Source organism: Streptomyces sp. NPDC051219 (genome assembly GCF_040682335.1).
Taxonomy (GTDB): Bacteria; Actinomycetota; Actinomycetes; order Streptomycetales; family Streptomycetaceae; genus Streptomyces.
Window position 1 is genome coordinate 112,973 of sequence record NZ_JBFBAS010000003.1, and the last position, 50,344, is coordinate 163,316.

At 70.2% G+C, this 50,344-nt stretch carries 46 protein-coding genes, 3 tRNA genes and 4 pseudogenes; 24 read left to right on the plus strand and 29 right to left on the minus strand.

The features are described 5' to 3' along the window. Together AB0M62_RS05455 and AB0M62_RS05460 are read right to left on the minus strand one after the other, a co-directional pair. Nucleotides 1-1,000: DUF6777 domain-containing protein (locus tag AB0M62_RS05455; RefSeq protein WP_366072800.1), on the minus strand; the 1,000-nt coding region annotated here is incomplete at its 3' end. 735 nt (nucleotides 1,001-1,735) lie between these two features. Beyond that, a complete protein-coding gene (locus AB0M62_RS05460; protein WP_366072801.1) occupies nucleotides 1,736-3,961 on the minus strand; it encodes a family 2 encapsulin nanocompartment cargo protein terpene cyclase in 2,226 nt (741 codons plus the stop codon). Between the two features lie 106 nt (nucleotides 3,962-4,067). On the opposite strand from AB0M62_RS05460, the gene AB0M62_RS05465 reads away from it, so the two are divergent. Both AB0M62_RS05465 and opcA read left to right on the plus strand, forming a co-directional pair. Then, nucleotides 4,068-4,667: an HhH-GPD-type base excision DNA repair protein gene (locus tag AB0M62_RS05465; protein WP_366072802.1), complete on the plus strand. Its 600-nt coding sequence runs from the start codon at nucleotides 4,068-4,070 to the stop codon at nucleotides 4,665-4,667. Between the two features lie 44 nt (nucleotides 4,668-4,711). After that, complete coding sequence (opcA, locus tag AB0M62_RS05470; RefSeq protein ID WP_366072803.1) at nucleotides 4,712-5,638, plus strand: glucose-6-phosphate dehydrogenase assembly protein OpcA; 927 nt, start codon at nucleotides 4,712-4,714, stop codon at nucleotides 5,636-5,638. A 277-nt stretch (nucleotides 5,639-5,915) separates the two neighbouring features. On the opposite strand, the gene AB0M62_RS05475 is transcribed toward opcA, so the two are convergent. After that, nucleotides 5,916-7,514, minus strand: coding sequence for a helicase HerA-like domain-containing protein (locus tag AB0M62_RS05475; protein WP_366072804.1), 1,599 nt, complete (start codon nucleotides 7,512-7,514; stop codon nucleotides 5,916-5,918). Between the two features lie 88 nt (nucleotides 7,515-7,602). Here AB0M62_RS05475 and AB0M62_RS05480 point away from each other — a divergent pair, with 88 nt between their 5' ends. Continuing rightward, nucleotides 7,603-7,899 (plus strand): type II toxin-antitoxin system VapB family antitoxin, encoded by a 297-nt coding sequence (locus AB0M62_RS05480; RefSeq protein WP_096626547.1) that lies wholly within the window; start codon nucleotides 7,603-7,605, stop codon nucleotides 7,897-7,899. A gap of 121 nt (nucleotides 7,900-8,020) precedes the next feature. After that, complete coding sequence (locus AB0M62_RS05485; RefSeq protein WP_366072805.1) at nucleotides 8,021-8,644, plus strand: LytR C-terminal domain-containing protein; 624 nt, start codon at nucleotides 8,021-8,023, stop codon at nucleotides 8,642-8,644. A gap of 43 nt (nucleotides 8,645-8,687) precedes the next feature. Here AB0M62_RS05485 and upp read toward each other — a convergent pair whose 3' ends face one another. After that, nucleotides 8,688-9,323 carry a uracil phosphoribosyltransferase gene (gene upp / locus AB0M62_RS05490; RefSeq protein WP_366072806.1) on the minus strand — a complete coding sequence of 212 codons (636 nt, stop codon included), beginning with the start codon at nucleotides 9,321-9,323 and terminating at the stop codon, nucleotides 8,688-8,690. A 105-nt stretch (nucleotides 9,324-9,428) separates the two neighbouring features. On the opposite strand from upp, the gene AB0M62_RS05495 reads away from it, so the two are divergent. The 9 genes from AB0M62_RS05495 (at nucleotide 9,429) to AB0M62_RS05535 (ending at nucleotide 14,647) form a co-directional block, all read left to right on the plus strand. After that, on the plus strand, nucleotides 9,429-9,611 hold the full coding sequence (locus tag AB0M62_RS05495) for a hypothetical protein (RefSeq protein ID WP_366072807.1): 183 nt from the start codon (nucleotides 9,429-9,431) through the stop codon (nucleotides 9,609-9,611). A 186-nt stretch (nucleotides 9,612-9,797) separates the two neighbouring features. Next, nucleotides 9,798-10,346, plus strand: a complete 549-nt coding sequence (locus AB0M62_RS05500; protein ID WP_366073060.1) for a hypothetical protein — start codon at nucleotides 9,798-9,800, stop codon at nucleotides 10,344-10,346. Between the two features lie 41 nt (nucleotides 10,347-10,387). Continuing rightward, nucleotides 10,388-10,816 carry a tRNA adenosine(34) deaminase TadA gene (gene tadA / locus AB0M62_RS05505; RefSeq protein WP_366073061.1) on the plus strand — a complete coding sequence of 143 codons (429 nt, stop codon included), beginning with the start codon at nucleotides 10,388-10,390 and terminating at the stop codon, nucleotides 10,814-10,816. 67 nt (nucleotides 10,817-10,883) lie between these two features. Further along, a tRNA-Ser gene (locus tag AB0M62_RS05510) sits at nucleotides 10,884-10,970 on the plus strand. 194 nt (nucleotides 10,971-11,164) lie between these two features. After that, on the plus strand, nucleotides 11,165-11,329 hold the full coding sequence (locus AB0M62_RS05515; RefSeq protein ID WP_254370833.1) for a hypothetical protein: 165 nt from the start codon (nucleotides 11,165-11,167) through the stop codon (nucleotides 11,327-11,329). Between the two features lie 53 nt (nucleotides 11,330-11,382). Continuing rightward, on the plus strand, nucleotides 11,383-11,676 hold the full coding sequence (locus AB0M62_RS05520; RefSeq protein ID WP_366072808.1) for a Dabb family protein: 294 nt from the start codon (nucleotides 11,383-11,385) through the stop codon (nucleotides 11,674-11,676). 182 nt (nucleotides 11,677-11,858) lie between these two features. Further along, nucleotides 11,859-12,677 (plus strand): RNA polymerase sigma factor SigF, encoded by an 819-nt coding sequence (locus AB0M62_RS05525; RefSeq protein ID WP_366072809.1) that lies wholly within the window; start codon nucleotides 11,859-11,861, stop codon nucleotides 12,675-12,677. 221 nt (nucleotides 12,678-12,898) lie between these two features. Next, nucleotides 12,899-13,747: an RNA polymerase sigma factor SigF gene (locus AB0M62_RS05530; RefSeq protein ID WP_366072810.1), complete on the plus strand. Its 849-nt coding sequence runs from the start codon at nucleotides 12,899-12,901 to the stop codon at nucleotides 13,745-13,747. 57 nt (nucleotides 13,748-13,804) lie between these two features. Then, on the plus strand, nucleotides 13,805-14,647 hold the full coding sequence (locus tag AB0M62_RS05535; protein WP_366072811.1) for a hypothetical protein: 843 nt from the start codon (nucleotides 13,805-13,807) through the stop codon (nucleotides 14,645-14,647). A 17-nt stretch (nucleotides 14,648-14,664) separates the two neighbouring features. Here the strand turns inward: AB0M62_RS05535 and AB0M62_RS05540 are convergent, their stop codons facing one another. Next, nucleotides 14,665-14,865 carry a hypothetical protein gene (locus AB0M62_RS05540; RefSeq protein ID WP_366072812.1) on the minus strand — a complete coding sequence of 67 codons (201 nt, stop codon included), beginning with the start codon at nucleotides 14,863-14,865 and terminating at the stop codon, nucleotides 14,665-14,667. A gap of 194 nt (nucleotides 14,866-15,059) precedes the next feature. Here AB0M62_RS05540 and AB0M62_RS05545 point away from each other — a divergent pair, with 194 nt between their 5' ends. From AB0M62_RS05545 to AB0M62_RS05555, 3 genes and pseudogenes are all read left to right on the plus strand, one after another. After that, a complete protein-coding gene (locus AB0M62_RS05545; RefSeq protein ID WP_366072813.1) occupies nucleotides 15,060-15,530 on the plus strand; it encodes a MarR family winged helix-turn-helix transcriptional regulator in 471 nt (156 codons plus the stop codon). 25 nt (nucleotides 15,531-15,555) lie between these two features. Further along, a pseudogene (locus AB0M62_RS05550) lies at nucleotides 15,556-17,154 on the plus strand (MDR family MFS transporter); the annotation flags it as partial. Between the two features lie 94 nt (nucleotides 17,155-17,248). Then, the gene (locus tag AB0M62_RS05555; RefSeq protein WP_366072814.1) at nucleotides 17,249-17,713 is read left to right on the plus strand and encodes a PPOX class F420-dependent oxidoreductase; all 465 of its coding nucleotides are present in this window, start codon (nucleotides 17,249-17,251) and stop codon (nucleotides 17,711-17,713) included. Between the two features lie 57 nt (nucleotides 17,714-17,770). Here the strand turns inward: AB0M62_RS05555 and AB0M62_RS05560 are convergent, their stop codons facing one another. Together AB0M62_RS05560 and AB0M62_RS05565 are read right to left on the minus strand one after the other, a co-directional pair. Next, nucleotides 17,771-18,532, minus strand: a complete 762-nt coding sequence (locus tag AB0M62_RS05560; RefSeq protein ID WP_366072815.1) for a TetR/AcrR family transcriptional regulator C-terminal domain-containing protein — start codon at nucleotides 18,530-18,532, stop codon at nucleotides 17,771-17,773. Between the two features lie 82 nt (nucleotides 18,533-18,614). Next, a pseudogene (locus AB0M62_RS05565) lies at nucleotides 18,615-19,142 on the minus strand (MFS transporter); the annotation flags it as partial. Between AB0M62_RS05565 and AB0M62_RS05570 the strand changes: the two are divergent. Further along, a pseudogene (locus tag AB0M62_RS05570) lies at nucleotides 19,137-19,523 on the plus strand (IS982 family transposase); the annotation flags it as partial. The pseudogenes AB0M62_RS05565 and AB0M62_RS05570 overlap by 6 nt on opposite strands. Nucleotides 19,524-19,542: 19 nt before the next feature. Here AB0M62_RS05570 and AB0M62_RS05575 read toward each other — a convergent pair. The 7 genes from AB0M62_RS05575 to AB0M62_RS05605 all read right to left on the minus strand — a co-directional run bounded on the left by AB0M62_RS05575 (nucleotide 19,543) and on the right by AB0M62_RS05605 (nucleotide 27,814). Continuing rightward, nucleotides 19,543-21,666, minus strand: a complete 2,124-nt coding sequence (locus tag AB0M62_RS05575) for a glycosyltransferase family 39 protein (RefSeq protein WP_366072816.1) — start codon at nucleotides 21,664-21,666, stop codon at nucleotides 19,543-19,545. After that, on the minus strand, nucleotides 21,663-23,117 hold the full coding sequence (locus AB0M62_RS05580; protein ID WP_366072817.1) for a bifunctional glycosyltransferase family 2/GtrA family protein: 1,455 nt from the start codon (nucleotides 23,115-23,117) through the stop codon (nucleotides 21,663-21,665). Before AB0M62_RS05580 ends, AB0M62_RS05575 begins: the two co-directional genes overlap by 4 nt. Nucleotides 23,118-23,143: 26 nt before the next feature. Continuing rightward, nucleotides 23,144-24,631, minus strand: a complete 1,488-nt coding sequence (locus AB0M62_RS05585; RefSeq protein ID WP_366073062.1) for a HAMP domain-containing sensor histidine kinase — start codon at nucleotides 24,629-24,631, stop codon at nucleotides 23,144-23,146. Nucleotides 24,632-24,699: 68 nt separating this feature from the next. Beyond that, nucleotides 24,700-25,437 (minus strand): response regulator transcription factor, encoded by a 738-nt coding sequence (locus AB0M62_RS05590; protein WP_366072818.1) that lies wholly within the window; start codon nucleotides 25,435-25,437, stop codon nucleotides 24,700-24,702. Between the two features lie 118 nt (nucleotides 25,438-25,555). Further along, nucleotides 25,556-26,455: an amidohydrolase family protein gene (locus AB0M62_RS05595; protein ID WP_366072819.1), complete on the minus strand. Its 900-nt coding sequence runs from the start codon at nucleotides 26,453-26,455 to the stop codon at nucleotides 25,556-25,558. After that, nucleotides 26,436-26,777 carry an antibiotic biosynthesis monooxygenase gene (locus AB0M62_RS05600; RefSeq protein ID WP_366072820.1) on the minus strand — a complete coding sequence of 114 codons (342 nt, stop codon included), beginning with the start codon at nucleotides 26,775-26,777 and terminating at the stop codon, nucleotides 26,436-26,438. Before AB0M62_RS05600 ends, AB0M62_RS05595 begins: the two co-directional genes overlap by 20 nt. Nucleotides 26,778-26,929: 152 nt before the next feature. Continuing rightward, nucleotides 26,930-27,814: a DUF2797 domain-containing protein gene (locus tag AB0M62_RS05605; RefSeq protein WP_366073063.1), complete on the minus strand. Its 885-nt coding sequence runs from the start codon at nucleotides 27,812-27,814 to the stop codon at nucleotides 26,930-26,932. 469 nt (nucleotides 27,815-28,283) lie between these two features. Between AB0M62_RS05605 and AB0M62_RS05610 the strand changes: the two genes are divergently transcribed. Next, nucleotides 28,284-28,472 (plus strand): excisionase family DNA-binding protein, encoded by a 189-nt coding sequence (locus AB0M62_RS05610; RefSeq protein ID WP_366073064.1) that lies wholly within the window; start codon nucleotides 28,284-28,286, stop codon nucleotides 28,470-28,472. Nucleotides 28,473-28,537: 65 nt separating this feature from the next. After that, a pseudogene (locus tag AB0M62_RS05615) lies at nucleotides 28,538-29,052 on the plus strand (tyrosine-type recombinase/integrase); the annotation flags it as partial. 77 nt (nucleotides 29,053-29,129) lie between these two features. Here the strand turns inward: AB0M62_RS05615 and AB0M62_RS05620 are convergent. Together AB0M62_RS05620 and AB0M62_RS05625 are read right to left on the minus strand one after the other, a co-directional pair. Next, nucleotides 29,130-29,202 (minus strand) — tRNA-Arg (locus tag AB0M62_RS05620). A gap of 217 nt (nucleotides 29,203-29,419) precedes the next feature. Continuing rightward, a tRNA-Ser gene (locus AB0M62_RS05625) sits at nucleotides 29,420-29,510 on the minus strand. A 193-nt stretch (nucleotides 29,511-29,703) separates the two neighbouring features. Between AB0M62_RS05625 and AB0M62_RS05630 the strand changes: the two genes are divergently transcribed. Next, nucleotides 29,704-30,153 (plus strand): SSI family serine proteinase inhibitor, encoded by a 450-nt coding sequence (locus AB0M62_RS05630; RefSeq protein ID WP_366072821.1) that lies wholly within the window; start codon nucleotides 29,704-29,706, stop codon nucleotides 30,151-30,153. 168 nt (nucleotides 30,154-30,321) lie between these two features. Further along, entirely contained in the window at nucleotides 30,322-34,347 is a 4,026-nt protein-coding gene (locus AB0M62_RS05635) for a PAS domain-containing protein (RefSeq protein WP_366072822.1), read from the plus strand. 315 nt (nucleotides 34,348-34,662) lie between these two features. Here AB0M62_RS05635 and AB0M62_RS05640 read toward each other — a convergent pair whose 3' ends face one another. The 8 genes from AB0M62_RS05640 to AB0M62_RS05675 all read right to left on the minus strand — a co-directional run bounded on the left by AB0M62_RS05640 (nucleotide 34,663) and on the right by AB0M62_RS05675 (nucleotide 42,530). Next, nucleotides 34,663-36,315 (minus strand): long-chain fatty acid--CoA ligase, encoded by a 1,653-nt coding sequence (locus tag AB0M62_RS05640; protein WP_366072823.1) that lies wholly within the window; start codon nucleotides 36,313-36,315, stop codon nucleotides 34,663-34,665. A gap of 132 nt (nucleotides 36,316-36,447) precedes the next feature. Continuing rightward, entirely contained in the window at nucleotides 36,448-36,993 is a 546-nt protein-coding gene (locus AB0M62_RS05645) for a SigE family RNA polymerase sigma factor (protein ID WP_366072824.1), read from the minus strand. Nucleotides 36,994-37,177: 184 nt separating this feature from the next. Continuing rightward, complete coding sequence (locus AB0M62_RS05650) at nucleotides 37,178-38,344, minus strand: lipid-transfer protein (protein WP_366072825.1); 1,167 nt, start codon at nucleotides 38,342-38,344, stop codon at nucleotides 37,178-37,180. Then, entirely contained in the window at nucleotides 38,341-38,859 is a 519-nt protein-coding gene (locus AB0M62_RS05655; protein WP_366072826.1) for a MaoC family dehydratase, read from the minus strand. The genes AB0M62_RS05650 and AB0M62_RS05655 overlap by 4 nt, the downstream gene beginning before the upstream one ends. After that, nucleotides 38,846-39,955: an acyl-CoA dehydrogenase family protein gene (locus AB0M62_RS05660; protein WP_366072827.1), complete on the minus strand. Its 1,110-nt coding sequence runs from the start codon at nucleotides 39,953-39,955 to the stop codon at nucleotides 38,846-38,848. Before AB0M62_RS05660 ends, AB0M62_RS05655 begins: the two co-directional genes overlap by 14 nt. 1 nt (nucleotide 39,956) lies before the next feature. Continuing rightward, nucleotides 39,957-40,871 (minus strand): bifunctional MaoC family dehydratase N-terminal/OB-fold nucleic acid binding domain-containing protein, encoded by a 915-nt coding sequence (locus tag AB0M62_RS05665; protein WP_366072828.1) that lies wholly within the window; start codon nucleotides 40,869-40,871, stop codon nucleotides 39,957-39,959. Next, nucleotides 40,868-42,025 carry an acyl-CoA dehydrogenase family protein gene (locus tag AB0M62_RS05670; protein ID WP_366072829.1) on the minus strand — a complete coding sequence of 386 codons (1,158 nt, stop codon included), beginning with the start codon at nucleotides 42,023-42,025 and terminating at the stop codon, nucleotides 40,868-40,870. The genes AB0M62_RS05665 and AB0M62_RS05670 overlap by 4 nt, the downstream gene beginning before the upstream one ends. Nucleotides 42,026-42,215: 190 nt before the next feature. Beyond that, a complete protein-coding gene (locus tag AB0M62_RS05675; protein ID WP_366072830.1) occupies nucleotides 42,216-42,530 on the minus strand; it encodes a hypothetical protein in 315 nt (104 codons plus the stop codon). A gap of 315 nt (nucleotides 42,531-42,845) precedes the next feature. On the opposite strand from AB0M62_RS05675, the gene AB0M62_RS05680 reads away from it, so the two are divergent. Then, on the plus strand, nucleotides 42,846-43,727 hold the full coding sequence (locus AB0M62_RS05680; protein ID WP_366072831.1) for a bifunctional DNA primase/polymerase: 882 nt from the start codon (nucleotides 42,846-42,848) through the stop codon (nucleotides 43,725-43,727). Nucleotides 43,728-43,751: 24 nt separating this feature from the next. On the opposite strand, the gene AB0M62_RS05685 is transcribed toward AB0M62_RS05680, so the two are convergent. Beyond that, complete coding sequence (locus tag AB0M62_RS05685) at nucleotides 43,752-44,120, minus strand: DUF6344 domain-containing protein (RefSeq protein WP_366072832.1); 369 nt, start codon at nucleotides 44,118-44,120, stop codon at nucleotides 43,752-43,754. A gap of 281 nt (nucleotides 44,121-44,401) precedes the next feature. On the opposite strand from AB0M62_RS05685, the gene AB0M62_RS05690 reads away from it, so the two are divergent. Continuing rightward, nucleotides 44,402-45,208 carry an MBL fold metallo-hydrolase gene (locus AB0M62_RS05690; protein ID WP_366072833.1) on the plus strand — a complete coding sequence of 269 codons (807 nt, stop codon included), beginning with the start codon at nucleotides 44,402-44,404 and terminating at the stop codon, nucleotides 45,206-45,208. A gap of 70 nt (nucleotides 45,209-45,278) precedes the next feature. On the opposite strand, the gene AB0M62_RS05695 is transcribed toward AB0M62_RS05690, so the two are convergent. Then, on the minus strand, nucleotides 45,279-45,578 hold the full coding sequence (locus AB0M62_RS05695) for a hypothetical protein (RefSeq protein WP_366072834.1): 300 nt from the start codon (nucleotides 45,576-45,578) through the stop codon (nucleotides 45,279-45,281). A 721-nt stretch (nucleotides 45,579-46,299) separates the two neighbouring features. On the opposite strand from AB0M62_RS05695, the gene AB0M62_RS05700 reads away from it, so the two are divergent. Continuing rightward, nucleotides 46,300-46,704 (plus strand): DUF393 domain-containing protein, encoded by a 405-nt coding sequence (locus AB0M62_RS05700; RefSeq protein WP_366072835.1) that lies wholly within the window; start codon nucleotides 46,300-46,302, stop codon nucleotides 46,702-46,704. A gap of 1,267 nt (nucleotides 46,705-47,971) precedes the next feature. Here AB0M62_RS05700 and AB0M62_RS05705 read toward each other — a convergent pair. The 3 genes from AB0M62_RS05705 to AB0M62_RS05715 all read right to left on the minus strand — a co-directional run. Next, nucleotides 47,972-49,159, minus strand: a complete 1,188-nt coding sequence (locus AB0M62_RS05705) for an HTTM domain-containing protein (RefSeq protein WP_366072836.1) — start codon at nucleotides 49,157-49,159, stop codon at nucleotides 47,972-47,974. Beyond that, nucleotides 49,146-49,730, minus strand: coding sequence for a DUF5819 family protein (locus tag AB0M62_RS05710; protein ID WP_366072837.1), 585 nt, complete (start codon nucleotides 49,728-49,730; stop codon nucleotides 49,146-49,148). Before AB0M62_RS05710 ends, AB0M62_RS05705 begins: the two co-directional genes overlap by 14 nt. A gap of 348 nt (nucleotides 49,731-50,078) precedes the next feature. Continuing rightward, nucleotides 50,079-50,344 (minus strand): hypothetical protein (locus AB0M62_RS05715; protein ID WP_366072838.1); only part of this gene is annotated, 266 nt, incomplete at its 5' end.

A 50,344-nucleotide genomic window follows, 5' to 3' on the forward strand; every position in this document is an offset into this window, starting at 1 on the left:
GCGCAGGCGGATCGTCCCCAGGCGGCGGCGCAGGCGGATCGTCCCCAGGCGGCGGCGCAGGCGGATCGTCCCCAGGCGGCGGCGCAGGCGGATCGTCCCCAGGCGGCGGCGCAGGCGGATCGTCCTTCTTCTTGTTCCCGTCCCCGTCTTCGTTCCTCTTCTTGTCCCGGTCCTCGTCCTTGTCCTCGTTATCCGGGGATTCCTCCAGCGATCCGGAAGAGGGCGGCGGCAGGACTGGGAACTCCGAACCCGGGGTTTGGCCCTTCGGGGGAGGAACCTCGTGGTCACCGCGGCCCAGATGGTCTCCGCTCGGGCGCTCGAACCAGCCCTTGCGGTCCTGGTCGAACATCGTGACGGTCTTCATCGGCTTCTCTGCGGGTGCGACCGCGACGAGGCTGGAGGGCCGGAACGACGACCACTGGCGGCCGGTGTACTTCTGCTTGCCCTCGACCGCGACGGGCGGGCTCAGCGGGTTGCCGCAAGCGCAGCGGACACGCGGCACAGCGCGGTCGTCGACCAGGACGGCCGTACCGGCCTGCAGAATCGCCTGATTACTGGTGGCCGCCTTGTCCTTGTACCCGTGGTTGGTCACTCGGGTGTCCCAGCTCAGCCGGACGGGCGTCAGTGACCGCAGATGAGAGGGGATGTCCGCCTGCTGGATACCCGAGGCGCCGGCGAAGGCCTTCCCCTTGTCCTTGTTCTCCGTGAGGAACTTGATCTGCTTCTCGACGTCGCAGCTCGCGACGTTCCGCGTGCCCCCGTACAGGCCCGGGTGAGCACCGTTGACCTGAAGAGTGCGCGTGCCGTTCCCGCCGGTCTTCGCCGTACCGGGGGTTGGGGTGCCCTCGGCCTGTCTGGCCGTAGAGGGGGTGAACGGATCGGGCCCGGCGGCCGCGGCGGCCTGAAGGAAGATCTCTCCGCCACCTTTGCTTCCCCCGCCCATGACGGTGAAGGCGACAATCACCGCCGTCACCACGACCACAGCAGTACTGGCGCTCACCAGAGTCCTGCGGGCCCGCCACCAGGACGACGGCCCTTCGCCGCGCCCACCCGGCTCATCCGGTTCGTCTATGACGGTCGGCGGCCCGGGAGGCCCCTGTGGTGGGGGTGGGGGCGCCGGCGGGGGTGCCACCTGCTCATCTGTCGGACGGCCGGACAGCGGACCGGACGGAGGGCCGGTGGGGCGCTCGGACGGAGGAGGTATGGAACTCACGACACTCTCCCCCAGACATAGGGAATCGGGAAGATGATGTTTAGTCTCATTTGCTCGCTCCTAATAGCCAGTATGGACTCCCTCCGTGGAGGCATGAATCGTGGAAATTCGCCTGCCGTGAGAAAGGGTGCAGAGTCCCACGAAGCGCACCGCCCGGGCTGTTCCGGACGATGCGGGTAGGCCAGCTGCACGAGCCGGGTCTCCAGTAAGCCCCGGCCCTCGGATCGCGTCATGCCGCTGCTTTTCGGGACTTGACAGACGGAAGGCCCGGCCGGGAACCGGCCGGGCCTTCGTCGTTCTCCGTCTCGGCTTCCGATGCCGTTGCCGGCTCAACCGGCCGCGTGCCCTGCGACCGAGTACCCCGCAGGCGCCCACTGTGAAGCCGGCGGAGATGGCAGTGGTGGATGCGTCATGGGCGCTCTCGGCCGGCTCGGTGGCTCCACCGCCCGGGCCCCGCCGACCGGCCTCGTTATGGGGCACGCCGGGGTGAGCCGTGCGCCGACCGCGCCCCGGCCGGCGCGGTCACGGTGTTCGGGCGGGCGTGGTCAGAGCAGCGGCGCTCAGCACGATCCGCGCCGCCGACATACCGGGCCCGGTGAGCGGTGCCGGGATCATCCGGTGTCCGCGGTTGTTCCGCAGGAGGTCGGCCTCCTGGTAGCGGCGGCACCCCGCGTGCCAGATCAGGATGCCGGCCATCCAGTTCCGGAGCTCCTCCACATAGCCGTCCAGGACTCGGCGGGCATCCTGGTCCAGGTCGAAGTCGTCGTACAGGACGGGGAGTTCGTTGGCGGCGACATGCTGGAACTGCCGCATCCGCGACTTCATCAGGTCGTCGACGACGGAGAGCGCGGTGGGATAGTCGCAGTTGAAGAAGTTCTGCACGACCAGGACGCAGTTGTGGACCTCGCCCTCGAACTCGATCTCCTTCTGGTACGAGAAGGTGTCGTTCAGCAGAGCGGCGTAGTCGGCAGCGGCGTTCTCCAGGGACTGCATGGGCCCGCTCGCATAGATCGCGGGCGGGACCCGACGGCCGTGGGCCAGCCGGGACAGGCTCATCGTGAGATCGGAGCCGAAGGTCATCCGGCGCATCTCGATGTAGTCGACAGGGTCGGGGATGCGGTTCTGGGCCTGGTTCGCGAGCTCCCACAACCAGCTTTCGGTCATGTCCTCGACGGCGGTACGGAAGGTACGCCGGGCGTCCAGGTCCATGGGGCCCGCCGTACGGGCCCAGAGATCGGCCAGACCACGCTCCAGCGCGGTCGTCGGTACGGCGGTCGGGACGCAGTCGAGCGGCATGAACTCCGACAGCCGTTCGTTGCACGCCTTCGCGCCCGCCAGGTTCCGCGCATGCCCGTAGACGGCGGGAAAGTAGTCGTCGCCGTACGTGCCCCAGGTCAGCCATCCCGACGTCAGGTCCAGTTCCTCGGCCGTCGCGTCCGGGTGGATGCCGGCGGAACAGAGAGGAAGATCGTACGCGATGAGCTTCTGCTCGTCCCACACGTCCTCGAGCATTCCCATCCGGTGGGCCCACTCGACGATGTTGGTACGTGCCGTCTCGAGGAACGGGCTGAGCGTGGTGGCGAAAGGCATGTCGAAGTCGGGCAGCCGGGACGGGCCCACCTTCTGGAAGGGGACGTGGGTGTAGCTGCGGAACCGGGCGGGGGCACCCGCACCGATGCTCTTGGCGATGTCGGCGGCAGAGGTGCCGAGTCCCACCGGCACCATCGAGAACGACGTCCCGCCGGCCGGGGCGGCCCCGCCGCCGTTCATATAGCGACTGGAGCGCATGTGCCATTGATGGCCGCCGGACTGCCAGTCCTGCAGCCCCTTCACGTACGCGAGGGTCGCGGCGGCGCTCTGCGGGTCGACCGCCTTCTCGGCGAAGAGCGGGCCGAGTTCCGTGAAGACCGTGCTCTCGAACTGCTGGAGGCGGGAGGTCAGCAGGTCGTTGACGGCATCCGCGGCCTCCTGCGTCGTACAGCCCAGGAAGGTTTCCAGCACGAGCACGCCGTTGCTGAGTTCTCCCTCGTCCTCGACCTCCCGCTGGTAGGAGAACAGATCGTTGCGCAGGTGCACACCATCGGAGAACGTGTCCCTGAGGACCCTGAGCGGCCGGGACTCCGCGATCGCGTCGGGGACTTCGGCACCGGCCGCGAATTCCACCAGCCCGGCCGACCACGGCGCGCCGCCCACCTTGCGGCGCATCTCGATGTACTCGACGGGGTTAGCGATCCGGCCGGCATTGATGTTCGACAGTTCCCAGAGGGATTCGTTGAGCAGGTTCTTCGTGCTCTCGGCGAACCGCTCCCGCCAGGCCATGGACATACTGGGGACCGTACGGGTCCACAGGTCGGCCAGGCCCGCCTCGACCGGATTGGCCGGCTCCGGGATCTCGGCTCCGAGATTCATCGGCATGAAGAGGGGCAGCCGGTCCAGATAGGCTTTGCCGCCCTCCCGGTCCTGGGTTCGCTTGAAGATCTCCAAGAAGTGGTCGTCGAAGAAGAAAACCCACACATACCAGTCGGTCACCAGGGAAAGCTCGGGCCCGCCGCAGTCGGGGTGGGTGTAGGAGCACAGCAGCGCATAGTCGTGGGACTCGAGGTCGCTCTCCTCCCAGATCCCCGACCCCTCGAGCATCCCCATCTCACGGGCCCATTTCCTGGTGTGCTCCCGCGCCTCCTCAAGATGCGGATTGAGCCGCGCCGGATACGGCATATAGAAATCCGGCAATTCAAAAGGCTGAGTCACTGAGCCGCCCCTCCTGACAACCACCACCCGGTCGGCCCAGCACTACCCCCGGCCACCTGCGGCTACCCGCCGCGCAAAACAGTCATATAAACGGGATCATCGAGGGATGGACATCACGATTCGGCTTGCCCAGCAGCCCGACGCCGACGCACTGCTCGGCCGCAGTCCACTGGCCGCTCTGGTGGGAATGCTGCTGGATCAGCAGGTCCCCATGGAGTGGGCGTTCTCCGGCCCGTACACCATCGCCCAGCGCATGGGCGGCGACGATCTCGACGCACACCGGATCTCCACTGCGGACCCCGAGGCGTTCGCCGCGCTGCTGTCGGAGAAGCCCGCCGTGCACCGCTATCCGGGCTCGATGGCCAAGCGCGTACAGCAGCTGTGCCAGTACCTCGTCGAGCACTACGACGGCGACGCGCGTGCGGTGTGGGAAGGCGTCACGAGTGGCAAGGAGCTGTTGGAGCGGCTGAAGGCGCTCCCCGGCTTCGGGCAGCAGAAGGCGCAGATCTTCCTGGCACTGCTCGGCAAACAGTTCGGCGTACAGCCCCGCGGGTGGCGCGAGGCGGCCGGACCGTACGGTGAGCAGGGCTCGTACCGCTCGGCGGCGGACATCACGGGCCCCGAGTCGCTGGCCAAGGTCCGGGCGTACAAGCAGGAGGCGAAGCAGGCGGCCAAGGCCGCGAAGAGCGCAAGGGGCACCCTCTGATGGAAGAGTCTTACGGTGGACTGTGCTTGGGCAGGTCGCAGGGCATGAAGACAGAACTCACGAGCACCACCTCCAGCAAGGTCAACTCCGCGCTGCTGGCTGCCCGCAGGTCCATGGGCAGCCCCACCATGGGCATGGTGCTCACCCTGGTCGTGGTCACCGACGAGGAGAACGCGTACGACGCGGTCAAGGCCGCCACCGACGCCTCCCGCGAGCATCCCTGCCGCATTCTCGCCGTCATCAAACGCCCCGCCCGAAGCCATCAGCGGCGGCACGAAACCAGGCTCGACGCCGAACTCCGCGTCGGTGCGGACGCCGGCACCGGCGAGGTCGTGCTGCTGCGGCTGCACGGCGAACTCATCGAGCACGCCGGCTCGGTGGTCCTCCCGCTCCTGCTGCCGGATGCACCCGTCGTGGCCTGGTGGCCGGTGGACGCGCCGGCCCACGTGGCCCTGGACGAGATCGGCACGCTCGCGCAGCGCCGGATCACCGACGCGTACGCCGTCGAAGACCCGCTCGCCGAGCTCCGGCTCCGCGCCACCTCCTACGCCCCCGGCGACACCGACCTGTCCTGGACCCGGCTCACCCCGTGGCGCTCACTGCTGGCCGCCGCCCTCGACCAGAAGCCGGCGAAGGTGACCGGCGCGGTCGTGGAGAGCGAGGAGGGGAACCCGAGTGCCGAACTGCTGGCGCGGTGGCTGGCGGACCGACTCGTCGTACCGGTCGAGCGGGTCGTCACGGACGGTCCGGTCATCACGTGCGTGCGGATGCTGACGGAGGACGGCGAAATCCGGCTCGACCGGCCGTACGGTGCGCTCGCCACTCTCGGCGTGCCCGGCAGGCCCGACCGCGGGGTCGCCCTCAAGATCCGTACCACCGCCGAGCTGATCGCGGAGGAGATGCGCCGGCTCGACGCGGACGAGGTCTACGCTTCGGCGTTGCGCTCACGCCAGGCGGAGCTGTTGACGTAGTGGTTGTCGAACCGCTCGGCGGAGTCCTTGATGTCCTGGACGTCGGCCCGGCCGTCGTGCGCCCGGCCGAGCAGCCGGTGCGCGGTGTGGCAGGTGAGCGCTGCGCCCGTGATGTCCGTGTCGGCAAGCAGCGTGATCAGGCTGCCGGGGGCGTCGGTGAGGCCCCGGCAGCATCGGTGCGGGTCAGGACCGCCTTCGTCTTCGTGTTCATGAGCACGAATCTACGAGTCCGGGCGACCGGCCGCAGGTGCTTCCCCGGCCCGGAAGTCCGGTCGATTCAGCGCCTGCGGCGGGCGGTGCCGAAGATCGACCGGGAGATCTCCCGTCCCAGCTGGGTCCCGATCGAGCGGGCCAGCGACTTGAACACACCGCTGCCCGCGATCTGCTCGGCAAGCGAGTCGTCCCGTTTCTGCGCCGCCCTGCCCGGCCTTCCCGCCCGGCCTTCCGCCTTCGCCTGCTCGGCCCGCTCGGCCCGCTCGGCCTCCTCGGCGGCCCGCACGGCGGCGGCCTCGGCCGCCTGCTGCTCGGCGCTGAGCTTCTCGTATGCCGATTCGCGGTCGAGGGCTGTCGCATACCGGGAGTGGAGCGGCGAACCCTTGACCGCCCGGTCGAGTGCCGCGGTGTCGATCGGTCCCATGAGCGACTGCGGGGCACGCAGCCGGGTCGCCGCGACCGGAGTGGGGGCACCCCTTTCACTCAATACGGTGATGACCGCCTCGCCGGTACCGAGCTGGGTGAGCAGCTCCTCGAGGTCGTACTCCGAGTCCGGGAAGGTCTTCACGGTCGCCTTCAGCGCCTTGGCGTCGTCCGGGGTGAAGGCGCGCAGCGCGTGCTGGACCCGGTTGCCCAGCTGGGCCAGCACATCCCCGGGGACGTCCTTCGGAGTCTGGGTGACGAAGAAGATGCCGACGCCCTTGGAGCGGATCAGCCGCACGGTCTGGGTGAGGGACTGCAGGAACGCCTTGGACGCGCCGTTGAACAGCAGATGCGCCTCGTCGAAGAAGAACACCAGCTTGGGCCGGTCCAGGTCGCCCACCTCGGGCAGGTCGTGGAAGAGATCCGCAAGCAGCCACATCAGAAAGGTGGAGAAGAGCTGCGGCTTGTCCTGCACGGCGGCCAGCTCCAGCACGGATACCAGGCCACCCCCGTCCGGGCGGATCTGCAGGAAGTCACCCGTGTCGAACTCGGGCTCACCGAAGAAGGAGCCGGCACCCTGCTGCTCGAAGGCGGTCAGCGCCCTGAGGATGACGCCGGCGGTGACCGTGGACAGACCGCCGATCCCCTTGAGTTCGGCCCTGCCCTCGTCCGAGACGAGGAAGGCTACGACGGCCCTCAGGTCCTTGAGGTCGATGAGTTCGAGCCCCTTGGAGTCGGCGTAGTGGAAGATCAGTCCGAGCGACTGCTCCTGCGTCCGGTTGAGCTCCAGCACCTTCGACATCAGGACCGGCCCAAAGCTGGTGACGGTCGCGCGCACGGGGATGCCGGGGCCGATGCCGCCGAGCGAGTAGAACTCGCACGGGTATCCGGTCCCCTCCCACTCCTGGGCGACATCTCCGGCTCGTTCCCGGATCCTGTCGTTGGCCTCTCCTGGAGCGGAGATTCCGGACACATCACCCTTGATGTCGGCGAGGAAGACCGGCACTCCGTTGGCCGACAGCTGCTCGGCGATCAGCTGCAGCGTCTTGGTCTTCCCGGTACCGGTGGCGCCCGCGACAAGGCCGTGACGGTTGAGCATGCCCAGCGGGATACGGATCCGGTTCTCCGGCAGACACGCGCCCTCCCAGAGCAGGGCACCCAGGTCGAGCGCGGCACCACTGAAGGCGTAACCCTGGGCGATCTCGGCCGCAGGGCTGGCGGAGGGCGTGGTTCCACTCATGTCTCACTCCCATATAGGCGTTGTTTGCCACTTTTGCACCGCGCCGTCATGGCTGCGCCCGGAGGCGCTTGACCGGTAGGCTCTCCGTGTGATCTTCAAGCGCATCGGAAACGGGCGGCCCTACCCCGACCATGGCCGGGAAAGCACCCGGCAGTGGGCGGACGTCGCGCCGCGCCCGGTCCGGCTCGACCAGTTGGTGACGACCAAGGGGCAGCTGGACCTCGAGACGCTGCTCGCAGAGGACTCGACCTTCTACGGGGACCTGTTCGCCCACGTCGTGAAGTGGCAGGGCGACCTGTACCTCGAGGACGGCCTGCACCGGGCCGTGCGCGCGGCCCTGCAACAGCGCCAGGTGCTGCACGCTCGCGTGCTCGACCTGGGCTGAGGGGCCCGAAGGGGCCGACCGGCCCAGCCGACACGCTGCGCGTTGAGCCTTTCGGTCGGATCGGCCTTCAATCATTGATCATTTAGTAGGCATTGCCAGCGGGCCGCACTACGCTGCGCCCATGAGCATGCTCACTCCCCCCGGCATGGGCGGAAAGTACCGCATCACGGGCGACAAGTACCCGCGGATGCGCCGCCCCCGACGCCGACTCGCTGCCGCCGTGACCGGATCGGCCCTCGCGGTCGGGCTGATCGGCTGGGGAACGTCGCAGCTCATTGACGTGTTCACGGGCAACGGCACCAGGTCGGCCACGGTCGCCAAGGCCGCGTGCAAGCCCTCCAAGGCCTCCCCGGCGCCCCTGCCTGCGCGGTCGCTGCCCCGACCGGCCCAGATCAAGGTCAACGTCTACAACGCAACCCCTCGCAGCGGCCTGGCCAAGGCGGCGGCCGAGGAGCTGAAGAAGCGAGGCTTCGCCGTCGGCCAGGTGGGCAACGCGCCCGAGTTGTACGACAAGAAGGTCGCCGGGACCGGAATGCTGCTGGGTCCCCCGCAGGCCACCCAGGGCGCCTTCGCCGTACTGGGTGCGCAGCTGGCCGGAGCTCAGCAGAAGACGGACGCGCGGGAGACCGAGGACGTCGACCTGATCCTGGGCACGGCGTTCAAGGAGCTCAGCAAGAAGGAGGACGCCGACCGGGCCCTGGCCGCACTGGCCAACCCCGCTCCGGCGTCCTCCCCGAAGTGCTGAGAAACGATTCCGCCCGCAGTCGGAGCGGGGATCGAAGCGGGGACTAGACAGCGGTCCCGTACATGCGGTCTCCGGCGTCACCGAGGCCGGGCACGATGTAGCCGTGCTCGTTGAGCCGCTCGTCCACAGCAGCGGTCACCACAGTCACCGGCGTGCCGGCCAGCTCGCGCTCCATGAGCTCGACGCCCTCGGGAGCCGCCAGCAGGACCACGGCGGTGACATCGTCTGCGCCGCGCTTGATCAGCTCTTGGATCGCGGCGACCAGTGTGCCGCCGGTGGCCAGCATCGGGTCCAGGACGTAGACCTGACGGCCGGAGAGGTCCTCCGGCATGCGCGTCGCGTACGTGGAGGCCTCGAGGGTCTCCTCGTTGCGGATCATGCCCAGGAAGCCCACCTCGGCGGTCGGCAGCAGCCGCATCATGCCGTCGAGCATGCCCAGGCCCGCGCGCAGGATCGGCACGACGAGCGGCCGCGGGTGCGAGAGCTTCACGCCCGTCGTCGGCGTGACCGGGGTCTCGATGTCGACCTGTTCGGTGCGCACATCCCTGGTGGCCTCGTACGCGAGCAGGGTGACCAGCTCGTCGGCGAGGCGCCGGAAGGTCGGGGAGTCGGTGCGCTTGTCGCGCAGTGTGGTGAGTTTGTGCGCCACCAGCGGGTGGTCGACGACATGGATCCGCATGGACACCACAGTAACCGGGCTCCAGGGCACCCCGCTCTGGCATCAAACCCGCTGTTCGGGGGAAGCTGGGGTCGTACGGACCCATGCCTTGGGGTGGTGTGACCGATGCCGGACCGGGAGCAGGAGCAGCAGGCTCTGCAGGAGACTGAGTCGGAGCGCCGAGCGCGCCGGGCCAAGTTCCTCCGGGAGCTGAACGAGGCCAAGGAGCTGCGCGACCGCGTGCAGCCGAGGCGGGCCAGGGCCGCGCGGATGCGCCAGCAGATGCGCATGCGCACCTTCCGGTGGTGAGCCGACTACGGCGAATCTCACAGGACTGTGCCCGACGCACGCGCGAAGACCTCTCGCAGAGCCGTCGTTTCTGCCACGATTCCGAGTGGGCGGGGCGCAGAGCAGCGGAACAGCTGCTTCTACCTCTCCCACCTCCGGCCGGGGGGACCCCCAACCGGCACGCCTATGACCAGTGGGAGAGTCACGGTGTACTTCGCCGCACTGCTCGCGCGCACCGAAGACGGGTGGGAAGCGAGCGACACAGAGCTCGACGACGTCGAGACGTTGTCCGATCTGACCGACCTGGCCCGTGAGGCCACGGCCGACGAGGACACCGTGCTCGTCTTCATCGAGCAGGAAGACGCATGGTTCGGCATCGTCCGGGTGGACGGCGAGGAGGACCCTCGCATCTACCTCTCGGACGCGGCCGCCGCTGCCCGCAGTTCGTACGGGGAGATCCTGCTCACCGACGAACTGCTCGGGCGGGAGCCCGGGGCCGGCGAGGACTTGGACGCCCTCGAAGAGCTCGTGGACCTCGACGGCACGGAGGACGGTGAACCGGACGAAGAGGTCGACGAGTCGGACGAGGAGTCCGTCGTCTCCGGCGAGACGGTTCCGTCCGGCCCCCTCGGTGACCGCCAGATCCTCACCGACCTCGGAATGTCCGAAAAGGAGCTGCTGTCCCTCGGCACCGAAGCGCTCAGCGACATCGCCGAAGCGCTGGGAGCCGCCGAGGTCCTGGAGACCGTCCGCTAGTGACCTGGCCCGACCCTGTACATGACCCGTGGCAGGCGCCCATGCGCCTGGCGCTGGACGAGGCGGCGCGCGCGGCGAAGGCCGGCGATGTGCCGGTCGGCGCCGTCGTGCTGGCCCCGGACGGCTCGCTGCTCGCGGCGGGCCACAACGAACGCGAGGTGACGGGCGACCCGACGGCACATGCGGAGGTGCTGGCGATACGCCGGGCCGCCACGGCCGTCGGGGAGTGGCGGCTGAGCGGATGCACACTCGTGGTCACCCTGGAGCCCTGCACGATGTGCGCGGGCGCACTCGTGCAGTCCCGGGTGGAGCGGGTGGTCTACGGCGCGCCGGACGAGAAGGCGGGCGCTGCCGGCTCCCTCTGGGACGTGGTTCGCGACCGCCGGCTCAACCACCGTCCGGAGGTCGTGCGCGGCGTGCTGGAGGCGGAGTGCTCCGCGCAGCTCACCGCGTTCTTCCGGGACCGCTGAGGCTGCGAGGGGCGGCGCGGGGACACGGATTTCGGAGCACGGCCCCGCGTGGGCTAAGCTCTCTCTCGGTAGCGTGTCCGAGCGGCCTAAGGAGCACGCCTCGAAAGCGTGTGAGGGGGCAACTCCTCCGTGGGTTCAAATCCCACCGCTACCGCTCTCAGCAGTACGGACAACGGCCCCGATCCCGCACGGATCGGGGCCGTTGTCGTGCCCGGCGCCGGCACTGGTCTCATGTGACCGGGCAGCGGGGGCTTTTGGGAGACCCTGCAGGGCAGGTGGGCGGTCGAACAGGACCGGATAGACTCACGCGACTTCGCATGGGGCGACCGGTCAGGGGAGGCCGTACGGATGGTGCAGACGAAGAAGCTCGCGTTGTACGCCGTCGTGGTCTTCGTGCTGTACACGATCATCACCTCCCCCGCCCAGGCCGCGGACTTCGTCCAGATAGGGTTCGAGGGCATTTCGAGCGCCGCGCAGGGTGTCGGGGAGTTCATGACCGAGCTGGTGCGCTGAGCCGGAGTGCAGCGCCGGCGCGCTGATCCTACGGTCCATAAGGAGTCCCCACCTTGATCCGCCATCTGGTCCTCTTCAAGCTCGACGAGGGCGTCGCGCGCGACGAGCCCCGCGTCGCCGCCGCTGCCCAGGCCTTCGAGGAGCTCGGCGGCATCGTCCCGGAGCTGGAGTTCTGGGAATGCGGCTGGAACATCACCGACCGGCCCATCGCGTACGACTTCGCGATCAACTCCGCCGTCCGGGACGCCGAGGCGCTGAAGCGCTACATCGAACACCCGGCCCATCAGGCGGCCGCCGGACAGTGGCGCGAGTTCGCCACATGGGTGATCGCCGACTACGAGTTCTGAGCCGCCGCCGGCACCTGCCCCTCACCCGTCGGGTGAGGGGCTTTTTGCTGCTCATCCGCACAACACGGTGTTATGCGGTGCTTGCACACAGTGCACATGTCTTGTGATGCTATGACCGCTTTTGACGGATGAGTTGACTGAGTTTGACCGACTGAGTTTGACCACGAAGGGGTGGCGTGACCTTGCCGGCCAGTACTGCGCCTCAAGCGCCGCCCCAGGAAGAGGCTCCGGTCAGAAGCAGGGGCGCTGACACCCGGGCGCTGACGCAGGTCCTCTTCGGCGAGCTGAAGGACCTGGAGCGAGGCACTCCGGAGCACGCCCGGGTGCGCGGAGCGCTGATCGAGGCCAACCTGCCGCTGGTGCGCTACGCCGCCGCCCGCTTCCGCAGCCGGAACGAGCCCATGGAGGACGTCGTCCAGGTCGGCACCATCGGCCTCATCAACGCGATCGACCGCTTCGACCCCGAGCGCGGAGTGCAGTTCCCGACCTTCGCGATGCCCACCGTCGTCGGCGAGATCAAGCGGTACTTCCGGGACAACGTCCGCACCGTGCATGTGCCCCGGCGGTTGCACGAGCTCTGGGTCCAGGTGAACGGCGCCACCGAGGACCTGACAACCGCTCACGGCCGCACACCCACCACCGCGGAGATCGCGGAGCGGCTGCGGATCACTGAGGAGGAGGTCCTCGCCTGCATCGAGGCCGGCCGCTCGTACCACGCGACCTCCCTGGAGGCGGCGCAGGAGGGTGACGGGCTGCCAGGACTGCTGGACAGGCTGGGTTACGAGGATCCGGCGCTGGCCGGAGTGGAGCACCGGGACCTCGTACGGCACCTGCTCGTACAACTGCCCGAGCGGGAGCAGCGGATCCTGCTGCTGCGGTACTACAGCAATCTGACGCAATCGCAGATCAGTGCCGAACTCGGCGTCTCGCAAATGCACGTATCGAGGTTGCTGGCCAGAAGCTTCGCGCGGCTCAGATCCGCAAATCGGATCGAGGCGTAGCCGGAACGAGTGGAGCCGGTTTTCCGCTGTTCCCGACAGAAATCGCCCAGACCCCCTCGTTCCTGCGCAGATATGTCGACTTGGCGCTACAGCGTGTTGCCGACATGTGACATTCTGCTGGAACCGCGTTTGCCGCAGCTTCTCCTCCGGTATTCAGGTGGGGGCTGCGTTCCTCCGATGGGCGCGCCCGACGCGACCGTCCGCGACCTCAAGGGGGTGGCATGTCCGTAGAACAGGGCAGCTCGAAGGTGCTCACGCTCACGAAGAGCGCACCCGACGTGCTCCGCACCAGCTCGGAAGCCATCGACACCCGCACCCTGTCCCGCTCCCTGTTCCTGCGGCTTCGCGTGCTGGACGCGGAAGCGACGGACAGCCCTGAGCGGACCTACGTACGGGACACGCTCATCGAGCTCAACCTGCCGCTGGTGCGGTATGCCGCCGCCCGCTTCCGCAGCCGGAACGAGCCGATGGAGGACATCGTCCAGGTCGGCACCATCGGCCTGATCAAGGCGATCGACCGCTTCGACTGCGAACGTGGTGTGGAGTTCCCGACGTTCGCCATGCCGACCGTCGTGGGCGAGATCAAGCGCTTCTTCCGCGACACCTCGTGGTCCGTGCGGGTACCGCGCCGGCTCCAGGAGCTGCGGCTCGCGCTGACCAAGGCGAGCGACGAGCTGGCCCAGAAGCTGGACCGGTCGCCGACCGTCCCCGAACTCGCCGCCGTACTGGGCGTGTCGGAGGAGGATGTCGTCGACGGCCTGGCGGTGGGCAACGCCTACACGGCGTCCTCGCTCGACTCGCCCTCACCCGAGGACGACGGCGGTGAGGGTTCACTGGCGGACCGGCTGGGATACGAGGACACGGCGCTGGAAGGTGTCGAGTACCGCGAGTCGCTCAAGCCGCTGCTGGCCAAACTCCCGCCACGGGAGCGCCAGATCATCATGCTTCGCTTCTTCGCGAACATGACCCAGTCGCAGATCGGCGAGGAGGTCGGTATCTCGCAGATGCACGTCTCGCGACTGCTCACCCGTACGCTCGCGCAGCTCAGGGAAGGGCTGATCGCCGACTGATCCGGTGGTCGCGCGGGCGGGGTTCCGCATTGACGCCCCGTCAGCCAGACTGGCGCGATGCGACGTCTATCCGTGAACGGCCGCCGGGGCGTGGTGATCGGCGCCTTGGCGGCCGCCCTGTTCCTGGGCGGCCTGGCGGCGGGCTTCAGCGGTGAGGGACAGGACGGCTTCCTGGCGCTGGGCGGCGGACCTGAGCGCGCGCCCACGAAGGCCGTACCGCCCAGGGGTGAGGTCGAGCTTGTGCCGCTGGACGGCAACCGCACGTCCTCGACCTCGTCCCCGAAGCCCGCGCCCGGTTCACCGGGGGGCTCGGGCGGTATTTCGGCCGGGACTTCGGCCGGGGCGTCGTGGGGGTCCGCGAGTGGCGCGCCGCCGGGAACCGGTGGCGGAGGCCCGGAGGACGCGTCCGGCGCCCCCGCGCTGCCGGGCACCCCGTCCGGCACCTCGTCGGGCGGCAGGACGGAAGGCGGTACGTCCACCGGTACGGGAGGCGGCAGCACCGGCGGCGGTACGGGAGGCGGCGGCTCGTCCGGAGGCAGCGCACCCACGGCCCCCGGGACCAGGCCGCCGGCCAAGCCCGCCCAACCGCCGGGACCTGCCGTACTGACGCTCGGGGCGCCGGTGCGTGCGACGGCGGACAGGCGGTGGTGCGAGCAGGTGACCGTGGAGTTCCGCAACACCGGCGGCTCACCGGTACGTTCGGGCACGGTCACCTTCGGGACGCACATCATCGGGGCGCTGGGCGTGGACTGGGCGACCGTCGAATCGGCTCAGCCGCTGCCCGCGCCGATCGCGGCGGGGGCGCGGACGACGAAGACGTACACGGTCTGCGTGGACGCCTGGCGGGTGCCGCTGGGCATGCACATCGAGACGCAGGACGTCTCCGCCGACTGGCGGTAGCCGGGCCCGGACAGGGCCTAGAGCGCGAGCCAGGCCACCGCGGCGAGCACCGCCAGTACGGCGACGACGCCGAGAATCAGGCCGACACGCGGGCCCGCCTGCGCAGCCGCCTGCGGTCGCTGCGGCTCACCTTCGTCGACGAAGGCGCGGAACATCTGAGTGCTGCCTGCCGGGTCGTGGGAGCCGGGGCCTTGGGGGGTGTGGGGGTTGTGTGCCATGGGGCAGGACCCTAGCGAACCTGCCCGCCCGGCCCAACCCCCGGGTTGCGTAAGGCCGTCGGCGTAGTTGGCCTGGCACAGGTGAAGCCTTTTGGGTTCTTTTACCACCGGAAGCCCGGTTTTAATTTGCCTGTAGCAACCAACCGCTTCTATGGTTGCCCTAAGCAACAAGACCCCCCGGGAGGGACTGGGCCATGGCCGAACAGAGCCAGTACGCCGAACTGGTCCGGCAGGTCAGCGCTGTCGGAGTGGTGAAGCGCGGACTGTCCCGGATGCTGCCCGCCGAATGCCCGGCCGGGCCGGCGGCGGTCCTGCACCTGCTCGACCGGCATGGCGAGATGCAGTTGATCCGGCTGGCCGAACTGCTCGCCATCGACACATCGGTCACCAGCAGGCACGTCAGCCATGTCGCCGAGCGTGGCTGGATCGAACGGTCCACGGACCCCTGCGACCGGCGCTCCCGCATCCTCCGGCTGACCCCCGCGGGCAAGGAACTGCTCGACAGGCTCGCCGAGCACTGCACGGACGCGCTCGCCCGCGCCCTCGACGACTGGTCCGACGACGACGTCGGACAGCTGAACGCGATGCTTGCCCGGCTGCGCGGCAGCTTCTCCGGCCCGGGGCCCGGCCCGCGTCATCCGGAAGTGACCCGTACACCCGCGTAAGCCGTAAGCAAGGACAAGGAACTCCATGGCTTCGACCACACCGTCCGGTGTGCGAGGCGGCCACGCCGGACCCGGGACCCACCCGGCCCCCGACGGCACGCCGATGACTCACCGGCAGATCATGGAGGCGCTGTCCGGGCTGATGCTCGGCATGTTCGTCGCGATCCTCTCGTCGACGATCGTCTCCAACGCCCTTCCGGAGATCATCTCCGACCTCGGCGGCGGCCAGTCCGCGTACACGTGGGTCGTCACCGCCACCCTGCTGTCGATGACCGCCACCACTCCGCTCTGGGGCAAGCTCGCCGACCTCTTCAGCAAGAAGCTGCTGGTCCAGATATCCCTGGTGATCTACGTCCTGGGATCGGTCGTCGCCGGCCTCTCGCAGGACACCGGCATGCTGATCGCCTGCCGTGTGGTCCAGGGCATCGGCGTCGGCGGCCTCTCCGCCCTTGCCCAGATCGTGATGGCCGCGATGATCTCCCCACGCGAGCGCGGCCGTTACAGCGGCTACCTCGGCGCGGTGTTCGCCGTAGCGACCGTCGGCGGCCCGCTCCTGGGCGGGGCCATCACCGACACCGACCGGCTGGGCTGGCGCTGGTGCTTCTACGTGGGCGTGCCCTTCGCCGTCCTCGCGCTGATCGTGCTGCAGAAGACGCTGAAGCTGCCGGTGGTGAAGCGGGACGTCAAGGTCGACTGGACCGGCGCGTTCTTCGTCAGCGCCGCCGTATCGCTGCTGCTGATCTGGGTGACGCTCGCCGGTGACTCGTACGACTGGATGTCGTGGCAGACGTACGCCATGGTCGGCGGGTCGGTGCTGCTCGGCCTGGGCTTCGTGTACGTCGAGTCGAGGGCGAGCGAGCCGATCATCCCGCTGCGGCTCTTCCGCAATAAGACGATCACCCTGGCCTCGCTCGCCTCGCTCTTCGTGGGTATCGCGATGTTCGCGGGCACGGTTTTCTTCAGCCAGTACTTCCAGCTGGCCCGCGGCAAGTCGCCGACCATGTCCGGAGTCATGACCATCCCGATGATCGGCGGGCTCTTCGTCTCATCCACGGTCTCGGGTCTGGTGATCACCCGGACCGGCCGGTGGAAGATCTGGCTGGTTGCGGGCGGCGCGCTGGTCACGGCGGGCATGGGGCTGCTGGGCACGATCCGCTACGACACCGCGTACTGGCACATCGCCGTCTACATGGCGGTCGTGGGCCTCGGCGTAGGCATGATGATGCAGAACCTCGTCCTGGCCACCCAGAATCAGGTGGCCCCCGAGGATCTCGGCGCGGCCAGCTCCGTCGTCACCTTCTTCCGCTCGCTCGGCGGTGCGATCGGAGTCTCGGCGCTGGGCGCGGTGCTCGGCAACCGCGTCACCCAGTACGTCAGGGACGGGCTGGCCGAACTCGGCCCGCGGGGTGCGGCGATGGGCCACGGCGGGACCGCCGGCGGTGCCATCCCGGACCTCGACCGGCTGCCGCCGCCGATCCGTACGGTAATCGAGAGCGCTTACGGGCACGGCGTGGCCGACGTGTTCCTCTACGCGGCGCCATCCGCGCTGCTCGCGTTTCTGCTGGCCCTCTTCATCAGGGAGGTCACACTCAGCACCAAGCCGGGCGGCGACCGCGCGCCCGCGCTGGGGCAGGGCACGGAGAACGCGCCGGCGCGACACACGGCGGACACGGCGGCGCCGGCCGCCCGGGGCGGGGCGCTGCCGTAGGGTGCGGCGCATGGCCGCCAATATCGCCTCCAACACGTCCGTGGACAGGGACCCGTTGCTGGAGTTCGTACGCCCCAGACACCGGGCGGTCCTGCTGACGACCCGTGCCGACGGCGGCCCGCAGGGCTCCCCGGTGACGTGCGGCGTCGACGACTCGGGTCGGATCGTGGTCTCGACGTACCCCGAGCGTGCCAAGACCCGGAACGCGAAACGTGAACCCCGGGTGAGCGTGATCGTGCTCTCCGACGAGTGGGACGGCCCGTGGGTCCAGATCGACGGCACGGCGGAGGTCGTCGACGCCCCGGAGTCGGTGGAGCCGCTGGTCGAGTACTACCGCAACATCGCGGGCGAGCACCCTGACTGGGACGAGTACCGGGAGGCGATGGCGCGGCAGAACAAGTCGGTCATCCGCATCACGCCGGTGAGATGGGGGCCGGTGTCCAAGGGGGGTTTCCCGGCCCGGCTCGCCCCCTAGAGCCGGGCTCGCCCCCTGGCCGGGGGCGTCTTCCGGGTCATTCGGGCCGGGAAGCCCTCAGCGCTCGCGCTTGGCTTCGATGCCCGCGATCAGCAGGTCCAAGGCGAAACGGAAGTCCCGCTCCCGCATCTCCTCCAACGTGTCGCCGCCGCGCGCCTCCATCAGGTCCGCCGACTCCTGGAAGGTCTCGCGCAGGCCCGGCTCTTCGCCGATCGTGCCCAACACGCGGCGGAAGAAGTCGTCCTGGCTGATCCCCGCCGCCGCGCAGCGCTGCGCGAAGCGGCCCTCCACCGCGCCGAACCCGTACACGAACTGGAAGACCGCCGCGAGCGCGCCGGTCTGGCCGTGCAAGGGCAGGCCGGTCCGGCGCATGACGCGCTGGACCGCGGTCGAGAACGCCATCGAGTGCGGGCCGACGTTGAGATATTCGCCGATGAGCGGGGAGACCCACGGATGCCGTACGAGCAGGCGTCGGTATCCGGTGGCAAGGGCACGTAGCTGGTCCCGCCAGTCCGCGTCGTCGCCCTCCCCCGGGAGTGGCACCTCACCCATGACCGCGTCGAGGGCGAGTTCCAGGAGGTCGTCCTTGGTGTCGACGTACCAGTAGACGGACATCGCCGTGACGCCGAGTTTCGCGGCGAGCCGACGCATGGAGAACTTGGCCAGCCCCTCCGCGTCGAGCAGCAGGACAGTGGCCGCGGTGATCTTGTTACGGTCGAGTCCGGCCGGCTGCTCGGCCCTGCGCTTGGGCGCCGCCTTGCCCTCCAGCCACACGCTGGTCCGCGCGAGCTCCTTCGCGCGATCGGCCGCAGTCGCCATGGCGCACCCTCCTTGTCCCGTCGTCGTCCGGGCCGAGCGGGCTGGAATGCCATAGTCCGCTCTGCCTGATGCTATGCCGCCACTACCGTGAGTCTGCCCGCTCGGCGCGGTGCAGCAGCACCGCGGCGAGCAGCCCGCCCGCGAGCACGGCCACCGCGCCCACCAACTGACTGGCCTCCACTCCGGAGGCGAAGGCGTCCGTGATTCGTCGGCGTTCCTCGCTGCCGTCCGCGGCGGCGAGCGCGGCCGGCAACGACGCCGAACCCACGGCCACGGGTACGAGCGCGGCGAAGCGGGAGTTCAGTACCGCGCCGAGGACCGCGACTCCGAGGCCGTTGCCGAATTCGGCGAGGGTGCCATTGATGCCGGCGCCGACGCCCGCCTTCTCCGGCGGGATCGCGCTCATGATCGCGTACGCCATGGCCGGATTGGCGATGGCGCAGCCCGCGCCCATCAGCACCAGGCCGAGCAGCGCGCCGCCGTACCCGCCGGAGGACAGGACCGCGACGGCGGAGAGTCCGCCGGAGAGCAGCGCCATGCCCAGGGCGACGGAGACGGGCGTGCCGAGCCGCTTGGTCCAGCGGGCTGCGAGGCCAGTGAAGTTGAGCGCACAACCCTGCTGGATCTGCTCGCGGCAGAGCCGGACCTTGTCGCCGACCGGCCCGGACAGACGCTGATCGGCGACAAGAACTACTTCGGCCGGGACTTCGAACATCAACTGGTCGAGCAGGGCATTCGGCTGCTGCGGCCAGCCCGCAAGGGCGAGCCGGAACGGCCCGGCGCACCGCTGTTCAAACCGTTGCGGCAGGTCATTGAGTCCGTCAACGAAACCTTCAAGGGCCAGCTCAATCTCGAGCAGCACCGCGGACGCACACCCGGCGGGGTCATCGCCCGTGTCATGCAGCGGATCCTCGCACTGACCGCCGCGATCTGGCACAACGACCACACCGGGCAGCCCATCCTGGGCTCACTGGCCGCCTACGATCACTGACCCCTTGGAATCGATCATCTTAGCGAGCGGGCGCCGTCAGGTCGTAGAGGGTGATGCCGTCCACCGTGACCGGGGTGAAGTTCTCCGTCACCCAGGTGCTGAGCGAGCTGCCGGCGCTGCCGCCGGGCCCGGCTCCGGCGCCCCTGCCCCCACTCCCGCCCCCGCCCCCGCCCCCGCCGATGAAGTAGTGGATCCTGCTTTCCGCCACGTACTCCTTGAACTGCGCGAGCGTCGGGGACGGGTCGCTGCCGTTGAATCCGCCGATCGCCATGACCGGTGCGGCTGTGGCGAGTTGGTATCCGGCCGCGTTCTGGGAACCGATGGCGGCGGCTGCCCAGGTGTAGTCGCCGGAGTTCTCGGCCAGCTTCGCACTGACCTCGGAGCTCACGGTGGTACCGCCCAACAGGCCGCCCATCGCGCCACCACCGCCCCCTTCCCGGCCGTCCGCACTGCCCTGCGGGGCCCCACCCTGTGGAACCCGGCCCTGTGGAACCTGGCCCTGTGGGATCCGGCCCTGTGTGACCTGACCCTGCTGGCCTCGCGGAGCCTGCCCGGCGGGCGGTTGGCCCGCCTGCTGCCCCGCACCGCCGTCAGGCGGAGCACCGCCCGGTCGGGCGCCCGGTCCGCCATCACCTTGACCGCCGCCGGGGGTGCCCCGGCCGCCGGCCACCGAAGGCCCGGCCGTCACGATCGAGCCCGAGTGCCCGGTGCTCAGCGTGGAGAGCGTGTACGCGAGCGGGCCGGCCAGCGAGACCGCCAGCCCCAGGGCGCCGATGCCGAGCGCGAGCCGCCGGTCGAGCCGGCCCACCAGGAGCAGCCCGGCCGCGGCTGCCGCCCCGCCGATCAGTACCGCCCAGCGCAGCCACGGCAGATACTCCGCCGAGCGGCCGAGCAGGACGTACGACCAGAGCGCCGTCACCGCGACCGTGCCGGCGAGAGCGGCCGTGGCGAGCGGTGAGCGCCGTTCCTCCCAGAGCACGCTCACGCCCATGCCGACGAGCGCCGCGATGTACGGGGCGAGCGCCACCGTGTAGTACTCGTGGAAGATGCCGGCCATAAAGCTGAATACCGCCGCGGTCGTCAGCAGAGAACCGCCCCATGCCGCAAAAGCCGCCCGAGCCGGGTCGTGCCGCCCGGCCCGCCAGGTCACCACCACACCCGCGACGAGCAGGAGCAGTGCGGCGGGCAGCAGCCAGGAGATCTGTCCGCCGATGTTCGAGGCGAACATCCGGTCCATGCCGGTCTCGCCCCAGCCACCGCCCTGCCCGCGGCCGCCTCCACCGCCCACGCTCCCGACCTCATTGCCGTTGATCCGGCCCAGCCCGTTGTAGCCGAAGGTCAGCTCCAGGAAGGAGTTGTTCTGCGAGCCGCCGATGTACGGACGCGAGGCCGCGGGCCAGAGTTCGACGATCGCGACCCACCAGCCGCCCGCAACAACGATCGCGAGTCCGGCCAGCAGGAGCTGCCCGATCCGCTTCCGTACGGTCGTGGGGGCGCACACCGCGTACAGCACGGCCAGCGGCGGAAGGATCAGGAACGCCTGGAGGGTCTTGGTGAGGAAGGCGAAGCCGACGGCAACGCCCGCCCACACCAGCCATCCGGTCCTGGCGCCCTCCAGGGCTCGGAGCACGCAGTAGACCGTGACGGTCATCAGCAGCGCGAGCAGGGCGTCCGGGTTGTTGAACCGGAACATCAGCGCGGTGACAGGCGTCGTCGCGAACACGGCCACCGCCATCAGCCCGGCGGCGGGCGTGAAGCGGCGCCGTACGGCGGCGTAGAGCACGGCGGCCGTCGCCACACCCATCAGCACCTCGGGGACGAGGATCTGCCAGGAGCCGAGCCCGAAGAGGCGTACGGACAGGGCCATCGGCCACAGCGCGGCGGGGGGCTTGTCCACGGTGATGGAGTTCGCCGCGTCGGAGGAGCCGAAGAAGAACGCCTTCCAGCTCTCGCTGCCTGCCTGGGCGGCCGCGGAGTAGAAGGAGTTGGCGTAGCCCGAGGCGCTGAGGTTCCACAGGTAGAGGAGCGCGGTGGCCAGCAGCAGCCCGAACAGCGCGGGCCGCACCCACCGGGGGTCGCTGGGCCGGCCGCCGGGGGGCGGGGCGACTGCGGCAGCCCGCTGCGCGTGCAGTGTCGTGGTCATCGGGCATTCCTCGCTTCGTGGTGGGGGTCGCGGGCGTGGACCCGGGTGCGCTCGCGGGACTCGTCGGGCGTGTGGTCACGGGGCTCGCCGCGCGCGGGGCCACGGGACTCGTAGCTCGTGTGGTCGCGGGCGTCGACGGGGACATCCCCGGCGGTGTGCGCAACGGGCCGGGGCAGGTCTGCGGTCTGGGCGGGGCGGCCACTTGGGCCGTCGGCGCGGTCCTGGAACACCCAGGCGCGCAGCAGCAGGAAGCGCAGTACCGTCGCGGCCAGATTGGCGGCGACGAGCACGGCCAGTTCGGTGCTGTGCCCGGGATCGCCCGCCGCCGCCTCCAGGGCCGCCAGGGAACCGCTGGTGAGAGCCAGCCCGATGCCGAACACGACGAGCCCCTGCGCCTGGTGGCGCAGCGCCCGTTCGCGGCCCCGCACGCCGAAGGTGAGCCGCCGGTTAGCGGCCGTGTTGGCGACGGCGGAGACGAGCAGGGCCAGCCCATTGGCCGGCTGCGGCCCGACCCCGGCACGGAAGAGCGAGTACAGGGCCAGATAGAAGAGCGTGCTGAGCGCACCGACCGCGCAGAAGCCGACCAGCTGCCGCGTCAGCCCGCCCGGCACTCCGGCCAGTTGCCGGTCGCACGGGTCCTCGCCGAAGGGGCGTGCGAGCCGGTCCAGCGGAAGCGCGCCGACAGCCAGCGCGCGCCCCACCCGCCACACCCCCTTCAGGTCATCGGCCGCCGTCCGCACGAGGTGCACGGTGGAGTCCGGGTCGTCCACCCAGTCGACCGGCACTTCGTGGATGCGCAGTCCGGCACGCTCGGCGAGAACCAGCAGCTCGGTGTCGAAGAACCATCCGGTGTCCTCCACCATCGGCAGCAGCCGCTGGGCCACGTCCCGCCGTATGGCCTTGAACCCGCACTGGGCATCGCTGAACCGTGCGGCCAGCGAGCCGCGCAGGATGAGGTTGTACGCCCGCGAGATCAGCTCCCGCTTCGGCCCGCGCACCACCCGGGACGAACGCGTGAGCCGGGACCCGATGGCCAGGTCCGAATGGCCCGAAATCAGCGGGGCGACCAGCGGGAGCAGGGCGTTGAGGTCGGTGGACAGATCCACGTCCATGTAGGCCAGTACCGGGGCGTCGGAGTGCGACCACACCGTGTGCAGCGCCCGCCCGCGACCCTTCTGCTCCAGCCGGACGGCGCGTACCCCGGGGACCGCCGTCTCGAGCAGGGCGGCGATCTCGGGCGTACGGTCGGTGCTCGCGTTGTCCGCGACAGTGATCCGGAAGCCGTACGGGAAGGTTCGCGCGAGGTGGTCATGGAGCCGGCGGACGCAGTGTTCGAGGTCGTCCTGCTCGTTGTACACGGGGATCACCACGTCGAGGACGGGTGCACCCGCCACGCCGACAGGCAGATGCCGCCGGGCGGGCAGGGCGCCGGGAAAGGGGTCGGTTCGCATGGCACCGACCCTCCCCGGAGCCGCTGTCACCGCTGTGTGCTGAGCCTGTGCCCCGCCTGTGAGCGGGCGGCGGCGGCCGGCAGCCGGACAGCGAAAACCGTGTGGCCGGGGCGGCTGCGCACGGACGCGGTCCCGCCGTGCGCGGAGACCACGGCCTGCACGATCGCCAGGCCGAGACCGGTGGATCCGGCGTGCCGGGACCGGGAAGCGTCTCCGCGCGCGAAGCGCTCGAAGACGTGCGGCAGCAGCTCCGGTGGGATGCCCGGCCCGTCGTCCTCGATCTCCAGGACGATCCGCGGTCCGCCGTCGGCCCGCAGTCGCGCGGTGACGGTCGTCCGCGGCGGGGTGTGGGTACGGGCGTTGCCCAGCAGGTTGACGAGCACCTGATGGAGCCGGCCGGCGTCACCGCGCACGGTCACGGGGTGCTGCGGCAGCTCCAGCCGCCAGTGATGGTCCTGTCCCGCGGCGCGGGCGTCGCCGACCGCGTCGACGACGAGCGGCGAGAGATCGGTGCTCTCGTACGCGAGCGGGCGTCCGGCATCCAGCCGTGCGAGCAGCAGCAGATCCTCCACCAGGCCGGTCATCCGCGCCGCCTCCGACTCGATACGGCCGAGGGCATGCCGGGTGTCGGGCCCGGCCTCCTCCCGTCCGCGACGGGTGAGTTCGGCGTAACCACGGATCGAGGCCAACGGGGTCCGCAGCTCATGGCTGGCGTCCGCGACGAACTGCCGGACGCGCATCTCGCTCTCCTGCCGTACGGTCAGGGCCGACGCGACGTGGCCCAGCATCCTGTTCAGTGCGGCTCCCACCTGCCCCACCTCGGTGCGCGGATCGGCCTCGGCCTCCGGCACCCGTTCGTGCAGCGCCACCTCGCCGCTGTGCAGGGGGAGTTCTGAGACCCGGGTTGCCGTGGCGGCGACGCGGCGCAGGGGTCGCAGCGCGACGCCGACGAGGGCCGTACCGGCCAGACCGGTAGCCACCAGACCGGCGCCGGTGACGCTCACCTCGACGACGACCAGGGTGTTGAGCGTGTCCTGGACACCGGTGGTCGGGATGCCGACAAGGAAGGTGCCGTTCCGGCCCGAGACGTACTTCATCCGGTACTCGCCGAGCCCGCCGGGCAGGTCGACGCTGTGCGGCTCACCATCCCGCGCCGGCCCGCGGAGCGCCGCTGTCTGGGCAGCCGTGAGAGAGCCTGCCGTGGCCTCGGAGGGACCGGTGCCGGACCGCTGCTCGGTACTGATCGCCGCCCTGTCCACCGTGCCGTCGTCGGCGTCGAGGACCGCACCTATGGTGCCGACCGGCTGACCGCCCAGGGTGACGAAGCGCAGCGGATCGCCGCGGCTGGGGCCGTCCGGCGGCTCCTGTGCGCCGGGCGGTCCGGCCGCTCGCCCGGCGATACCGGCCAGCTGGGTGTCCAGCTGCTCGTACAGGTAGGAGCGCAGCGCGATCGTCGTGACCGTACCGATCACCGCACTCACCACCGCGATCAGCGCCACCGCCGTCACGACCAGCCGTGTCCGCAGCGACCAGCGCCGCTGCGGCCGTCGTGGCCGTCGCGGCGTACGACGGTCCGCCACCGCTACTCGCCCGGCTTGATCAGGTAGCCCGCACCACGCCGGGTGTGAATCATCGCCGGCCGCCCGGCGTCGATCTTCCGGCGCAGGTAGGAGATGTAGAGCTCGACGACATTGGCCTGGCCACCGAAGTCGTACGACCACACGCGGTCCAGGATCTGCGCCTTGCTCAGCACCCGGCGCGGGTTGCGCATCAGATAGCGCAGCAGCTCGAACTCGGTCGCGGTGAGGTGGATGCCGGCGCCGCCCCGCGTCACCTCGTGACTGTCCTCGTCCAGGGTCAGGTCCCCGACCGCGAGCAGCGACTCCCCGCGTACGGCCGCCGAGCCGGACCGGCGGATCAGGCCGCGCAGCCGTGCCACGACCTCCTCCAGGCTGAACGGCTTGGTGACGTAGTCGTCGCCGCCCGCGGTGAGGCCCGCGATCCGGTCCTCCACCGAGTCCTTCGCGGTGAGGAAGAGCACGGGCACGTCGGGCAGCTCCCGACGCAGCCGGCCAAGGACGGCGAGCCCGTTCATGTCCGGCAGCATTACGTCCAGGACGACCGCGTCGGGACGGAAGTCCCGTGCGGCACGCACCGCGCCGCTGCCGTCGCCTGCGCTGCGCACCTGCCAGCCCTCGTAGCGCAGCGCCATGGACAGCAGCTCGGCGAGGGACGCCTCGTCGTCCACGACGAGCACCCGGACGGGGCTCCCGTCCGGCCGGAGCAGTTCGGTACGCGTACGGGGCGAGGTCGCGGTCATGCTCCCCACCCTGCGGACGGGCCCTGAGAGCCCCCTTTCGGCAGCCTGTGATTTCCCTGAGAAACCGGAGTACGCCCCCTCGGTCACCGCCGCGGCGGCCGCCGGCTTCCGCTCGCGGCTACCGGCTTCGGCTCACGTCCGGCAGTCCGAACAGCCGCGCCCCGTTCTCGTAACAGACGGCCCGCAGCCAGTCGTCGCCGAGCTCCAGCCGTTCCAGCGCCTCCAGTTGATGGGCGTACGGATAGGGAATGTTCGGGAAGTCCGTCCCCAGCAGGATCCGGTCCACGAGATCCGCCAGTCGCGCCCTCCCCGTCACCGGGAAGGGGCTCATCCGCTCCGAGAAGTCGGTGAAGACCATCGTCGTGTCCAGCCTGACCTCCCCGTACCGCTCTGCCAGCGCCAGGAACTCGCTGTACTCCGGCATCCCCAGATGAGCCACCACCAGCCGCAGCCGTGGATGGCGGGCCAGCAGGTCGCCCACCGGCTCGGAGCCGGTGTACTTGCCGGGCGCCGGTCCCGACCCGCAGTGCATCACCACCGGGACGCCCGCATCGGCGAGCAGCCCCCACACCGGGTCGAGCAGCTCGTCGTTCGGGTCGTACGCCCCGACCTGGAGGTGCGACTTGAAGACCCGCGCACCCGCCTCCACCGCCTCCCGCACGTAGGCCGCCACGCCGTCCTCCGGGAAGAGCGTCGCCGTGTGCAGGCAGTCCGGTGTACGCGCGGCGAACTCCGCCGCCCACCCGTTCAGCCAGGCCGCCATGCCCGCCTTGTGCGGGTAGAGCATCGACGTGAAGGCCCGCACCCCGAACCGCCTCAGCAGCGCGACGCGTTCTTCCTCCTCGTGGCGGTACGTGATGGGCCAGTCCACCCCGGTCAGCGGCCCGGCCGAGTCGAAGTAGTCCCACACCTTGGCCAGCACCCGCTCCGGCATGAAGTGCGTGTGCACGTCGACCAGTCCCGGCAGCCCGAGGCCCTGCCAGAACCGGACGACCGCGTCAGCTTCCGTCTGCGTCAAACCCGTAGCTCCGTTCGACCTTGGCCACGTGGACGGAGTAGGTCTCGTACCACTCCGCCCTGCCGCGCTTCTGCGCCGCCTGATGCTCCAGATTCCTCTGCCAGCCCTGGATCGACTGCTCGTCCCGGAAGTACCCGACGGTGATGCTCAGTCCGCCCGGCGTTCTGGCGTTCTCGTAGCCCAGATAGCCGGGCTGCCGCTTGACCAGTTCCGCCATCCGCTCGGCGGTCTCGGCGTAGCCGCTGTCCTCCTCCTTGCGCAACGAGGTGAAGACCACCGTGTAGTACGGCGGTTCGAACGGCGGCACAGGACGCTTGCTCATGGCTCTCCCCCACGACACGGATACCGGTGCAACAGGCACTCACCTTCCGTCCCGCACCGCCGCCCTGTCCAGCCTGATTGCCGTAGAGGATCCGCAGGGGATCCGTAGGGGATCCAGCATTCGACCTTCGGGTCCGACACGGGGCGGCCGTGTCAGAAGAGCCCCTCCTGCGTCTCACCGCCCGCCGCGACCACCGGCCGTACCGGCGCCGTCACCGGGGCTCCGGCGGCCACCCGGGTCAGCCGCCACCCGCTCATCAGACGGGTGTCCACCACCAGCCCACCGGCCAGATGCAGATCCGGACCGGCGGCCGCCACCAGCCGTCCCGCGACGGTCCCGCCTGCGACCAGTTCTGCGACCACGCCGGTCACGGGCTCCAGGCCCCGCAGCCCGAACACCCCCGTTTGATCCACCACTTCGCACTCCGCGCGCTCGAGCGAGTCCGGCCAGTTCGCCAGCGCCACAGCCCTCGCATGCAGCTCCGCCACCTCCGCCACCCGCGTCCCCCACACCGGCAGGCCGGCGCGCACGGCCCGCTTCTGTGCGTACGGAATACGGTCCGGCACCCCCAGCGCCGTCCGCAGCAGCTCCTCCGTCCGGCGGGCCGCCATCAGCGGACCGCGTCCCAGCCAACTGAACGCCACGGCGCCCTGCTCCAGCAGCCGGACCGGGCCCCGCTCCGCCGCGGTGATCCCGACCTTGACCATCCCGGGCCCGAACCAGGCCAGGTACACGGAGTACGGGCGCGGATCACCGGCGTTCGTATCGGCGGCCACCGAGAACGACCGGTCGAGCCGGGCGCACTCCCCGCACTGCGCGCTCCCGCCGCGCCCCGGGACCACGGCGCCCACCGGACAGCCGGTCCGCCGGCCCCCGCGCCACACCCCGACGCAGGACCGTTCACCCTCGGCCCGGAAACCGAGATCCATCCCGTACGTGAACGGACTCACCCGTTCGCCCCGTTCGGCACTGTGCCAGACCAGCGCAGGGCCGCCGGCCGACCACCGCATGCCCAGGCACTGCCATCCCCCGGTCAGCAACCGGCGTATCCGTAGCGGTTGGCGGTCACTGACACCTCGTACTCGTCAGGGGCACCTTCACCGACGTCGCCCGCGGGGCACCCGACCCCCATGGGCAGTCCCGGCCCGACTCTCCGCAGCTTCATGCCGGGCAACCTAGCGCAGACGAAAGAAGCCCCCGGACGATGTCCCCGGGGAACTTCCCGTTGGCGCACTCGGCAGGATTCAACTCTCCGCCAAATGTGCGGGGGATCAGCTCCGGGCCAGGGTCGAGCATGAAGGCTGCCAGACCGACGGGCGAATCCGCGCCTCGAGTTCCGCATCGGGGAAGTCGAACGTGAACGGACGGATCCCTGTCTCTTCGGGAGTGACAGACATGTGGGGGGTCTCCTTGCCGTCGTCTGGCTCTCTAGCAGCAGTGGCGACATCTGGCTCGGACTACGCACCGCCGGGACGCGAACGCGAAGCCCCGCACGACCAACTCGCTCTGGAAGGAGCCGCACCATGCCACCGCAGTGATCCAACTGAGGTCGCCGACATGCTCGGCTTCGGCCTTTCGAAGACCAAGATGCTGGTTCTCACCGGAGAGATCCGGTCCGTGAAGATCGGTCGCAACCGGCGCATCCTGCCCGCCTGGGTGGACGAGTACGTCCGGCGCGTCACTGCCGACTCGTAGGGGCTGTCTGCGTGAGCAGCGTGAAGCCGGATCTCGCGCCGCTGTCGTACGTGTCGTACGCGGGCTCGTATCCGTCCCGCCGGGTGATCCAGGCGGCTCGGGATGCCCTTTGCGCCGCGCTGACTCACGCGGTCTCTGAAGAGGAGATCGGGAAGAACGGCGCCTCGCTGGTGACGGTGCCCAAGCCACGTCGCCGCCGGATCAAGCCGTGGTCCGCGGCCGAGGCGGGTCAGTTCCTCGCCGACGGGGCCGCTCGGCAGGATCGTCTCTTCGCGGCCTGGGTGCAGGACAGTCACGGCGTGGTCTTCACGACGAAGTACGGGACGCCGATCGAGCCGGGGGACTTCACCCGAATGTTCCCGCGGCTCGTCGGGCCGGCCTCCGCGCCATCCCGCTGCGGAACACCCGGCACACGTGCAGCTCGCTCCTGGTCGCCCTTCGGGTGCACCCGAAAGTGGCACAGCGAATCCTGCGGCACTCGCAGATCGCGATGACGATGGAGGTCTACGCCGAGGCGAGCGAGGCACAGGTGCGGGACGCGTTGGGCAAGCTGTCCGAGACGATGGGCGGCACCGGCTGACACGGTTGCTGTACTTCGCTGCTGTACGGGCAACGCAAGAACCCCTCTGGAGTAATCCAGAGGGGTTCTCACCTGTGTGCACTCGGCAGGATTCGAACCTGCAACCTTCTGATCCGTAGTCAGATGCTCTATCCGTTAAGCTACGAGTGCCTGGCTTCCCGGGCTTTTCTTCCCGGTCGGTGTTGCGGGAACAACATTACATGACCTGCGGCGTGAGGCGAAATCCGTTATCCGCACCCATGCTGACCTGCGGAAACACCTCGAAAACAGCCCTGCGACAGTCCAGCGGACGGTGCTTGGGGCGAGAGCGTGATCACCGAACGACTGAAGCCCCGGTCCGAGGACCGGGGCTTCAGTGATCAATACGCGGAGGCGGAGGGATTTGAACCCTCGATGGGCTTTAAAACCCAAACCGCATTAGCAGTGCGGCGCCATAGACCGGACTAGGCGACGCCTCCAGCACCCGCGCGAGCGCGAGTGGTGCGTGCAGATGATGACACAGCCCGGCGGCCGCTCACCAATCGCACCCCTACGGTACTAGGCCCGCGCCCGGCAGAGCAAAGCATCTTCCGTTTGCGCAACGTCACCGCGAGTGGAGCGTTAGACGTACGGGGCGCGCCGCGTCCCCTCGTCCGCCGACCAGGAGCCGCAATGCTGCGTCGCCTCGCACTCACCGCCGTCGCCTCCGTCGCCGCGCTGTCCGCAGCGCCCTCCGCAGCCGGGGCGACCGGACCCCTGCCCCTGCCGTTGCCGCTCCTGCAGTCGCCGGACCGGCTGACCGTGGACGTCTCCGACACCGGGAACCCGCGGGCGGACGGGACGTACGAGCTGCGGTGCGGACCGGCCGGCGGCACGCACCCGCAGGCCGAGCGGGCCTGCGCCCGGCTCGAGCAGCTGACGGCGGAGGGCAGGGACCCGTTCGCCCCGGCGCCGGCGCCGGCGGACCAGATGTGCACCCAGATGTACGGCGGGCCCGCCACGGCTCGAGTGTTCGGCACCTGGGGCGGGCGACAGGTCGATGTCACGTTCGACCGGACGAACGGCTGCGGGGTCTCCCGCTGGAATGACATGGAGCCCGTGCTTCCGAGTGCGAGGTCCTGACCAGGCACGGTGTGATCCCGGCGGGCGGATTCGGTGAGAGGTGCCCCTCATCCGCCGTCGCGTGCGCAATCGCTGCCCTTAGACTCCCTCCAGTGACATGCCGGGGCCCGAGGAGCAAGATGGGGCCCGCTGTCCGGAAGATGCAGTTGTCAGGGAGGAAGCGTTGTTGTGAGCAGCAGGCCATCCCGAGGCGCTGCTCGCCTCGCAGCCATACTTGACGCCCTTCCCGATGCCTTGCTGCTCGTCAACTGCAACGGCACGGTCGTCAACGCCAACACCATCGCCCTGGAGACCTTCGAGTCACCGGGCACAGGCCTGGTCGGGCGCGGTCTGCTCGATCTGTTGCCGAGCTTCGACTCCAAGCTGATCCCCGGGTCCATGCGGCGGCCCGACAACACGGACGAACAGGGACGCACCAAGCCGACCCGGATGATCGCCCGGCGAACGGACGGGAGCGAGTTCCCGGTCGAGGTCACCAGTGCGAATCTGGAGGACGGCCGGGACGCGTACTCCGACACCCACAGCTACACCGGTGACGAGCTGCTGATGCTCGTCGTGCGCGACCTGTCGGGCACCGTGGACACCGAGGCCGAGCTGGCACGTTCGCAGCGGCAGACCGAGATGATCCTGCGCGCCGCCGCCGAGGGTGTCATCGGAACGGACACCGAGGGACGGGTCGTCCTGGTCAATCCGGCCGCCGCGCAGATCCTCGGCCACCGGGCGAGCGATCTGGGCAACCAGGAGCTGCACCCGCTGGCGATCCACTCCCGGCCGGACGGCACGCCGTTCCCGTTCGAGGAGTCGCCGCTCGCCGACACGCTCCGCTCCGGGCGCAAGCACCGGGTGCGGGGGCAGGTGCTGTGGGCGAAGAACGGGCAGCCGGTGTCCGTGGACCTGACGACCTCGCCGGTACGGGACGGCGACCAGCTCGTCGGCGCCGTGATGACCTTCACCGACCGGCGCCCGTACGACGCCCTGGCGGCGCGGCACGCCCAGCTGCTGGCGGTACTCGGCGACGCGCTGCGGGGGCCGCTGGAGGAACTGCGGGGCGAACTGTCCACGCTCGCGGCGGACGATGCCGGGCAGCTGTGGCCGGAGGCGAACCAGCTGTTGCACCATCTGGCCGCCGGATACGCCCGGATGACCACCCTGGTCGACAACGTCCTCGGTTTCCAGCGGCTCGACTCCGGTGCGGAGAAGCTGAGCAAGAAGAAGGTGCTGCTCGACGGGGTCGTGGCGGCCGGTGTCGAGGGCGCGATCGAACTGATCGGCCCGGGACGCGCGCAGTTCGCCGTACACGCCCCGACGATCGAGGCCGAGGTCGACGCGGGCCGGATCGCCACGGCGCTGGCGCATCTGATCGCGGACGTGGCCGGGGTCGACTCGACGGGCAAGGCGCCGGTGGCCGCGGGCGGCGGCGGGTACATGGACTCGACGATCGTCGTGGCGGCGGCGCAGCGCGGCGAGGTCGTACGGATCGAGGTGCGCGGGCCGTACGCCGGGGGAGACCCGGTGCACGAGCCGATCGTGCGCGGAATCGTCCGGGCGCACGGCGGAGTGCTGCAGACCCACGAGGTTCCGGGCACGACGGGCAGCGCGTTCGTACTGGATGTGCCGCTCGGCGCGGGTGCGGGGATGGTGACCGTCCCCGCACCGGCCGAGGTGCCCGCGGTGGCCGCCGCCGAGCCGGCCGCCGAGCCGACTGGGCGTCGTGCGCGACGGTCCTCCGTGGACGCGTTCCTGGACAACCCGGATGTGGCCACCGGTCAGGGCGCCGCCGCGGACAGCGGCGATGCGGCGACCGCTGCGCCGTCCGGTGCGCGACCGGCGGGGCACGACGGCGAGCAGCAGCTGGTGCCCGCGCAGAACGCGGGCGAGGACGCCGGTGGCAACGGCGCCGGCAGCGGGCGCGGCACCGGCCGCAGGCGCGGCCGTCCGAGCCCGGTGGAGCAGCAGGCGGCGCAGCCGCCGCCGCACGAAGGCGCGGTGGTGACCGCCGCGGAGGGCGCACGTGACCACGGGCGGGCGCGGCTCGGCGAGACGGTGCCGCCCCAGGGTGTGCCCGCGCCGACCGGCCGTCGCGCCCGACGCGGCCCCGACGCGGCGCCGGAGAACGCCCTCGCGCTGCCGGCCGCGCCTCCGGCCGTCGCCGCTCAGCCGCATGTACAGCCGCAGCCACAGCCACAGCCGACGGAATCAGTACAGGTACATCCGCAGCCGCAGCCGACCGGCAGGCGGGCCCGGCGTGCGCTGGGCACCGCGCCGGAGCGCAGTCCGTTCGCCCTGCCGCCGGCCGACGCCGACCGCATGCCGCCCAGCGCCGGGGCGGCGGACGCCTCGCTGCCGGGTCGCCACGACGCCGTCCGGGGCGTGGCCGGGGACGATCACACTCCGCCGCAGCCGCATCCGGTTCCGACGGGCCGCCGACGGGCGCGCACGGACGGGACCTCGGAGCAGGGACTGGCGGCGCTCGCCGCGGACCCGTCCGCGGGCGCGCCGCCGGCACCCGTGGCGCCGGAAGCGGTACCGCAGGCACCGCTGCCCCCGGGTGCACCGGGAGCACCGGCAGGACTGGTCGTGCCGCCGGCATCGCCGGACGCCCCTCAGGCACCAGCAGCACCGACTGCACCGAAGGTCTCGCCGGCACAGGCGGCCCCTACGGCTCCGGGCACGACCACGGGCCACCACCCGGCACTCGCATCACCGGCGGTCACGACGGCACCCGGCTCCGAGGCCGCCCCCGGCGTGCCGCACGGCCCGGCGGCACCGGACGCCGCCGATACTTCGGCCGGTCACGACACGTCCGGCCAGAACTGGCCTGTGCCCGGAGTTCAGGCCTGGCCCGCTCCCGCGCCGGAGGCGCCCGCCACGCGTAGCCAGGTCCAGAGTCCGCTCCAGGACCCGGCCCCCAAACCGGTTTCCAATCCGGCGCAGGGCCAGGTGCCCGGAGCCCGTACCGCTCCGGAGAACGGGCGCGAGCCGGGTTCCGTACCCCAGCCCCGGGCGGCCGCCCAGCCGTTGCCCGAGGAGAGCCCCGTTCCCGGCGCCGACGCGTCGCAGGGGCGGGCGTTCAGCGTGCGCACGCTGGGGCAGGGCATGCCGTTCGCCCAGCAGATCGCCCAGCAGCAGAATCAGACCTCCGGAGGGTCGGGCCGACGGCGCAAGCTCGCCGCGCCGCCGCAGGAGGAGCCGGGACACCAGGCCGCCCTACTGGAGCCCGCCGCCACGCGCCGGAGTCCCCAGCAGCAGGCCCCCCAGCAGGCTCAGCAGCAGGCACAGGCCCAGCCCACGGCCCAGCAGTCCCCCGCGCAGAGCCAGCAGCAGCGGCTGCCCGCCCCCGCCGAGGGCCGTGCGTACGCCATAGGAGCCCCGGACGAAGGCGCCGCCGAGGGACCGGAACCGCTGGACGGCCCCAACGGCGCGGTGGAGGTGGCCAACCGGCCGCACCCGCAGCCGGTTGACGACGAACTGCCCCCCGAGCCGCTCGACAACCCGCGGCGGCTGCTGGTGTGGCCGGCGCCCGACGTCTCCACCCAGCAGGCGCTGAGCGACCGGGGCTACCGCCCGGTGATCGTGCACTCGCGCGAGGAGGTCGACGCGCAGATCGCCGCGTTCCCGGCTGCGCTGTTCGTCGATCCGCTTACCGGTCCCATCACCCGTACCGCGCTGCAGTCCCTGCGCCAGGCCGCGGTTGCCGCCGAGGTGCCGGTGCTCGTGACGGCCGGTCTGGGGCAGGCGACCCGGGAGGCCGCATACGGCGCCGACCCGGCCGTACTTCTCAAGGCGCTGGCGCCGCGGGACAGCGAACAACACCCGCCGCGCGTGCTGTTGATCGAGGAGCACGAGGAGATCGCGCTCGCGCTGACGGCCACGCTGGAGCGCCGCGGAATGCAGGTCGCGCGTGCCGACGCCGATACGGACGCGGTCACGCTCGCCACCCAGATGCGGCCGAACCTGGTGGTGATGGACCTGATGCAGGTACGCCGCCGCCGGGCCGGAATCGTCGACTGGCTGCGCGCGAACGGCCAGTTGAACCGCACCCCGCTGGTCGTCTACACCTCGGTGGACATCGACCGGAGCGAACTGCCCCGGCTCTCGTCCGGGGAGACCGTGCTCTTCCTGGCCGAGCGCTCGAACAGCGCCGAGGTCCAGGGCCGGATCGTCGATCTGCTCGCCAAGATCGGGACGAACTAGCCGGGAGGCAGGGCCGCAGGCCCGCAGGCACGGGTTGTTCCACGCCCACGGCGGACGGAGACCAGCACGAGAAACCACGGTTCGCGAACTGCGAGGTCCACCGCCGCACCGAGGTCGCGCGGCGCGGAGGACCGGGATGGAGACGCGGTCCGCCAAGCCGGGTACGACCCGGCCCGCGCCGCCCCACCGGAAGATGGCGATCAGCTCAGGGCTTGCCGTCTTCCCGGTCTCGCTGCTGGGCAACGCGGTGCTCGGGCCGTACCTCACGCTATGCGGCCACACCGGACGTAAGCAGGCTGCTGTTGCGCCGCCGGCTCACTCGCTGAGGTTGGTGACCTGCAGCTCGCCGTCCGCGTACTGCCTGCGGATCACCTTTTTGTCGAATTTGCCCACACTTGTCTTCGGCACGGCCGGGATGATCGCCCAGCGCTCCGGCAGCTGCCACTTCGCGACGGACTCTCCGAGGAATGCCTTCAGGGACGCGTAGTCGGCGGTCGCGCCGTCCTTCAGCACCACCGTCGCGAGGGGGCGCTCGCCCCACTTCTCGTCGGGGACGGCAACAACCGCGGCCTCCGCCACCTCGGGGTGGGCCATGAGGGCGTTCTCGAGTTCGACGCTGGAGATCCATTCCCCACCGGACTTGATGACGTCCTTCGCCCGGTCGGTGAGGGTGAGGAAGCCGTCGTGGCTGATCACGCCGACGTCGCCGGTCTTCAGCCAGCCGTCCGCGCTGAACTTGTCCTCCGGGCGGAACGACTCACCGCCGGCGCCACCGTAGTACGCGCCCGCGATCCACGCGCCGCGCACCTCCAGCTCGCCCGCCGACTCGCCGTCCCAGGGCAGGATCTCGCCGCTGGGGCCGACCAGCCGGGCCTCGACACCGGCCGGGAAGCGGCCCTGGGTCACGCGGTACGGCCACTCCTCCTCGGCGGTCAGGCCGGCCGGCGGGTGGGCCATGGTGCCGAGCGGGGAGGTCTCCGTCATGCCCCAGGCGTGGCAGAGCCGTACGCCCAGCTTGTCGTACGCCTCCATCAGCGAGGGCGGACAGGCCGCGCCGCCGATGGTGACCTGCTTCATACAGGAGATGTCGCGGGGGTTCGCGGCCAGCTCGGCGAGGAGGCCCTGCCAGATGGTGGGGACGGCGGCGGCGTGCGAGGGCTGCTCCCGCTCGATCATCTCGGCCAGGGGTCCGGGCTGCAGGAACCGGTCGGGCATCAGCATGTTGATGCCGGTCATGAAGGTGGCGTGGGGGAGGCCCCAGGCGTTGACGTGGAACTGCGGCACGACGACGAGGGTGGTGTCCTTGCTCGTCAGCCCCATCGACTCGGCCATGTTGACCTGCATGGAATGCAGGTAGATGGAGCGGTGGGAGTAGACGACGCCCTTGGGGTCGCCGGTGGTGCCGGAGGTGTAGCACATGGCGGCGGCCTGGCGCTCGTCCAGCTCGGGCCAGTCGAAGGTGGTGGGGCGACCCGCGATCAGCTCCTCGTACTCGTGCACCTGCGGCGCGACACCGTCGAGGAGGGAGCGGTCGCCGGGGCCCGAGACGACCACGTGCTCGATGGTCGGAAGGTGCGGGAGCAGCGGGGCGAGCAGGGGCAGCAGGCTGCCGTTCGCGATGACGACGCGGTCGGCCGCGTGGTTGACGATCCAGACGAGCTGCTCCGGGGGCAGGCGGAGGTTGAGGGTGTGCAGGACCGCGCCCATCGAGGGGATCGCGAAGTACGCCTCGACGTGCTCCGCGTTGTTCCACATCAGGGTTGCGACGCGTTCGTCGCCGGTGACGCCGAGTCCGTCGCGCAGGGCGTTCGCGAGCTGGACGGCCCGCTCGCCGATCTCGGCGAAGCTCCGGCGCTGCGGCTCCGCTTCGCCGGTCCAGGTGGTGACCTGGGACCGTCCATGGATCGTCATCCCGTGGTTCAGAATGCGAGTGACGGTCAGTGGTACGTCCTGCATGGTGCTCAGCACGGCGTCCTCCCGGTGGGCGCGCGGTAATTTCCCCGGGGGATACCCCCCGGACCCCATGGCTAGTGGTGTGCAGATTCTGCGCACGTACCGCGCGGTATGTCACTACCCGGAAGTAGAAAGCTGGGACCCGGATCAGCGGACGGGCGACAGCTCCGGGTCCTCGCGGAGCTTGCCGAGCGCGCGGGAGACCGCGCTTTTGACCGTGCCGACGGAGACGCCGAGCACCTCGGCGGTCTGCGCCTCGCTCAGATCCTCGTAGTACCGCAGAACCACCATGGCCCGCTGGCGGTCGGGCAGCTTCATCACGGCGCACCACATCGCGTCGCGCAGTGCCTGCTGCTCGGCCGGATCGGGCGACGGGACAGCCTCCGGCTCCGGTAGCTCGTCGCAGGCGAACTCGTCGACCTTGCGCTTGCGCCACTGGGAGGTGCGCGTGTTCAGGAGGGCCCGGCGGACGTAGCCGTCGAGCGCACGGTGGTCCTCGATCCGCTCCCACGCGACGTACGTCTTGGTGAGCGCGGTCTGCAGCAGGTCTTCGGCGTCGCACGGGTTCGCGGTGAGCGAGCGAGCGGTGCGCAGTAGCACGGGGCCCCGGGCCCGTACGTACGAGGCGAACGACGGGTACGCGGATGCGTGCGTCGCTGCCTTGGATGCGCTGGTGCAGACTGGCGTGGTCATGGGTCCACGCTAGGAGCGGGTACTACCGTCGCGGATCGGCCCCAGGTCCCGAAGCGGTGTCCGCCTCAGGTTGTAGGAAGGGTGCGGGCCCCACCTCCTGAAGGTGGAGGAGACGGGTCTTCCTCACAGGGTTCGTCCCTGAGGGCTGCGCGGAGGGCTGAGCGCCGGCCGGTCACGCCGTCCCCTATGCCTCCGTGCCCAGGATCAGCCCGGAGGTGGGGACTCCGGTGCCGGCCGTCACCAGGGTGCGGGACGCGCCGGATATCTGGTTGACCGAGGTGCCTCGCAGCTGGCGGACCGCTTCCGCGATGCCGTTCATCCCGTGCAGATACGCCTCGCCGAGCTGCCCGCCGTGTGTGTTGAGCGGCAGCGCGTCGTCGGCGACGAACTCGGCGGCGTCTCCCGGATCGCAGAACCCGAACTCCTCCAGCTGCATCAGGACGAACGGCGTGAAGTGGTCGTACAGGATGCCCACATCGATGTCCGCTGGCCTTAGCCCCGACGTGCGCCAGAGCTGGCGGGCGACCACGCTCATCTCGGGCAGCCCGGTGAGGTCGTCGCGGTAGAAGCTGGTCATCTGCTCCTGGCCTCGGCCGGCGCCCTGCGCGGCCGCCAGGACCACGGCGGGCGGATGCGGCAGATCTCTGGCCCGCTCCACGCTGGTCACCACGACCGCCTGGCCGCCGTCCGTCTCCTGGCAGCAGTCGAGCAGCCGCAGCGGCTCGGCGATCCAGCGCGAGGCGGCGTGGTCGGCGAGGGTGATGGGTTTCTCGTAGAAGTAGGCGGCCGGGTTCCGCGCGGCATGGCGGCGGTCGGTGACGGCGACGTGGCCGAAGACTTCGGGGGCCAGGTTGTACGTATGCAGATAGCGCTGGGCGGCCATGGCGACCCAGGAGGCGGGGGTGAGCAGTCCGAACGGCAGTGACCAGCCGAGCGCAACGCCCTCGGCGGACGGTTCCCGGTGCTGGACGCCCGACCCGAACCGCCGTCCCGAGCGCTCGTTGAACGCCCGGTAGCAGACGACCACGTCGGCGACACCGGCCGCGACTGCGAGGGCCGCCTGCTGCACGGTCGCGCAGGCCGCCCCGCCGCCGTAATGGATGCGGGAGAAGAAGGACAGTTCACCCATTCCGGCTGCCTGGGCGACGGTGATCTCGGGGCTGGTGTCCATGGTGAACGTGACCATGCCGTCGACATCGGCGGGGGTGAGGCCGGCGTCGGCCAGAGCGGCCTGGACGGCCTCGACCGCGAGCGCCAGCTCACTGCGCCCGGATTCCTTGGAGAACACGGTCGCCCCGATGCCGGCAATGGCGGCCCGGCCGCCCAAAGAGTCCGCGCTGCGCACGCTCATCCGGTCTCCTCCGCAACGGGCACGGCGACGAGGTCGGGGGCGGGGGCGGGGGCGGGCGACCTCGGGCCCGGCGCGGCGACGGAGGCCGGCACGGCGTCGGCGAGGGGGGCGGCCAGGGCGACGACGTCCGGGTCGGGCACCGCGACGGTCACCGTGCCGCTCACGTGCTGCCCGATCCCGTTCGCTCCGACGACCCGCACCTGGGCCGTACCGTCCGGCTCGACGGAGGTGACGGTGCCGGTCAGCACCATGGTGTCGCCCGGGTAGTTGGGCGCGCCGAGCCGGATCGCGACCTTGCGGAGCGATGCTCGCGGCCCGAAGTGGTCGGTGATGTACCGGCCGACGAGGCCGTTGGTGGTGAGGATGTTCATGAAGATGTCAGGGGAGCCCTTCTCCTTGGCCGCCTCGACGTCGTGGTGCACGTCCTGGAAGTCCCGGGAGGCGACGGCTCCCGCGACGATCAGGATGCGGGTGATGGGGACGGTGAGCGGCGGAAGTGTGTCACCGGCTCTCATGCGCTGGCTCCTTTGCAAGCAACTGGCCGAGCTCGGCGAGGAGTTCTGCGCCGCAGCCGAGGTAGGCGTCCAACTGCCGGCCCCACAGGAAGTGCCGGTGGACCGGGTGGTCGAGGTCGGCCCCGGCCCCGCCGTGCAGATGCTGCCCGGCGTGCACCACGCGGGTTCCGGCCTCCGACGCCCACCAGCCGGCGGTCAGTGCCGCGGCGGCCGCGTCCTGTCCGGCGTCCAGGCGCCATGCGGCTTCGTACGCCGTGACGCGTATCGCCTCGGTGTCCATGAACGCGTCGGCGGCCCGCAGCAGGACTCCCTGGTTGGTGGAGAGTGGGCGGCCGAACTGCTCACGGGTGGAGGTGTGCGCGACGGCCCGCGCGAGCGAGCCCGCGCACACCCCCGCCTGCAGCCCGGCAAAGGCGGTACGGGCCGCCGTCAGCACAGAGGCGTAGGCACCGGAACCCTTCCCGGACCCGCTCCCGCCGACGTCGCCGCCACTCCCACCACCGCCGTCAGTCCCCGCGTCGCCGAGCCGTTCGGCGGGCGCTCCCGAGAGGGTGAGCCGCCCGGCCGACCACGGCGCTGTGGTCTCCACCGGTTCGACCGTCACGGCGTCGCCCATGGTCCGTACGAACCACAGCGCCCTCTCGGCGTCGGGTACCAGCACATGGGTCGCGTCCCGCAGCCACGGCACGGGGGACACGGTGCCGGTCAGCCTCCCGGCGGTATCGGCACGCACCGCCGCTCCGCGGGCGGGAAACGCCCCGGTGGCGACGGCGGTGCCGTCCCGCAGGTCCGGCAGGAGGCGCGCGCGCTGCTCGTCCGTGCCGTGCGCGGCGACCGCCAGCAGGCCGTACACACCGGTCGCGGCGAGAGGAACCTGCGCCGTCGTCCGGCCCTGCTCCTCCAGGAGCAGCACCAGGCCGAGCAGCCCGATGTCCTCGGTGGCGGCTGCCAGCCCCGCCACACACAGGGCCTTCCACAGCTCGGCGTCCGTACCGGTCCCGGCGGCCGACAGCCGCTCGTGGGTGGAGAAGTCGCCGAAGATCCGCGCGGCCAGCTCCTGCGCGGCCAGCTGCTCATCCGAGGGCGTGAAGTCCATGTCAGCTCCCGGTTCCTCGGAAGACCGGCAGCTCCCAGTCCTCGTCCACGCGCAGGAACTCCAGTCGTACGGGCATCCCGACCCGCACCTTGTCGTACGGCACCCCGATCACATTGCTGACCATCCGCACGCCCTCCGCGAGCTCGATCAGCCCGACCGTGTAGGGCGGGTCGAACGCCGGAAAAGGAGGGTGGTGCATGACGACATACGAGTAGACCGTCCCGGCGCCACTGGCCTCGACCGCCTCCCACTCCTGTGAGCCGCAGGCATTGCACCCCGGCAGCCATGGGAAGCGGAGCGTCCTGCACAGGCCGCACCGCTGGATGAGCAACTTGTGCTCGGCGACTCCGTCCCAGAATCCGGCGTTGTCCCTATTGATCACCGGCCGCGGCCGCTGGACCTTCGGTTTCTGCCGGGCGGGCGCGTACTTGAGGATCCGGAAGCGGTGCGTCCCTGCCAACTCCCCGTTCGCCCGGACATCCATCCGCGTCGTGACGAAGTGTCCGGTGCCCAGCTTGGTCGTCTTGCGCGCCGAGACCGACTCGATCACCGCGTCGAAGGTGATCCGGTCCCCCGGGCACAGCGGCTTCAGATACTCCTGTTCGCAGTCGGTCGCGACCACCGAGGTGTACCCGCCGCCGTCGAGCAGACCGAACAGCTCGTCGTACGCCGAAGACCGGTCCGTGTGCCCGGACAGTCCGCCCATCGTCCAGGCCTGCAGCATCGTCGGCGGCGCCGTCTCCGGGTAGGCCGGGCTGGTGTCCCCCATCGCTTCGCACCAGTGCCTGATCATCGGCTCGTTGACGATGTCCTTGCCCACACCCGAGGTCGCGGCGGCCAGCCCTTCGTACGCCTTCAGCCGCTCGTAGAGGTCATCGCTGTCCCTGCTCACCGCGGCCCCCGCCTTCTCACTCACCGCCGCCCCCTCTTCATGCCGAGCCGCATCGTCGCGACGATCTCCCGCTGCACCTCGCTCACCCCGCCCCCAAAGGTGTTGATCTGTGCCGCCCGGTTCATCCGCTCCAGCTCCCCGTCCATGAAGGACCCCGGCGAGCCCGCGCGGAGCAGCCCTGCCTCTCCGACAATTTCCTGACACATTCGATACACCGCCACGCCGCTTTCGGTTCCCAGAAACTTGACGCCACTCGCGTCGCCCGGTGCGAGCGTGCCCGCCCCCACGTCCCCGACCAGCCGCCAGTTGAGCAGCCGTACCGCGGCCAGCCGGGCGTGCACCTCGGCCAGGCGCCCCTGCACCCACGGCCGGTCCGCCGGTCGTTCCCCGCTCACCGGGTCGGGGGTGCGCGCGTGGTCGAGTGCCGCCGCGTAGAAGTCCTCGGCCTGCATGCCGATCGCCGCGAGCGCCACCCGCTCGTGGTTGAGCTGGTTGGTGATCAGCCCCCAGCCGCCGTTCTCCTCGCCCACCAGGTTTCCGGCCGGCACACGTATCGCGTCGTAGTACGTGGTCGTGGTCGTCTGCCCGCCCACCGTCTCGACGGGGGTCCAAGAGAAGCCGGGCGCGTCGGTCGGCACCAGGATGATCGAAATGCCGCGGTGCTTCGGGGCCTGCGGATCCGTTCGGCAGGCGAGCCAGATCCAGTCGGCGTTCTGGGCGTTGCTGGTGAAGCTCTTCTGGCCCTCGATCAGCCACTGGCGGCCTTCGCGGACGGCCCGCGTGCGCAGCGACGCAAGATCGGTCCCGGCCTCGGGCTCGCTGTATCCGATGGCGAAGACGATCTCTCCGCGCAGGATGCGCGGCAGGAAGAAGTCCTTCTGCTCGTCCGTCCCGTACTTCATCAGGGTCGGACCGACCGTGTTGAGAGTGACCATCGAGACGGGCGCGCCGGCGCGGTACGCCTCGTCGAAAAAGACGAACTGTTCGTCGGCGCCCCGTCCCTGTCCGCCGTACTCGACGGGCCAGCCCAGTCCGAGCATCCTGTCGGCGCCCATGCGCCGCAGCAGCGCGCGCTGTTGCGCGGCGTCCTCGACGGCTTCCCGGGGCATGACGTCACGGAAGTACAAGCGCAGTTCCGCGCGCAGCCGCAACTGGCGGTCGGTGGGAGCGAGATGCACAGCGGCTGCCTCCCGGGCTCACGGAACAGTATTTCTGACTGTCCGTCAGATGCCTGTCCGCTGTCAAGGCGGGCGACCGGGACCGAATCCCCGTCGAGACCACAACGGCCCGCGCGACGGGACCGGTGTCCCGTCGCGCAGGCAGTCACTCATCACGCATCCCCGATGCAGCCCCTCCCCGGGCCGGTCCCTACCACCAGAAGTTGGTGAAGTTCACCACGATGTTCTCGTTGGACTGCTCGATCGCGGTCAGGCCGGAACCGTTCGCCTGGGCAGTGTTGTTCTGGTTGGACGCACCGGATCCGGTCGCCACCTGCTGCGAGGTGGACGAGTTGCCTCCGTTGTTGCCGCCGACACCACTGCCGACGATGGACGCCACGCTCGCGTTCGATCCGTTGTCCGCGAACGAACCGTTGTCGGCCTGTGCGACGCCTGTGAAGAGGGCGGCGGCGAGGGGCAGCGATGCGGCAGCGGCGAGGACGCGGGCGGTACGGATGCTTGCCATGTCAATTCCTCCAGGAACCAGAAGTGCGGCTTGTCCCGAGGCAGTTGGCCGACCGCCTCAGTCGTGGTGTTCGACGTCGCGAGTCCAGAGTTGCCCACCGAATCCCCGTCGAACCACCCCGGACGCCCTGATTCCCCCGCAAGCATGAGGAACCGCCGATAAACCCCCGACACGCCGACGAAGCCGCAGCTCACACCCCAATGGCCGGGTCCGCCCGGCGCCCCCAAGGGATGAAGCGTTTCGGCACATTCTCGGCCAATCGCCCCGAGGCCTCCCCCTCTTCCTTTCTTCGAACGTGTGTACGAAAATAAATCCATGGCAACCACCGACCGCCATGCACACACGCTCGCGCTCGCCCACGCGCTCTCCGCCGCCGAGCGCGGGCTCCCCGTCATCCCCCTGTCCCGCACCAAACTCCCGGCACTCCGCTCACCGCACCGGGCATCCTCGTACCGCGAAAATCCCGGGCCGGTGCTCTGCCGCGGCGAATGCGGCCGTCCGGGGCACGGCGTCCACGACGCCACCACGGACCCGGTCGTCATTCGCGCGCTCTTCCGCGCCGCTCCCTGGGCCACCGGCTACGGCATCGCCTGCGGCCGGCCCCCGCACCACCTGATCGGCATAGACCTCGACACCACATCGGGGCCGGACGCCACGGAGAGCACTGCCGCCCTCCAGCATCTGGCCCTGCGCCACCTCTTCACCGTCCCGAGAACGGTCACTGTCCTCACCCCCAGCGGCGGCCGCCATCTCTGGCTCACCGGCCCACCAGACGTGGTCGTTCCGAATTCCGCCGGCCGCCTCGCACCCGGCATCGACATCCGCGGCACCGGCGGCTACCTGGTCGGCCCGGGCTCGCTTGCCACCCACGGCATCTACCGGCTGGCGCCCGGCACCTCACATCTCGTGCCCGCACCCTGCCCCGGCGCACTTCTTCGTCTTCTCACGCCCCCACCGCGCTCCCACCACTCCGCGGGCCGGCCCCCACAGGGACACGGTCTGGTGCAGTTCGTGCTGGCGGCTCACGAGGGCCAGCGCAACACGCGGCTGTTCTGGGCGGCTTGCCGTGCGTACGAAAACGGTCTCGGGGAAACGCTCGCGGACTCCCTCACCGAGGCTGCCGTCCGCACGGGACTCTCCGAACAGGAGGCCCGCGCCACGATCGCCTCCGCGGCGCGCCTGACTGCGGCGCCCTGAGCCGCGACGCTCATCGGGCGTGCGTCAGACGCGCTGGAAGTGCGCCAGGCCCGCGTCACCGGCACCGGTCGCAGCATCCGCACCGGTCGCGTCACCGGCACCGGTTCCGTCGGCGGACAGCCTGCGTGCGGAGGGCGAAGCGTTGTGCGCCTCAGCTCGGATACGCTGCTTGATGGTGGGAGGCAGGGCCGTGTTCCGTGACAGCGCCCGCCGCGCTGCGGGCACACGCGGCTCCTGGGCACGGACGGCACGCTTTCGCGGGGCCGCGGGGACGGCGGGCTGCTGAGCCGGAACGGCGGCGGTGGCCCTGGTCGCGAAGCCCAGTGCGGCGAAGAGCGCGACCAGCGCGCCGAGGAAGGCGGTCCACATCGTCTTGACCTTGTTTGCTGCCATGACGGTCCCTCACTTTCGAGCGGAGCGATCTACATACCTTTCTCATGATGTGTACGCATCTCGGGATCCGCCGGAGCGACGCCGCCGGTGCGCCGATATTCCGATGAACACCACCCGCTCGGCCCAGCCGGGCCGCTACCCCGGTGGAGCAGCCACAAGCCGCGAGCCCGGCGCGCGGCATGCGCCGCCGCCCGGCAGGGCCCGGGTGCGCCAAGGGCGGTCCGGGCTCAACCTGGATGGAGGGGCGCCGCAAGTCGAGAGCTGAGTCCTCGGAGACCGCCATGACCATCCACAAGCTCGGACCCGTCACCGTTCTGGGTGACTGCCTCGAGGTCCCCGGGATCGGCTATCTCCCGGTCAACGCCTTTGTTCTGCACGCCGCCCAGCCTGTCGTCGTCGACACCGGCCTCAGCCTCCCGGACCGCAACTTCTTGGAGGCACTGGGCTCGGTCCTCGACCCCGCCGACGTACGGTGGATCTGGCTCACCCACCCCGACCGCGACCACACCGGGGGCCTGTTCGACCTGCTCGCCGCGGCTCCCGAAGCACGGGTGGTGACCACGTTCATCGCGGCCGGAATCATGTCCACCGAGCGGCCTCTGCCGCTCGACCGCCTCTGGCTGCTCAACCCCGGCCAGGTCCTGGACGTCGGCGACCGTACGCTCAGGGCGTTCCGGCCGCCCCTCTTCGACAACCCCGCCACCGTCGGTTTCTACGACGAGCGCACGCGGGCGTGCTTCAGCTCGGACTGCTTCGGCGCGCCCCTGGCCAGTGCAGAGCTCGCCACCGGCGCCGACGCCGGTGCTGTCTCCGCCGAGGATCTGCGCGCCGGACAACTGCTCTGGGCCACCGTGGACAGCCCCTGGGTCCGCATCGTCGACACCGACAAGTACCTCGCGACGATCCAGCCCCTGCGGGTTATGGACCCCGAGATCGTGCTGAGCACCCACCTGCCGCCCGCCGTGTGCCTCGCTCCGCGCATGATCGACACGATCGCCCGGGCACCCGAGGCGGATCCTTTCACGGGCCCGGACCAGCAGGCGTTGGAGCGGATGCTCGCCGACTTCGAACCGCGCGTTGTCACGTGACGGAGGCCCTCGACTCGGCCCTCGGAGCGCGCCTCCGGCTCCGGAGCCGCTTCGGCCGCCTTCGTCTCCGTCAGGACTTCAGGTGGCTGAACCCCACCTCGAAGCGTTCGACCGAGACGATCCGCTGGCCTTCACGTCGTGCGGCTTCCTCGCGGATCCGAGTGGCCAAGTCCTCGCTCTCCTCCATGGCCTCCTCGTCCTCCCACAAGGTCAGAGTCCTGGCCTTCCCGGAGGCGCGGTCGACGAGGTAGTAAACGCCCCGGAACCCGGGAAGCGTCTGCACCTGCTGGACCAGCATTTCCGAGATCGCGCCCAGGTCACCCTCCGCGGGCACGGGTGACCCCTGATAGGTGCTCAGCCTCGCGAACATCGCCACCGCCTTCCCAGCCGCCTGCCGGTCGGTCGACCGGCAGCTCCAGGACCAGCGTGCTCCGGCAGCCCGCGCGCCGCATGCCGAGAATCCCCGTACGCCCGGCGTCCCGGCACACCTGCGCGGCATGGCGCGAGCTGCGCGAGGGGCGGGACGCGCGGGCGTTCCATACCTTCGAGGGGTGAGTCCGCGCGCCCGCCCCACCCCGAGGGGCGTACCGGTATGGCGGTCCCGCGGTGGCGATATGTGGGCCGGCGACGAGTGGGTGCGCCGTTTCAGAGGCGCTGACGAGGTACTCGGCCTGGTTCCGCTGGGTGCAGAGCCCCAGTACAGCTGCGCGAGGTCGTCCGGGGCTCGGTGCGGACAACCCCCGGCGGCCTGCGCGGCGATCATGACGTTGATGGCACGTTGGCTCTCGGCGGCAGCGGGACTGGGGTGCCGATGCCTTGGTTGGTCGCGGCCTGGCGCGGATGGGCGGTCGGGCGTCCAGTCGTCGGGAAACGGCGCTTCCAGGGCGTCCAGGATGCGCTGCGAGACAGCGCCCATCCTGCCGCCTGGCGAAGCTGAGACCAACTGAGTCAGGTCGTGCAGCACTCGGTGTGCTGTCGTGCGGCTGCGGACCGCACCGAGCGCTGACACCGTGGCCGCGGCTCGCCGGATTCATGGTGGACCGGCAGTCAGCCTGCCGGGACATCGTGCCTGGCCAAGGCACGATGGAGTCATGCGGACCCGGGCTGTACTTGTTTATGACGGCGACTGTGCCTTCTGCACGACCTCGGTGACGTTCCTCGAGCGCCACCTGCGACCCCCCTGCGCCATCACTCCGTGGCAGTTCGCGGATCTGCGCTCCCTTGACATCACCCAGCAGCGAGCCGAGTCCGAGCTCCTGTGGATCACGCCGACCGGCGCTGTGTACGGCGGCAGTCAGGCTGTCGCCAAACTTCTGCTGGGGGCGGGCAAGGGGTGGGCCGTCCCCGGGGCACTGCTCTCCCTGCCTCCCCTTCGCTGGATCGCCCACGACGCCTACCGGCTCGTTGCGAAGAACCGCGACCGCATGCCGGGCGGGACACCGGCCTGCGCCCTCCCGGCAAACCGCAGGCCGGGGCAGCGTCCTCCCGAAGAGTAGGGTGCCGCCCGCGCCTGGCACCCAGTGTCTCCGCCGCCCTGCGACAGCGGAGCGACCGTGTCGCTCAGCTCTGGTCGGACGCGAGTCCGGGAGGGAGCGGCGTCCTTCTGCCCCGCTGCAGTGGCTCGATGCTTCGGGCCGGGTACCCCGGGCCTGCCCTGCGGAGGTACGGATCCGGGTCCCGCGGCTCGCCCGGTTTGCGGCCGCCATACGCCTGTCCGCCGTGCTGCGCGGGGCCACATGAAGGAACACCATGACGACATGCACCAGAGTCGTCACCGGACACCGGAGCACAGCGGTGCACAGCACCGATTGATTTCAACGCCCGGGCACGCCCGGGCACGCCAGGGCCGCGCCCGGCGTGGCTGCTTCGTCATGACGTCCCTGAGAGACCGGACAGGAATCGGACTGCTGGAGTTCCTTCACGTCCTCTGATTCAATTCCCGCCCACCCTGTCTTTCTCATATCAGCTATTCGCGCCTGAACTTTCTGCGGACTCTCACCGACGGCGCGCGGCGGAGTCTATGAGGACTCCGCCGCCCGCCGTCCCGTAGCCTCCGGGGCCGTCGTGGCTCGAGGGTAGGTTTTACAGGTCCGGCGCTCTGTGATTCCCAAGCTCAGAGCGCGGGTTCGATTCCCGTCACCCGCTCCAGCAGAAAGCCCCAGGCCAGCGGCCCGGGGCTTTCGTCTAGACCGCACTAACTAAGCGTCTCGTGCCATATCCGTGCCAGAGCACGAGGCGCTTGCGCGCTGCCGACTTGGTGTCGCTGAGGGCACGTTGCCCGGTCGTCTGCTCGGATGCGCCCATGCGCACGCGATGGTCATGGCGTGCGCGGAACTCCTCTTCGCCCGTGCCCCGGTAGTCGGACGTCACTTCCCACGCGGTTCAGGCCGCGAGGCCACCAGGGTGCCGTCGGCAGGGTTCAAGCCAGTACGGCGGTCATTGCGCCAGCGATGATCGCGGCGGCAGCGAAGCCGAGCATCCCACGCCGTACCACTGCGTTGATCAGCAGGCCAGAACTGGGGAAAGGCCAGGCACGAACAGTGGCTTCCGCCTTGAGGTTCCCGGGCAAGGACGTTCGCTCGCCACAGCTGCCCACACCGGCTGCACTCGCCGTCGTCGTGCACGGGCGAATCAAGCCAGTACGCACCCAGCAGCCACGGAACGGGGATCTGAGTCGTTTCGCGGTCGAAGTACGAGTCCACGCCTTCCCAACGAGGTCTTCGGATCCTGGGAACGGCACTCACTGCTGTCGCAATCAAATCGTCACCCTGACGATTGCCGCTTTGGGGAGGATGAGGGGCCGGAATGCCCAAGGGCCCTCCCTTCGGCGGGCCTGGGTTGCGGCGGTACCGCGGCGGGTGCTGTCACGGGCGAGGCTCCCGCTCCCGTGGCACCTGTGGGCCAGGGGATGCGCTGCCACAGCCGTCCCAGGGAGCGGTAGAACCGGTCCGGCAGGAACACGGCATCGGCAACGATCATCGCCCCGGAGAAGACCGGCAGACCCATGAGCACCCCGATATTCACGTGCATGCCGAGCAGCAGGATGAGGACGGGGTATTTGAGTCTGCCGAACAGGACGAACGGAAAGGCGACCTGCACCAGCACCGTCAGGTAGCCGACGACGGCGATCAGTACGTGATGGCCGTCGATCATCTGGGACAGCTCGGGCCAGGGCCGGAACAGGTCGATGTTCAGGACGTAATGGAGGGCGGTGCCGTCGCGCCAAGTGGGGCCCTGCACCTTGTACAGGCCCGCGCATCCGTAGAGGAAGCAGACCTGGGCGGCGATGACGAACATGCCGCAGTTGTGCAGCACGGTGGTCAAGACGTTGCGGGCGTCGCCAAGTTGGTGCCGGAGACCGCCGCCGCGCGGGCCCGCCGTCTTGCCCGCCGATGCTTGGAGCCGGGTCCTGCGTGCGTCGAGGGACCAGCGCCGGCCGCACGCCGTGAAGACGAGGTAGACGGCCATGAGGACCATGAGATTGTCCCCGCCGTCCGCCATGTAGATCGCCTTGGCGTGGAACGACACCACCACGACCGCGAACAGCACGGACACTGCCCGGGTCCGCCAGCCCAGCAAGAACAGCGCACACGTGACGAGAGCCACGGCGTAGCAGACCTCGAAGTACACCCGGCTGTCGGACAGGGTGAGGACACTGACCCACCCGCTCTGGTCAAACATCTGTCTGGCCAGCGCGGGCGTCCACGGTGAACCGGGGCCCCACATATCGTCGCGGTGGGGAAACTCGCGGAGCAGGAAAGCGAGATAGAGCAGCCCGTACCCGATGCGCAACGCCGCCGCCGCGTACAGGGAGACCGGCCGCTCGGTCAGGAGGACGAGGAACGCATGGACCCGGTCGAGTACGCGCTGCGGCGTGCGTACGGCCGCCCGCCCGGTGGTGCGTCGGGACGCTGTGGACGCCGCGACCGGTGCCTGCTCAGTTCGTTCCATGCGAGGCCACCTTCCACCAGGGCAGATACCGGGTTTCGACCCGCGGCGGTGCCGCGGCGGCCGGGCGGAAACCGCCCGCTGCACCGGGCGCGGCGATTGGCAGCGTGATCACCCGCAGCTGGATGGACTCGAAGGTGCCGCCACGTTGGGCAACGACGCGATCCACTGCGATGTTGCGCAGATACTTTTCAATCATCAGAGCCCGCTCCGAGCGCGGCTGGTTATCGCCGCCGTGCGTTTTGAGGTAGGAATTCCAGGCCTGGCGCATCATGTTCTGTGCCGTATGGCTCGGGAAGACGTTGTGCTTGACGGCGGAATCGTCCATAGCGGTCAGATCGATCCAGCCGCTCACCTGTGCGGTGCCGTCCGGTGCTGTCCCCCTGGTCCTCGCCGAGATCTGCCGGTTGAACGACTGCGGATTCGGGGCGAAGAGCCGCCAGTTCTGCTCGAACACGGGCAGGACCCATGCCTTGATCTGCCGGCTGTACGCCTGCGAAATGGCGTTCGGGGGCGCAACGTGCAGAAACACCAGGAGCACATGGACCAGGGCCACTGCCAGACAGAGGGCCACCGCGGCTCCCGTTCCCGCGCTCAGCGGGTGGGGTGGCCCTGAAATCCCACGGCTCCTACGCGGTTCCCCGCCACCGTCCTGCGCTGCCGGCTCAGCGCCGCTCCGTTGCGATTGCTTCACATTCGTCGACTTAACGCCGCCCAGCACGGTCCCACCCGGTCCTTCCCATCCCGACTGCTCGCACCTGCTTCTCCCTGCTTCCGCGGGCGGCGCGCGACGGAATCGATGACGATCCGCCGCGCGCCACCCGCCCACTCACGTGTGGGGGCGACTATCTGTGCGCGCACTCCGCCGAAGGGACCTACGCGCGACTCGCTGCTCCCACCGAACTGCGGGGGAAGAACTCACTCAGTGAGCGTGCACTTTGTGCACATCGCGCTTCCCCTTGTCCTTCTCCTTGTGCTTCCCCTTGGGCTTCGCCTTGTCCTTCTCCTTGGGCTTCGCCTTGTGCTTCTCCTTGTGCTTCTCCTTGTGCTTCGCCTTGTGCTTCTCCTTGTGCTTGCCGGGCTGGGGGCCCGTCATGTCATGACCGGTCGTAGCAGCGTCGTAGCCGCCGGTCGCAGCAGCGTCGTAGCCGCCGGTCGCAGCAGCAGCAGCGTCAGCACCTGCAGCGT

Bases quoted from the DNA above. Each gene is read 5' to 3' on its own strand.
- AB0M62_RS05465 (WP_366072802.1), top strand. From the start codon at position 4,068: ATGGACATCACGATTCGGCTTGCCCAGCAGCCCGACGCCGACGCACTG.
- opcA (WP_366072803.1), top strand. From the start codon at position 4,712: ATGAAGACAGAACTCACGAGCACCACCTCCAGCAAGGTCAACTCCGCG.
- AB0M62_RS05475 (WP_366072804.1), bottom strand. From the start codon at position 7,514: ATGAGTGGAACCACGCCCTCCGCCAGCCCTGCGGCCGAGATCGCCCAG.
- AB0M62_RS05485 (WP_366072805.1), top strand. From the start codon at position 8,021: ATGAGCATGCTCACTCCCCCCGGCATGGGCGGAAAGTACCGCATCACG.
- upp (WP_366072806.1), bottom strand. From the start codon at position 9,323: ATGCGGATCCATGTCGTCGACCACCCGCTGGTGGCGCACAAACTCACC.
- AB0M62_RS05495 (WP_366072807.1), top strand. From the start codon at position 9,429: ATGCCGGACCGGGAGCAGGAGCAGCAGGCTCTGCAGGAGACTGAGTCG.
- tadA (WP_366073061.1), top strand. From the start codon at position 10,388: ATGCGCCTGGCGCTGGACGAGGCGGCGCGCGCGGCGAAGGCCGGCGAT.
- AB0M62_RS05515 (WP_254370833.1), top strand. From the start codon at position 11,165: ATGGTGCAGACGAAGAAGCTCGCGTTGTACGCCGTCGTGGTCTTCGTG.
- AB0M62_RS05530 (WP_366072810.1), top strand. From the start codon at position 12,899: ATGTCCGTAGAACAGGGCAGCTCGAAGGTGCTCACGCTCACGAAGAGC.
- AB0M62_RS05535 (WP_366072811.1), top strand. From the start codon at position 13,805: ATGCGACGTCTATCCGTGAACGGCCGCCGGGGCGTGGTGATCGGCGCC.
- AB0M62_RS05540 (WP_366072812.1), bottom strand. From the start codon at position 14,865: ATGGCACACAACCCCCACACCCCCCAAGGCCCCGGCTCCCACGACCCG.
- AB0M62_RS05545 (WP_366072813.1), top strand. From the start codon at position 15,060: ATGGCCGAACAGAGCCAGTACGCCGAACTGGTCCGGCAGGTCAGCGCT.
- AB0M62_RS05555 (WP_366072814.1), top strand. From the start codon at position 17,249: ATGGCCGCCAATATCGCCTCCAACACGTCCGTGGACAGGGACCCGTTG.
- AB0M62_RS05560 (WP_366072815.1), bottom strand. From the start codon at position 18,532: ATGGCGACTGCGGCCGATCGCGCGAAGGAGCTCGCGCGGACCAGCGTG.
- AB0M62_RS05575 (WP_366072816.1), bottom strand. From the start codon at position 21,666: ATGACCACGACACTGCACGCGCAGCGGGCTGCCGCAGTCGCCCCGCCC.
- AB0M62_RS05580 (WP_366072817.1), bottom strand. From the start codon at position 23,117: ATGCGAACCGACCCCTTTCCCGGCGCCCTGCCCGCCCGGCGGCATCTG.
- AB0M62_RS05590 (WP_366072818.1), bottom strand. From the start codon at position 25,437: ATGACCGCGACCTCGCCCCGTACGCGTACCGAACTGCTCCGGCCGGAC.
- AB0M62_RS05600 (WP_366072820.1), bottom strand. From the start codon at position 26,777: ATGAGCAAGCGTCCTGTGCCGCCGTTCGAACCGCCGTACTACACGGTG.
- AB0M62_RS05630 (WP_366072821.1), top strand. From the start codon at position 29,704: ATGCTGCGTCGCCTCGCACTCACCGCCGTCGCCTCCGTCGCCGCGCTG.
- AB0M62_RS05645 (WP_366072824.1), bottom strand. From the start codon at position 36,993: ATGACCACGCCAGTCTGCACCAGCGCATCCAAGGCAGCGACGCACGCA.
- AB0M62_RS05650 (WP_366072825.1), bottom strand. From the start codon at position 38,344: ATGAGCGTGCGCAGCGCGGACTCTTTGGGCGGCCGGGCCGCCATTGCC.
- AB0M62_RS05655 (WP_366072826.1), bottom strand. From the start codon at position 38,859: ATGAGAGCCGGTGACACACTTCCGCCGCTCACCGTCCCCATCACCCGC.
- AB0M62_RS05660 (WP_366072827.1), bottom strand. From the start codon at position 39,955: ATGGACTTCACGCCCTCGGATGAGCAGCTGGCCGCGCAGGAGCTGGCC.
- AB0M62_RS05675 (WP_366072830.1), bottom strand. From the start codon at position 42,530: ATGGCAAGCATCCGTACCGCCCGCGTCCTCGCCGCTGCCGCATCGCTG.
- AB0M62_RS05680 (WP_366072831.1), top strand. From the start codon at position 42,846: ATGGCAACCACCGACCGCCATGCACACACGCTCGCGCTCGCCCACGCG.
- AB0M62_RS05685 (WP_366072832.1), bottom strand. From the start codon at position 44,120: ATGGCAGCAAACAAGGTCAAGACGATGTGGACCGCCTTCCTCGGCGCG.
- AB0M62_RS05690 (WP_366072833.1), top strand. From the start codon at position 44,402: ATGACCATCCACAAGCTCGGACCCGTCACCGTTCTGGGTGACTGCCTC.
- AB0M62_RS05695 (WP_366072834.1), bottom strand. From the start codon at position 45,578: ATGTTCGCGAGGCTGAGCACCTATCAGGGGTCACCCGTGCCCGCGGAG.
- AB0M62_RS05700 (WP_366072835.1), top strand. From the start codon at position 46,300: ATGCGGACCCGGGCTGTACTTGTTTATGACGGCGACTGTGCCTTCTGC.
- AB0M62_RS05705 (WP_366072836.1), bottom strand. From the start codon at position 49,159: ATGGAACGAACTGAGCAGGCACCGGTCGCGGCGTCCACAGCGTCCCGA.